Source organism: Thalassospira permensis NBRC 106175 (assembly GCF_000714555.1).
GTDB classification, from domain to species: Bacteria; Pseudomonadota; Alphaproteobacteria; order Rhodospirillales; family Thalassospiraceae; genus Thalassospira; species Thalassospira xiamenensis.
On record NZ_AUNC01000012.1, the window covers coordinates 1 to 57,671 of the forward strand.

55 protein-coding genes and 1 tRNA gene are annotated in these 57,671 nt (G+C 53.1%); 34 read left to right on the forward strand and 22 right to left on the reverse strand.

Going from position 1 to position 57,671, the window contains the following annotated elements:
* Positions 1-90: 90 nt before the first annotated feature.
* Positions 91-540 carry a PaaI family thioesterase gene (locus SMB34_RS07120; protein ID WP_007088630.1) on the reverse strand — a complete coding sequence of 150 codons (450 nt, stop codon included), beginning with the start codon at positions 538-540 and terminating at the stop codon, positions 91-93.
* A 234-nt stretch (positions 541-774) separates the two neighbouring features.
* Between SMB34_RS07120 and SMB34_RS21030 the strand changes: the two genes are divergently transcribed.
* Positions 775-951 (forward strand): hypothetical protein, encoded by a 177-nt coding sequence (locus tag SMB34_RS21030; RefSeq protein WP_156486474.1) that lies wholly within the window; start codon positions 775-777, stop codon positions 949-951.
* 100 nt (positions 952-1,051) lie between these two features.
* Positions 1,052-1,984, forward strand: a complete 933-nt coding sequence (locus SMB34_RS07125; RefSeq protein WP_007088629.1) for a LysR family transcriptional regulator — start codon at positions 1,052-1,054, stop codon at positions 1,982-1,984.
* A 10-nt stretch (positions 1,985-1,994) separates the two neighbouring features.
* Here SMB34_RS07125 and SMB34_RS07130 read toward each other — a convergent pair whose 3' ends face one another.
* On the reverse strand, positions 1,995-2,816 hold the full coding sequence (locus SMB34_RS07130) for a sirohydrochlorin chelatase (protein WP_240478772.1): 822 nt from the start codon (positions 2,814-2,816) through the stop codon (positions 1,995-1,997).
* Between the two features lie 63 nt (positions 2,817-2,879).
* The gene (locus tag SMB34_RS07135) at positions 2,880-3,791 is read right to left on the reverse strand and encodes a LysR family transcriptional regulator (RefSeq protein WP_037988895.1); all 912 of its coding nucleotides are present in this window, start codon (positions 3,789-3,791) and stop codon (positions 2,880-2,882) included.
* A gap of 138 nt (positions 3,792-3,929) precedes the next feature.
* Between SMB34_RS07135 and SMB34_RS07140 the strand changes: the two genes are divergently transcribed.
* From SMB34_RS07140 to SMB34_RS07155, 4 genes are all read left to right on the forward strand, one after another.
* Entirely contained in the window at positions 3,930-4,631 is a 702-nt protein-coding gene (locus SMB34_RS07140; protein WP_037989206.1) for a pirin family protein, read from the forward strand.
* A gap of 38 nt (positions 4,632-4,669) precedes the next feature.
* Positions 4,670-5,140, forward strand: coding sequence for a DoxX family protein (locus SMB34_RS07145; RefSeq protein ID WP_051682168.1), 471 nt, complete (start codon positions 4,670-4,672; stop codon positions 5,138-5,140).
* Positions 5,141-5,350: 210 nt separating this feature from the next.
* Positions 5,351-5,821 carry a response regulator gene (locus SMB34_RS07150; RefSeq protein ID WP_007088624.1) on the forward strand — a complete coding sequence of 157 codons (471 nt, stop codon included), beginning with the start codon at positions 5,351-5,353 and terminating at the stop codon, positions 5,819-5,821.
* 22 nt (positions 5,822-5,843) lie between these two features.
* On the forward strand, positions 5,844-7,058 hold the full coding sequence (locus tag SMB34_RS07155) for a response regulator (protein WP_007088623.1): 1,215 nt from the start codon (positions 5,844-5,846) through the stop codon (positions 7,056-7,058).
* Between the two features lie 46 nt (positions 7,059-7,104).
* Here SMB34_RS07155 and SMB34_RS07160 read toward each other — a convergent pair whose 3' ends face one another.
* The 3 genes from SMB34_RS07160 to SMB34_RS07170 all read right to left on the reverse strand — a co-directional run bounded on the left by SMB34_RS07160 (position 7,105) and on the right by SMB34_RS07170 (position 10,348).
* The gene (locus tag SMB34_RS07160) at positions 7,105-8,568 is read right to left on the reverse strand and encodes a sensor histidine kinase (protein WP_240478773.1); all 1,464 of its coding nucleotides are present in this window, start codon (positions 8,566-8,568) and stop codon (positions 7,105-7,107) included.
* Positions 8,569-8,611: 43 nt separating this feature from the next.
* The gene (locus SMB34_RS07165) at positions 8,612-9,004 is read right to left on the reverse strand and encodes a putative pterin-binding protein (RefSeq protein ID WP_233421808.1); all 393 of its coding nucleotides are present in this window, start codon (positions 9,002-9,004) and stop codon (positions 8,612-8,614) included.
* Between the two features lie 177 nt (positions 9,005-9,181).
* Positions 9,182-10,348, reverse strand: coding sequence for an EAL domain-containing response regulator (locus SMB34_RS07170; RefSeq protein WP_037988900.1), 1,167 nt, complete (start codon positions 10,346-10,348; stop codon positions 9,182-9,184).
* Between the two features lie 134 nt (positions 10,349-10,482).
* On the opposite strand from SMB34_RS07170, the gene SMB34_RS07175 reads away from it, so the two are divergent.
* Entirely contained in the window at positions 10,483-11,460 is a 978-nt protein-coding gene (locus SMB34_RS07175) for a DNA-binding response regulator (protein WP_240478774.1), read from the forward strand.
* Positions 11,461-11,468: 8 nt separating this feature from the next.
* Here SMB34_RS07175 and SMB34_RS07180 read toward each other — a convergent pair whose 3' ends face one another.
* Positions 11,469-12,875 (reverse strand): sensor histidine kinase, encoded by a 1,407-nt coding sequence (locus SMB34_RS07180; protein ID WP_037988904.1) that lies wholly within the window; start codon positions 12,873-12,875, stop codon positions 11,469-11,471.
* A complete protein-coding gene (locus SMB34_RS07185) occupies positions 12,872-13,537 on the reverse strand; it encodes a response regulator transcription factor (RefSeq protein ID WP_007088617.1) in 666 nt (221 codons plus the stop codon). The genes SMB34_RS07180 and SMB34_RS07185 overlap by 4 nt, the downstream gene beginning before the upstream one ends.
* 228 nt (positions 13,538-13,765) lie before the next feature.
* Between SMB34_RS07185 and SMB34_RS07190 the strand changes: the two genes are divergently transcribed.
* The 4 genes from SMB34_RS07190 to SMB34_RS07205 all read left to right on the forward strand — a co-directional run bounded on the left by SMB34_RS07190 (position 13,766) and on the right by SMB34_RS07205 (position 16,665).
* Positions 13,766-14,812 carry an ABC transporter substrate-binding protein gene (locus SMB34_RS07190; protein ID WP_233421809.1) on the forward strand — a complete coding sequence of 349 codons (1,047 nt, stop codon included), beginning with the start codon at positions 13,766-13,768 and terminating at the stop codon, positions 14,810-14,812.
* 93 nt (positions 14,813-14,905) lie between these two features.
* Positions 14,906-15,292 carry a COG4315 family predicted lipoprotein gene (locus SMB34_RS07195; RefSeq protein ID WP_156962653.1) on the forward strand — a complete coding sequence of 129 codons (387 nt, stop codon included), beginning with the start codon at positions 14,906-14,908 and terminating at the stop codon, positions 15,290-15,292.
* Between the two features lie 93 nt (positions 15,293-15,385).
* A complete protein-coding gene (locus SMB34_RS07200; protein WP_037988907.1) occupies positions 15,386-15,889 on the forward strand; it encodes an RNA polymerase sigma factor in 504 nt (167 codons plus the stop codon).
* On the forward strand, positions 15,886-16,665 hold the full coding sequence (locus tag SMB34_RS07205) for an anti-sigma factor family protein (protein WP_037988909.1): 780 nt from the start codon (positions 15,886-15,888) through the stop codon (positions 16,663-16,665). The genes SMB34_RS07200 and SMB34_RS07205 overlap by 4 nt, the downstream gene beginning before the upstream one ends.
* 4 nt (positions 16,666-16,669) lie before the next feature.
* Here SMB34_RS07205 and SMB34_RS07210 read toward each other — a convergent pair whose 3' ends face one another.
* Together SMB34_RS07210 and SMB34_RS07215 are read right to left on the reverse strand one after the other, a co-directional pair.
* Positions 16,670-17,518, reverse strand: a complete 849-nt coding sequence (locus tag SMB34_RS07210) for a citryl-CoA lyase (RefSeq protein WP_007088612.1) — start codon at positions 17,516-17,518, stop codon at positions 16,670-16,672.
* Positions 17,515-18,732, reverse strand: coding sequence for a CaiB/BaiF CoA transferase family protein (locus SMB34_RS07215; RefSeq protein WP_007088611.1), 1,218 nt, complete (start codon positions 18,730-18,732; stop codon positions 17,515-17,517). The genes SMB34_RS07210 and SMB34_RS07215 overlap by 4 nt, the downstream gene beginning before the upstream one ends.
* Positions 18,733-18,851: 119 nt before the next feature.
* Between SMB34_RS07215 and SMB34_RS07220 the strand changes: the two genes are divergently transcribed.
* The 10 genes from SMB34_RS07220 to SMB34_RS07265 all read left to right on the forward strand — a co-directional run bounded on the left by SMB34_RS07220 (position 18,852) and on the right by SMB34_RS07265 (position 30,095).
* Positions 18,852-19,532 (forward strand): IclR family transcriptional regulator, encoded by a 681-nt coding sequence (locus tag SMB34_RS07220; protein ID WP_007088610.1) that lies wholly within the window; start codon positions 18,852-18,854, stop codon positions 19,530-19,532.
* Positions 19,533-19,858: 326 nt separating this feature from the next.
* Positions 19,859-20,857 (forward strand): tripartite tricarboxylate transporter substrate binding protein, encoded by a 999-nt coding sequence (locus SMB34_RS07225; protein ID WP_007088609.1) that lies wholly within the window; start codon positions 19,859-19,861, stop codon positions 20,855-20,857.
* 46 nt (positions 20,858-20,903) lie between these two features.
* Positions 20,904-21,377, forward strand: coding sequence for a tripartite tricarboxylate transporter TctB family protein (locus SMB34_RS07230; RefSeq protein ID WP_007088608.1), 474 nt, complete (start codon positions 20,904-20,906; stop codon positions 21,375-21,377).
* A 10-nt stretch (positions 21,378-21,387) separates the two neighbouring features.
* Entirely contained in the window at positions 21,388-22,923 is a 1,536-nt protein-coding gene (locus SMB34_RS07235) for a tripartite tricarboxylate transporter permease (protein ID WP_037988912.1), read from the forward strand.
* Positions 22,924-22,958: 35 nt separating this feature from the next.
* A complete protein-coding gene (locus SMB34_RS07240) occupies positions 22,959-24,641 on the forward strand; it encodes a methyl-accepting chemotaxis protein (protein ID WP_037988914.1) in 1,683 nt (560 codons plus the stop codon).
* 2 nt (positions 24,642-24,643) lie between these two features.
* Positions 24,644-25,762 (forward strand): AbrB family transcriptional regulator, encoded by a 1,119-nt coding sequence (locus SMB34_RS07245; protein WP_037988916.1) that lies wholly within the window; start codon positions 24,644-24,646, stop codon positions 25,760-25,762.
* A gap of 70 nt (positions 25,763-25,832) precedes the next feature.
* On the forward strand, positions 25,833-26,498 hold the full coding sequence (locus SMB34_RS07250) for a sugar transferase (RefSeq protein ID WP_084716515.1): 666 nt from the start codon (positions 25,833-25,835) through the stop codon (positions 26,496-26,498).
* A gap of 65 nt (positions 26,499-26,563) precedes the next feature.
* Positions 26,564-27,730 carry an outer membrane beta-barrel protein gene (locus SMB34_RS07255; RefSeq protein WP_037988918.1) on the forward strand — a complete coding sequence of 389 codons (1,167 nt, stop codon included), beginning with the start codon at positions 26,564-26,566 and terminating at the stop codon, positions 27,728-27,730.
* A 4-nt stretch (positions 27,731-27,734) separates the two neighbouring features.
* On the forward strand, positions 27,735-28,256 hold the full coding sequence (locus tag SMB34_RS07260; RefSeq protein WP_037988919.1) for a polysaccharide biosynthesis/export family protein: 522 nt from the start codon (positions 27,735-27,737) through the stop codon (positions 28,254-28,256).
* A gap of 171 nt (positions 28,257-28,427) precedes the next feature.
* The gene (locus SMB34_RS07265) at positions 28,428-30,095 is read left to right on the forward strand and encodes a thiamine pyrophosphate-binding protein (RefSeq protein ID WP_037989219.1); all 1,668 of its coding nucleotides are present in this window, start codon (positions 28,428-28,430) and stop codon (positions 30,093-30,095) included.
* 27 nt (positions 30,096-30,122) lie between these two features.
* Here the strand turns inward: SMB34_RS07265 and SMB34_RS07270 are convergent, their stop codons facing one another.
* The 5 genes from SMB34_RS07270 to SMB34_RS07290 form a co-directional block, all read right to left on the reverse strand.
* Complete coding sequence (locus SMB34_RS07270) at positions 30,123-30,773, reverse strand: 5'-methylthioadenosine/S-adenosylhomocysteine nucleosidase (RefSeq protein WP_037988921.1); 651 nt, start codon at positions 30,771-30,773, stop codon at positions 30,123-30,125.
* A 103-nt stretch (positions 30,774-30,876) separates the two neighbouring features.
* Positions 30,877-30,953 (reverse strand) — tRNA-Arg (locus SMB34_RS07275).
* Between the two features lie 141 nt (positions 30,954-31,094).
* Positions 31,095-32,831, reverse strand: a complete 1,737-nt coding sequence (locus SMB34_RS07280; RefSeq protein WP_037988922.1) for an adenylate/guanylate cyclase domain-containing protein — start codon at positions 32,829-32,831, stop codon at positions 31,095-31,097.
* Positions 32,832-32,990: 159 nt separating this feature from the next.
* Positions 32,991-33,998, reverse strand: coding sequence for an alpha/beta hydrolase (locus SMB34_RS07285; protein ID WP_240478775.1), 1,008 nt, complete (start codon positions 33,996-33,998; stop codon positions 32,991-32,993).
* An 81-nt stretch (positions 33,999-34,079) separates the two neighbouring features.
* Positions 34,080-35,042, reverse strand: a complete 963-nt coding sequence (locus tag SMB34_RS07290) for an ABC transporter ATP-binding protein (protein ID WP_156962654.1) — start codon at positions 35,040-35,042, stop codon at positions 34,080-34,082.
* A 185-nt stretch (positions 35,043-35,227) separates the two neighbouring features.
* Between SMB34_RS07290 and SMB34_RS07295 the strand changes: the two genes are divergently transcribed.
* The 5 genes from SMB34_RS07295 (at position 35,228) to SMB34_RS07315 (ending at position 39,888) form a co-directional block, all read left to right on the forward strand.
* Complete coding sequence (locus tag SMB34_RS07295; protein WP_007088596.1) at positions 35,228-35,407, forward strand: zinc-finger domain-containing protein; 180 nt, start codon at positions 35,228-35,230, stop codon at positions 35,405-35,407.
* A 143-nt stretch (positions 35,408-35,550) separates the two neighbouring features.
* Positions 35,551-36,774 carry a tryptophan synthase subunit beta gene (gene trpB / locus SMB34_RS07300; RefSeq protein WP_037988926.1) on the forward strand — a complete coding sequence of 408 codons (1,224 nt, stop codon included), beginning with the start codon at positions 35,551-35,553 and terminating at the stop codon, positions 36,772-36,774.
* Positions 36,771-37,619, forward strand: a complete 849-nt coding sequence (gene trpA, locus SMB34_RS07305) for a tryptophan synthase subunit alpha (protein ID WP_037988928.1) — start codon at positions 36,771-36,773, stop codon at positions 37,617-37,619. The genes trpB and trpA overlap by 4 nt, the downstream gene beginning before the upstream one ends.
* Positions 37,620-37,676: 57 nt before the next feature.
* Positions 37,677-38,612: an acetyl-CoA carboxylase, carboxyltransferase subunit beta gene (gene accD, locus SMB34_RS07310; RefSeq protein ID WP_037988930.1), complete on the forward strand. Its 936-nt coding sequence runs from the start codon at positions 37,677-37,679 to the stop codon at positions 38,610-38,612.
* Positions 38,593-39,888, forward strand: a complete 1,296-nt coding sequence (locus SMB34_RS07315; protein ID WP_037988932.1) for a bifunctional folylpolyglutamate synthase/dihydrofolate synthase — start codon at positions 38,593-38,595, stop codon at positions 39,886-39,888. The genes accD and SMB34_RS07315 overlap by 20 nt, the downstream gene beginning before the upstream one ends.
* A gap of 17 nt (positions 39,889-39,905) precedes the next feature.
* On the opposite strand, the gene SMB34_RS07320 is transcribed toward SMB34_RS07315, so the two are convergent.
* On the reverse strand, positions 39,906-40,697 hold the full coding sequence (locus SMB34_RS07320) for a hypothetical protein (protein WP_205618039.1): 792 nt from the start codon (positions 40,695-40,697) through the stop codon (positions 39,906-39,908).
* A gap of 304 nt (positions 40,698-41,001) precedes the next feature.
* Between SMB34_RS07320 and polA the strand changes: the two genes are divergently transcribed.
* The gene (gene polA / locus SMB34_RS07325; protein ID WP_051682171.1) at positions 41,002-43,827 is read left to right on the forward strand and encodes a DNA polymerase I; all 2,826 of its coding nucleotides are present in this window, start codon (positions 41,002-41,004) and stop codon (positions 43,825-43,827) included.
* An 88-nt stretch (positions 43,828-43,915) separates the two neighbouring features.
* Here polA and dapB read toward each other — a convergent pair whose 3' ends face one another.
* From dapB to SMB34_RS07345, 4 genes are all read right to left on the reverse strand, one after another.
* A complete protein-coding gene (dapB, locus tag SMB34_RS07330; RefSeq protein WP_007088589.1) occupies positions 43,916-44,716 on the reverse strand; it encodes a 4-hydroxy-tetrahydrodipicolinate reductase in 801 nt (266 codons plus the stop codon).
* Between the two features lie 131 nt (positions 44,717-44,847).
* Entirely contained in the window at positions 44,848-45,993 is a 1,146-nt protein-coding gene (gene dnaJ / locus SMB34_RS07335; RefSeq protein WP_007088588.1) for a molecular chaperone DnaJ, read from the reverse strand.
* Between the two features lie 104 nt (positions 45,994-46,097).
* Positions 46,098-48,011, reverse strand: coding sequence for a molecular chaperone DnaK (gene dnaK / locus SMB34_RS07340; protein ID WP_037988934.1), 1,914 nt, complete (start codon positions 48,009-48,011; stop codon positions 46,098-46,100).
* Between the two features lie 373 nt (positions 48,012-48,384).
* Positions 48,385-48,885: a DUF2244 domain-containing protein gene (locus SMB34_RS07345; protein WP_037988936.1), complete on the reverse strand. Its 501-nt coding sequence runs from the start codon at positions 48,883-48,885 to the stop codon at positions 48,385-48,387.
* A 213-nt stretch (positions 48,886-49,098) separates the two neighbouring features.
* Here SMB34_RS07345 and nth point away from each other — a divergent pair, with 213 nt between their 5' ends.
* Complete coding sequence (gene nth, locus SMB34_RS07350; protein WP_007088585.1) at positions 49,099-49,740, forward strand: endonuclease III; 642 nt, start codon at positions 49,099-49,101, stop codon at positions 49,738-49,740.
* Between the two features lie 47 nt (positions 49,741-49,787).
* Here nth and SMB34_RS07355 read toward each other — a convergent pair whose 3' ends face one another.
* Positions 49,788-51,233 (reverse strand): penicillin-binding protein activator, encoded by a 1,446-nt coding sequence (locus SMB34_RS07355; protein ID WP_007088584.1) that lies wholly within the window; start codon positions 51,231-51,233, stop codon positions 49,788-49,790.
* Positions 51,234-51,307: 74 nt separating this feature from the next.
* On the opposite strand from SMB34_RS07355, the gene rsmI reads away from it, so the two are divergent.
* Both rsmI and SMB34_RS07365 read left to right on the forward strand, forming a co-directional pair.
* Positions 51,308-52,159 (forward strand): 16S rRNA (cytidine(1402)-2'-O)-methyltransferase, encoded by an 852-nt coding sequence (gene rsmI / locus SMB34_RS07360; RefSeq protein ID WP_051682172.1) that lies wholly within the window; start codon positions 51,308-51,310, stop codon positions 52,157-52,159.
* Between the two features lie 2 nt (positions 52,160-52,161).
* On the forward strand, positions 52,162-52,545 hold the full coding sequence (locus SMB34_RS07365; RefSeq protein WP_037988939.1) for a YraN family protein: 384 nt from the start codon (positions 52,162-52,164) through the stop codon (positions 52,543-52,545).
* A gap of 8 nt (positions 52,546-52,553) precedes the next feature.
* Here SMB34_RS07365 and SMB34_RS07370 read toward each other — a convergent pair whose 3' ends face one another.
* Positions 52,554-52,961, reverse strand: a complete 408-nt coding sequence (locus tag SMB34_RS07370) for a DUF2000 family protein (RefSeq protein ID WP_037989228.1) — start codon at positions 52,959-52,961, stop codon at positions 52,554-52,556.
* A 49-nt stretch (positions 52,962-53,010) separates the two neighbouring features.
* Here SMB34_RS07370 and SMB34_RS07375 point away from each other — a divergent pair, with 49 nt between their 5' ends.
* From SMB34_RS07375 to SMB34_RS07390, 4 genes are all read left to right on the forward strand, one after another.
* Positions 53,011-53,874 (forward strand): AraC family transcriptional regulator, encoded by an 864-nt coding sequence (locus SMB34_RS07375; protein WP_037988941.1) that lies wholly within the window; start codon positions 53,011-53,013, stop codon positions 53,872-53,874.
* A gap of 96 nt (positions 53,875-53,970) precedes the next feature.
* Positions 53,971-54,627: a BON domain-containing protein gene (locus SMB34_RS07380; RefSeq protein WP_051682173.1), complete on the forward strand. Its 657-nt coding sequence runs from the start codon at positions 53,971-53,973 to the stop codon at positions 54,625-54,627.
* A 104-nt stretch (positions 54,628-54,731) separates the two neighbouring features.
* Positions 54,732-55,640, forward strand: a complete 909-nt coding sequence (locus tag SMB34_RS07385) for a SirB1 family protein (protein ID WP_037988943.1) — start codon at positions 54,732-54,734, stop codon at positions 55,638-55,640.
* Between the two features lie 617 nt (positions 55,641-56,257).
* A complete protein-coding gene (locus SMB34_RS07390) occupies positions 56,258-57,247 on the forward strand; it encodes an adenosine kinase (RefSeq protein ID WP_037988944.1) in 990 nt (329 codons plus the stop codon).
* Positions 57,248-57,671: the final 424 nt, after the last annotated feature.

The window sequence follows — 57,671 nt, forward strand, 5'->3', positions numbered from 1 at the left end:
CAAATCAAGAACTTTTTGAAAAACTTTATACCCGGTCAGAAAAGCGGGAAGCAGGCTACCATCCGGGGCCGTCCTGTATTTTCATAAACCCTATGCGTCGCGCGGCACCCCGTTCGGGTCCTCGCTGCCGCGATGGTATTTGAAGGTGCCGGTCGCGGTTGCGATCACTTCGCCCGCCGCGTTATAGGCGGTGGCTTCGGTAAAGACGATCTTGCGCCCGCCGCCCTGTTTGCGTCCCTCAACCCGCACCGTGCCGCCGGTTGCCATCCCGATGAAATTGGTTGTCAGCGACAGGGTCAAAGATTTGCGGACATTCCCCGGAACAGCACAGTAACAGACGGCACAGCCCGACGCCGTATCCATCAGGGTCGCAATCACGCCACCATGCAGGATGCCCGCCCGATTGCGGTGATGATCCCTGATTTCAAGTTCCACCACCGCACGATCTTCTTCCCATTCAACAACCTGATAGCCCAGATAAGCCTGAAGCCCGCTACCATGCGCCTGTTCCCAGGCAAGATTGTCATCCACATCACTCATGTCGCCGACCTTTGCGTAAATCCTGTTTGCCAATCTATAGCAGATAAATCCAACATTTTGGACCATGCGAGTTTGGCAATAGATTGTGCATTGCGATATAAATTTATCAATCAATATCAATTACTTATATCTATCGTTCTCCAAACAAGAAGGGGATAGCGGTGAAACGAGAATAGTGGGTTCAAACGGCTTCTGGTACATCTGAAATCACCCCAGACGCAAAGGAACCTAACCATGGCAACGCTTGCACTTAAAGACACCACCACCATCGAACGCGAAGTTCGCGTCAACTGGTTCACCAACCTTGTTCATGCGCTTCAGGTCGCCGTGATCATGAAATCGTCGAAAGCACGCACCCATGATGAACTGATGACCGAATGGAACAATGCATGGCGTCAGGTCGAGGGCTAATTCGCCCTCTCTGACCCTGCGGGTTTGAGGATTGGCATCCAAAAGATGCCGACAATTCATCGCCCTTGACGGTTTCAACCAAACAACCGAAAACGGTTGAATGCAAAAGTTTGATATCGTCACGATCCGGTTGTTTGTCGCCATTGTGCGCGCCGGAAGCATCAATGAAGCCGCACGGCGCGAACATATCGCGACATCGGCTGTAAGTCGCCGCATCGGCGAACTTGAAGCCATGCTTGGCGTCAAGCTGCTGCGTCGCCTGCCCCGCGGTGTCGAACCGACGGAAGAAGGTGCGATTTTCGCGCGCTACGGCGAAAAGCTTCTGGGTGATCTTAATCACCTGTCAAACGAGTTGCGCGATTTCAATACCGGCGAAAAGGGCAAGATTTATCTTGCTGCCGTAACCTCGGCAATCCTCACCGGACTGCCTGCTTTTCTGGCCGATTTTCAACGTGATTTCCCCGATGTGACCGTCGATGTCCGTGAACTGACATCTCGCGAGTCATCCGATGCCGTCCGCGAAGGCCGCGCCGATCTGGCGATCATGGCCGATAACGGTCCCTGTCAGGGTTTATCGAACCACGTCTTTTGCGACGATCCGATCTGGGTCGTGACGCCCAAGGGCCATCCGCTGATCCCCGATCCATCCAATCCCGCCCCGGTCACCTTTGCCGAAGCCGCAAAATACGACATCATTTCCCTGCATGAAGGCGGCGTTATCGATGACCTGATCAGCGAGGCGGCGGGCAAACTGCATCACGACATGCATCCGCATATCAAGGTCATGCGTTTTGGCTCCTTGCGCCAGATGATCGCCGCCGGACTTGGCATCGGCTTCCTGCGGCAAAGCTCGGTTGCCGGTTACATTGACCACATGAATATTTCCGGCGCGCCGATTGCCGATAGCTGGGCCAAACGCCAGTTGCTGATCGTGCATGACGGCGAGGATACCCTGACCAGTTCGGCAAAAATATTCCGGGACTATCTGTTAAAGAAATCGTCCGAAACAACAGTCAAACCGGGTCTTGGCTGATCACGCCATTTTATACAATGGCTGCACTGCTTGCGGCATGGCCGTCTTTGGCATTCGCGCTTAACCGCAGATTTGGCCTGCCCATTTCAGTCCGGACGTATTTTGCGGCTTCCTTCAGGATCAAGTCGGGTAATTCGGCCCACTCGCCAATCGGATCAAGTATCTCAATGGCTTCATCGGGTTGCCCGGCAATCATTTCCGGCAGATCGGTGGTGGCGTGCGTGCCGCCGCCAGCCAGCATCGGAACAATCACAGCCCGTTTGCGCGAGCCAATTTTCCGCCAATCGCGAAGGGACGGGTTCCCTTCGATATTTCCAATGCAAATTTCTACATCGGGGCAGAACTGACCCACTTCATTGGCAAGCCTGACGGTTTCCGGCAATGCTTTGGTCAGGGTTTTCAGGCCATGCGGCACAAGAAATACCGACGTTTCCGAACAATCCCAGCCACGCCGCGCCATCGCGGAATTCACATGACGTGAAACCATCTCCGCAAAACCGGGCAAATTGATTGCAGGCGGCAGAATTACCGCACGATCAAGTCCGGCATCACGCAAATTGCGCGGCAATTCCTGAAACACCAGATAACCTTCACTGAAAAACAGCGGAAAGACGATCAGTTCGCTGGCGGCGTGATTGCGTTTCAGCTTTGCCAATTGATCCGCAACCGAAGGCTGGCTGCGCATATAGCCATGGTGCACAAAACCAGCCCAATGGTCGCGCACGGCTTCTGCCAGTGTTCCCGCAGGATCACCGCCATTACCACTGTTACCGTGCGACACAATCATCAGGGTCGGCATATCGAATTCCGCCATGTCCTTGAACAGTTCCAAAGCTGGTCCAGATCTAATGCTTGGTACGGACCTCGCAAGAGATCGGATTTCACCACAGGCAGATTATTGTACCAGATCCCAACGCGGTTGCCCGCCAAACCGGTCATAAAGAAAATCAACCAGAAGCCGGATACGCGCAGATAACTGCCGGCTGGGCGGATACAACAGATACAGGAAAAGCTCTGGCGAGGTATAATCACACAAAACACTGACAAGATTGCCGCTTTGCAAATCCGGACCGGCGATAAAGGTCGGCAATAATGCCAATCCGAGATCAGCCAGGGCTGCATCACGCAGAACCTCGGCATTGTTGCAGCAGAACACGCCATTCACCTGCACCGAAACCGGTCCGTCCGGTCCGGTCATCTTCCAGCTCGACCCGGCGGGCAAGCTACCGTAATGCAAACAAGGCAAGGTTGCCAGATCACGGGGCGATACAGGTTCGCCATGCTTTCGGATGAATTCCGGCGATGCACACAGAACCCGGTTCATCGGAATGATTTCGTGATCAATCAGTGCCAATGTCTCGCTTGGCTGACTGATCCGCACCGTCATGTCATAACCATCAGCAACCGGATCGATGAACCGGTCCGAAAGTGCCAGCTCCACCCGTATTTCAGGGTATTCACGGGCAAAATCGACCAAAGCAGGCCCCAGATGCAGGGTGCCAAAGGACATCGGTGCATTGATGCGAATATCCCCCGACGGGGTTGCGCGGTTTTCACGAATGGCTTCTTCTGCTTCGCGCAAATCAGCCAAAACAGCCTTGGCCCGGTCATAAAAAGCGCGCCCGCTTGGCGTGACAGCAACCTGACGGGTTGTACGGTTCAAAAGCTGCACGCCCAGGTCTTCTTCAAGTGCAATAACAGCGCGGTTAACCTGGGACCGTGACTGCCCGATGGCACGTGCCGCAGCGGCAAAGCTTCCTTCATCAACCACTTTTACAAAGGTTTGCAAGCTTACCAGCTTGTCCATCCGAACGCTCCATCTGGCGAAGGTCACAACAATTGTCGCATAATTTGCGACAGTATGCACATTATTACGATAATTGTCACTTTCATCGAAAAGCGTATTCTGGCTCCAACAAACGACAACCCAGCGATGGAGACCAACATGATTACCAAGATCGAATCTGCCGACCGTGGCCGCGCCCAGTTTGGCTGGCTTGACTCCCATCACACTTTTTCCTTCGGTCACTATTACGACCCGAAACGGATGGGCTGGGGCCCGCTGCGCGTGATTAACGAAGACCGGGTTATCCCCGGTGCCGGTTTTGACACGCACGGCCACAAGGATATGGAAATCATTTCCTATGTGCTTGATGGCGCGCTTGAACACAAAGACAGCCTTGGCACCGGTTCCGTTATCCGTCCGGGCCGCCTGCAACGCATGACTGCCGGTACCGGCATCCGTCATTCGGAATACAACCATTCCAAGGAGAAGCCGGTTCATTTCCTGCAAATCTGGGTCATACCCGAAGCCGCGAACCTCGAACCTGGTTACGAGGAAAAGGAAATCGCACGTTCCGATACGGGTTCGGGCCTGTCACTGATCGGCAGCCGCACCGGCCGGGATGGATCGATCACCATTCATCAGGATGTTGATCTTTACGTTGCCCATCTGGGTGAAGGTGAAACAGCATCCCATAAAATCGAACCGGGCCGGATTGCCTGGGTGCAAGTAGCGCGCGGCATGCTGAGCGTGAATGGCGAAACCCTGAAGGCTGGCGATGGTGCCGCCATCCGGGACGAAGATGAACTTGTTTTCACCGACGCAACCGAAGCCGAAGCTCTTGTTTTTGACATGGTCGCCTGAGCCGGTCTTCCGGTCCGACCCTTCAAAGGAAAACGAATATGTCGTCCCTTGAACACACCAAACCACGTCCAATTATCCCGGCCCTTGGCAATCTGTGGGCTGCCCTTGAACCTCTATCGCCTGTCATCGTCCGCGTAACCACGGGTCTTCTTCTGGTCCCGCACGGTGCACAGAAACTGTTTGGTGCCTTTGGTGGCTATGGCCTTGAAGGTACCGCTGGCTGGCTTGAAAGCATCGGCTTTGCCCCGGGCTTCCTGTTTGCCCTTCTGATCGGGCTTCTGGAATTCGTGGGCGGCCTGATGCTGACTGTGGGTCTTCTGACCCGCCCGGTTGCCGCCGCTGTGATTGCCTTTATGGCTGTTGCGGTCACCATTCATCTGCCCAACGGGTATGCATGGAACAATGCCGGGTTTGAAATGCCGGTCTTCTGGGGCCTGATGGCACTTTCAGTTCTGATCCGTGGCGGCGGAAAATATTCGATCGATCACAAGATTGGTATCGAATTCTAATCCTGCTCACCCCAACGCAACGACCTTCCCTCTTCCCTGAAAAACGACTTCGGGCTGCCTTTGCCGGCAGCCCTTTTTTTGTTTCCCTCCCTATATAGGGATATGTGGCTCTTCTCAATCGACGTAACATCCACACATAAAAGACTGCCAACTGAACCAGTATTTTGATCAACCGGTCTTCAGGAAACCATTACGGTCAGAGTTTGAGAAATGAACGCGATAAAATCCAATAGCCATAATGATATTGCCATTGCCGATGGCTTGCGTCGCTGTAAGGGTGACAATGCTTTTGGCAAACCGAACGCGCAGAAAAAGTTCCTGATCGTGGACGACAGTATCGAAGTCCGCTTCTCTATCCGTCGGATTTTGCGCAGCGGCGGAGCACAATCCGTCGATGTTGCAGAAAACGGTGAAACCGCACTTCAGATGATGGCGCAACTGTCGCGAAAACAGCAAAGCTATGACGTCATACTGATTGATTACATGATGCCCGGCATGTCGGGGATCGAAACGCTTTATGAAATCAAACGCCGACAAATCAAACATGCAGAAGGCACCCGCATGATCATGCTGACCGGCTTTTTTGATCCGGATATGGGCAAAGAAGCCGTATCGGTAGGAGCCGCATTTGTATTGTCAAAACCCTGCGATGCTGCCAGCCTGATGGCAGCAATTGCCTGAACCCTTCCGCGAAGGAGCCGGGATGCCAGAAAGCGCTTCAATCATTTTCGTCGATGATGATCCCCATGTCCTCAGCGGATTACGCCGCCGTATTGTATCCAAACGCCCGAATTGGAAACTGCGGTTTTGCACCAGCGGCGCAGAAGCACTCGTAAATCTGGATCAGCATAGTGCAGATGTCATTGTTTCGGACATGCGCATGCCCGAGATGGACGGGGCAGAATTGCTTCGGTCTGTTGCCCGGAAATATCCGGATACCGCACGCATCCTGCTTTCCGGCTACGCCGATGAACAGGCTATCCAGACCGGTCTTGCGGCAACCCATCATTTCCTGATGAAACCCTGCAGCGATCAGGAAGTTATTCATGCCATCGAACGTGGCCTGATACTGCGCAACTATCTGCGAGACCCCCAGCTGATCAATATTCTGTACCGCATGCCTGCTGAACTTGTCTGGCCCCCGGTGTTTTACCGGCTTCATGCAATTCTGCAATATAAGGGACCACACAGTCAGAACGAACTACAGGAATTCTCCTTTGAAAATCCTGGTTTTATTATGCTGGTATGCGAAATGGCGCGGCGCGAAAAGCTGATCCTGCCAACAGAGGGTCCGGATCTCGTTACCCTGATTGACCTGTTCGGTCTTGAAACCATCAAGGCACTATGTGTCATTTGGACCTTGCATGGACAGCAAACCAGATTTGATCCTGACAATATCGACCAGCCAATAGATCGCTGCCTCATTCTGGGCAATATGGCGGCCGGGATCGCAAAACTTGAAGGCATGCCCTCAGAAACAATTGATCTGATTCGGGCAGCAGCATTGCTGTGTCATATCGGCCTGAATGTGATGGAGCATGTAATACCTGATCAGGTTGCTTTAAGCCGCAAGCAGGCCGACGACGATCAATGCGATATCATTTCCACTGAGATCGGCGAGATTGGAGTGTCTCATCCTGCCGTATCGGCATGCTTGGCCGCTCTCTGGGGTTTTAAACACGAAATTGTCGAAAACATTGCTTTTCATCATCGCCCCGAAGCTGCGCCAACCCGTGACTCGCTGTCTCTTTTGATCGTTTATGCAGCTCAGCATTTTGCCCGCAAGTTTGGCAATGACCGTCATACCCGGGCGGCAAAATATGATCGCGCTTCGGGTTTCATCGCCCATTGTGATGCCCAGCAAAAATGGGCGAATTGGGAACGTCATTGTGCCCCACTTGGCGATAACCAAGCCTGACCAATCACCTTCCATCTCAGTCAAACGATGCCAACGGCCATGAACATCACGACCGGATGTCGTAGAATTCATCGGTCGCGGTGTAATTCAATGCACTATCATCATCAGTTGATCGAACACCAGGTTTCGGAATTCGAATAACGAATTCCGCCCCTTCGCCGTCCGGAGCGGAAAGGGTCAAGTCACCGTTAAAATCGTCCTGAATCAATTTCCGACATATCGGCAAACCCTGCCCCGTCCCAACGCCCCGTTCCTTCGTCGTGAAGAAATAATCGAAAATTCGATCTCGTAAATCCTCGGGGACACCACCGCCATTATCGCGTAATCGGATAAAAACATTCTCAGCGTCCGACGTGACATTCAGTTTGATTTTGCCGGAACGTTGGCCCGACTCGCGGATCGCCTGCGAAGCATTGACGATCAGGTTGATCAGGGCCTGTGACAAATGGTTCCGCCGCCCTTCAACTTCGGTGACGTCCGTATCATAGCTTTGTTCGAGTTCGGCTACATGTTTGACTTGGTTGCGCGTCAACGTTATCGCCGTTTCAATTTCCTCGGCGATGGAAATCCGTTCCACAGAGTCCGTTGTAGGATGGGCAAATTTCCGGATACCACGAACAATTTCCGCTATGCGATCAAGCCCCTGAATACTCTCGCGGATCGCAAGCGGTATTTCTTCGGTCATAAAATCGATCCGTTCCGGCGCCAGTTCAAGACGAACAGACCCGTCACCTTCGTCTTTGCGGAGTGCATGAACGAAATCGTCAAAGCTGTCAGAGAGAAATTCAAGATTGTTCTGTATGTATTGGGCTGGGGTATTGATTTCATGTGCAACCCCACCAGCCAGCGTCCCCAAAGCATGCATTTTCGCGTAATCTGCAGCTTCTTCGATCACTTCCTGTTCCTGACGTGCGCGTCTTGCATCGATATCGGCAGCAAATGCACGTTGACGGTGACGAATTACAAAGATCGCCAGACCAATCATCACGATCATCCCGGAAAAGAACAGATATGACAGAATCTCTATGTCGGACTTTACGCTCGCGATGTTACTTGCATTGTAGACTGACACAAAATTTGTTGTCCGCACCACCGCCTGCTGCAAGGGATCATCGATCGACACAAGTTCTTCGCGGATAAATTCCACCAATGCAGTCGCGTTCGATACGCTTTTGATCCGCTCATCAATCCGTGCGATCTTTTCATCAAGCATCGCAAGCAAATCGCCAACTTCCGGGATTTGGGCTAAAACCTGAAACCCTTCACCCTGCTTGACCAATAGGGTTCTGCTAACAAAGATTTCATATTCCAGTAAAACCTTTTCAAGCTCCTCCCTCTCAACAACGCCATCGGAACGGGCATACTCGATATACCGTTCGATTTCGAGGAACTGCCGCTGAATCTGGAAAACTGCCCATGCAAAATTTTCGCGATAGGCAAATTTCTCATCTTCGAGCTTTCTTACGATTGCGATCGAGAAAACCCCATAAAGAACAACGAACAGAGCCAAAATTGAAAAAATGGCCCTGTTCGATATTTTTGACAGAAAATTTCTAGTTTTGCCCATCAATCGACTTCACCTGCCAGACGGAATAAGACCAATAGGTATCAGTCTGGAAACGGGTATCGCTGTCATAGGGGAACACAACCCAAAACGGCCCTTTGTCACGTACCGACATTTCCGCATCATTCAGTCGATAAACCAGGATGGCATTGTCACGACGCAGGACACCAGCCGGAACCATCACGCTATAATCATTTAGCGCAGAAACGCGGACTGTATCGGCGGTGATGCCATAGGTATCGAACAGAACGTCGAAATCGACACCCTGAAATTTCTGAACACCATCCGTCCATGGGGTCGAGGTGTAAAACTCGGTGCTTGGCAGTTTGGTCAATTCATCAAACGAGACAGTCACCGTTTCACCGCCCGTGTTTGAGAGCATGAGCTTTCCGGCTGCTCGGGCGTTTTCCGTTGAGAGAAAACCGATGACACACAAAGCCATCGTAAATTTAATGATCGTTTTCATCATCATAGTTGTACTCCGAAACTGATTTACACATTGGTCACGCCAAAGGGTTACAACAATAGCTGGACCGGAAAAAATGGCTGTATGGCCGGTTCATTGCGTAAAGATACTTGGAATATGTTCTTCAATCGGTTGTGGCATACCAAACAGATATCCCTGCAATTCATCAACGCCATAACTTCTGAGACGAAGGGCTGTTGCCTCATTTTCAACGCCGGTGGCGACGACCGAATAATCAATCTGTCGGCATATCTGGACAATCCAAGAAATAAACCTGCCCGTATCGTCATTTTCCATCACCTGGCGGATCAATCGACGATCAAGTTTAACGCCAACAAAAAATTCGTGGCGCAGCAACTCCAACGCCCCTTTATCAGCCCCAAACCCATCGATAAAAATTCGTATTCCGCGATCTGAGAGAACCCTCGCGTTTTTTATAAAATTTTCGTCAATCTTGCGGAGCTGCATTTCATGAATTTCAAACGCGACTTCCAAACCACATTTCTGCATTTCAGCAACAAAGCCAGACAAAGCCTGAACGAACTGGCTGTTGCAAACCGAGGCGTAATCAAGATTAAGTGACAACAGGGCACCTGAACCCAGAATTTTGCGATAAACAGGCGCTGAATTAATCGTCATATCCATCAAACACATCGTCAGACGATCCATGACAGGCTGATTTTGGCACTGCCTGATGATTGTCCCGATATCATAACCTTTATGCACATCGGACATTCGGCAAAGAACCTCGCCCCCCGTTCGCGAAAAGTCTTCGGCACTGACACGGGGCTGGAACGCGGTTATGACTGCGGATCGATCAAGAAGCTCATTCAACGTATCGGTAATGAGTTGATCAGCATGATTTTCTTTGCGTTTGTCCTCAATCGTCTTGAAAAGCACTTCCTTGAAGGTCGAAATCGAAATCGGCTTTGTCAGAATTTTACTGACTTTTGCCAGACCGTTTGCTTCACGCATGGGAACTGCCGAAATATTTCCGGTTAGCAGAATCCTCGGAATATCGGGGGCGCACCGAAATGCACGTTTCAGAAAGCTGATTCCATCAATCGTCGGCATCACCAGATCAGCTACAATGATATTCACACCCGAACGATTTTTGGATAACCATTCAAGAGCTGCTTCACCATTGATATATTTGACTAAATTAAAGCTTCCGGACAAAGAACGGGATACCGAAGCCAGAAGATTCTCATCATCATCTACTATCAGAACCGTCGGAAGACCGGCTGCAGCAACGCTCATCTGAAACAACTCCGGTTAGTACGAAACCTTAAAGATTCTGGGCACAAACGATCTTCACCAGTTCATACAGGTCTTGATATACTGAAGAATAATGTCAGGATAGACGCACCAATATCCCCATATGTGGAGTGTGCATGACAATGGTGTCGGATCAGCCTGTCCGCATTGCTTTTGTCGATGATGATGAAAACCTTCTGTCATCGCACCGGCGGAATTTCGCGCGTCTCGCCCCGCATTGGCAGGGATTGTATTTCAACAATCCGCAAACCGCGCTGGCAGAAATTTCTGGTGATCCCGATGTTACGGCGGCGATCCTTGACATTCACATGCCGATCATGACCGGACTTGAGCTGGCGGCCAAGCTTCGAAATCTTCGAAGCGATCTGATCATCGTCATGTTGACCGGCTATGCCGATCTGCAATCAGCATTAACCGCGGTCAATGAATTCGGTGTATTTCGGTTCTACCCCAAACCTACCGCCCTGAAGACGGTTCTTGAGGGCATCGAAACCGAAATCGCCCGCAAACGCGGAGAAAGCCGCGATACCATCCCCGCGGCATTCCTGGATCTCTTTCATCTGGGGCTGATTGCAACCGACAATCGGCTTGCGATTTCACATATGAATGCACAGGCTGCGGAAATGCTACGCCGATCACCCGCCATGCAGGTTAATCCTGAAAACCGGCTTCTGATCGACAATGCCCCGGATGATCTGGATCGGTTTCTGCACCCCCCCGCCGGTCGTGTCCCTGCGATGCAACGCGGTTTCTCGCTTGATCATGAACAGGGTGCCCTTTCGGTTTTCCTGCGTCGTGTACGAAATGGTGCTGACAAGAAAGACAGTTTTGTGTTCATTCTGGTTGAACCGGAACGAATGGGGCCGCCAACAATTGATGATCTGATTGATGTGTTTGGTCTGACCCGGTCCGAGGCCAAACTGACACAAAAACTGGCAGAAGGAATGTCCCTTGATCAGGCCGCAGATCTGGTCGGTATTTCGCTAAGCTCGGCGCGCACCTATCTTAAAACGGTGTTTTCCAAAATCGGAGTTAACAGGCAGCCGCAATTAATGAAAACCGTGCTGTCGACCATCCCAGCCCTTCGCCGTTAAAGTGCGTTTTATTGGTCTGATGCCAATCGGAAACGCACCGAGAAGATCGCGCCGCTGTGATTTTCGGGTTCATCCAGCCCGATACGGGTATCGTGGCGCAAGGCGATTTCGCGCACAATAGACAGGCCAAGACCACATCCGTCTTCCCCGCCATCCGACACGCGATAGAACCGCTCGAACACATGCTTGCGATGTTCAAGCGCAATGCCCGGCCCGTCATCCTCCACCACCAGCTTGATGAATGCAGTGTTACCTGCCTCGGGCATTAACCGAACCGTGACCGAACTGCCTTCTGGGCAATAGGTCAACGCATTGTGGATCAGGTTCTTCAGCAATTCCTCGATCAGCGTCGCATCGCCCATGATCGGGGCCGCCCCGTCAATCCCTTCGTATCCGAGATCAATACCGCGTTCCAGTGCCTCGGGCACCTTGCTGCCCGTGACCGCACGTGTGATCTCGCCCAGATCAATACGGACAAAGGGTCGTCCGGCCAGACCTTCGGGCGCGGACCGTGCAGATGCCAGCAACTGATTGGCAAGATGGGATGTCTGACGCGTTGATGCCGCCAGCTTTTCCATGACATCATGCAGCTTTTCCGGGTCCTTTTCACGCAGTCCCAGCTCGGCCTGGGTACGTAACGCCGCCAATGGTGTCCGCAACTGATGCGCGGCATCTGCGGTAAAGCGCTGCATGGTCGAAAGCGTATTTTCCAAACGTTTCAGCAAATGGTTGATCGCCCCGACAAGGTGGCGCACTTCGGTTGGGACATCATGCAAAATCGGCCTCAGGTCCGAAGGCGATCTGCGGTTAAGTGCTTCTTCCAATCGCGCCAGCGGTTTAAGCCCCTGCCCGATCCCAAACCAGACAATAAGAGCCGCAATCAGGATCAGTCCGAATTGCCGGACAGCGGCACGTGCCAGAATATCCTCGCTCAGGCTTTCGCGTGTTCCGGTAGTTTCCGCGACCAATACATGAAAACGGGTCGCCATCCTTGCACTAGCAACATACCGCGATAACGCCCCGATCCGCACACGTTCACCGTTATATTCCGCATCATAAAATACCGGCTCTTCAAGTAGTGGCATCAGTTTTTCGGGAACCGGCGGTAATTCCTCATAACCAGTGATGAATTCACCTTGTGCAGTACTGACCTGATAAAAAACCCGATCCTGTGCGGAGCTTGTCAGCATCTCAAGCGCGACATAAGGCACGTCAACCTCGATCTGGCCGCCAATCAAAACCACACGATCAGCAATTGCCAGTGCAGAACTCAGAAGCGCACGATCAAACGCCTGATTGGCGGAATGCACGGCATTGCTGCGCACCTCGAACAGCATCAGCGAACTGATCAGAAGCAACGGGATCAGAAGCCAGATCAGCAATCGCCGGCGAAGGGATGCGTTACGCCACTTCATGTTTTTTTCAGCAGATAGCCAAGGCCGCGGATGGTCTGGATTTTGACATCAGCCGTTTCGACGCGTTTGCGCAATCGACTGATATAAAGTTCGACCGCGTTTGCACTGATATCATCCTCAAACCCGGCAAGCTGGTCTGTAATCTGTTCCTTGGATAAGACATGCCCAAGCCGCAGCAACAGAATCTCAAGGATATTCAGTTCTCGCCTTGGAATTTCGATATCCTCGCCGTCAATCATCGCACGACGGGCTACGGTATCATATGTCAGGCGGCCACAGGTGATCCGGGTATTATGCGTACCGGAATGGCGACGCATAAGGGCGCGCACACGCGCTTCAAGCTCGATCAGTTCAAACGGTTTTGCCAGATAATCATCCGCACCAAGATCAAGGCCGCGCACACGATCATCGATATCGTTGCGGGCCGTAAGGATCAACACCGCACTTTCTGACCCGCGATGACGCAACCGGCGTAGTATTTCAAGTCCGTCCATCCTGGGAAGGTTGAGATCAAGCACCACAAGACCGTATTCCTGTGTACGCAGAATTTCATCCGCTTCCTCGCCATCGGAAATCACATCAACCGCATAGCCCGCCAACTGCAAGGAGCGGGCGATGCCATCGGCAAGTGCTGCGTGATCTTCTACGACAAGGACTCTCATTGTATCGGGTCCGGTCCCCTGTTAAACCAGAAAGGTCTGGTACATATTGCCCGAACCACATGAATTTTCCAGATTTTGCCGGATCGGGAAAGCCTTGATATAATCATCTGGCATCACGCCTGCGCGTAAACGGTTAATGAGGGCCTGTAAGCAATGAACCTGCGCAGTACTATCATTATTGCAGTTTTCTGCGCAGCAATTTTCCGCGTTTTTCCTGCGTCTGCCGAGTTGTTTGTTTTTCCTGCACAGCAAAATACAGGTCCCGGCGACCCGGAACAGAACCTGTTATCGGAAAGTCGAACTGTCGTCATTTATGGATCGGCCGACATCGAGGCCTTTCGCCCTGTGATTGATGGCTTCCAGCAAAGTAACCCTGAAATTCGCGTCGAATATCATCAGCTACAAACGCTGGAAATGTATCACCAGACCCTGGCGGAGCATGAAGCCGGAGAACCAAACGCCGATCTGGTGATCAGTTCTTCGATGGACTTGCAGATGAAACTGGCGAATGACGGTTATGCCATTTCCCATCAAAGCGATCAGACCCGCGCTTTGCCAAACTGGGCGCGCTGGCGCAACGAAGCATTTGCCGTCACGCAAGAACCCGCCGTAATGGCGTATAATCGGCAGTTCTTTCGCGAAAACAATCTCGAACCTCCAAGAACACGTAACGACCTCATCCGGCTTCTGAACGATCATGATGATCTGCTCAGCGAAAAAGTCACGACCTATGATATCGAGCGCAGCGGGGTTGGCTTCCTGTTTCTGGCACGCGATGAACGCTTTTTTTCGGGGATATGGGATTTTGTCCGCACACTGGGGCAGGCAAGGGTAAAACTGTATTCCAACACATCCCCGATGCTTGAAAAAATCGCCGACGGCCAGTTGGTCCTGGGATACAATTTGCTGGGATCATATGCAGAAACATTCAGTCGCCGAAACCCCAATCTTGGGGTGATCCTGCCTGATGATTTCATCGTTGTTTATTCCCGTATCGCCATCATTCCGCGCGGCGCGCGCAACCCGGAAACTGGCGGCAGATTCCTTGACTATATCCTTTCTATCGAAGGCCAGAGCATCCTGCAGGATGAAGGGAATTTTAACCCGGTCCGCCCCGATGTCCCACCCAGCCCGTTTTCGTCGCTGATTTTCGACCGCTACGGCGAACGGGTCCGATCATTCCCCGTAGGGCCCGGGCTTCTGGTTTATCTCGATCAGGCAAAACGCCAGCGGTTTTTAAGCCGCTGGCAGGATGCATTGCTTAATCGCCGGTAAAAATTTTGTATCGGCCGGAATAAAATACCATGCGGCGGTGTCTTGCTTGATGAAGGCGGATTTTCGATCCGTCCCTATTCCAAGGAGGAATTCATGAAGAAGCTTATGATCGCTGCCGGCCTGTTCACTGTGATGTCCCTACCGCTTTCGACCGTCGCCCTTGCTGCTCCCGATACCATGACCGTTGAAACCGGCATTGGCCCGGTACTTGCCGGTGGAAATGGCTTGACCCTTTACACTTTTCGCAAGGACACGGACGGACAATCGAATTGCTATGATGCCTGCGCAAGTGCTTGGCCGCCCTTTATTGCCAAAGCCGGTGCAACTGCGGATGGCAACTTCGGCCTGATCCAGCGTAAAACCGGCGAAATGCAATGGGCCAAAGACGGAAAACCGCTCTATTTCTGGGTCAAAGACACTAAAAAAGGCGACACAACGGGTCATGGCTTCAAGGATATCTGGGATGCTGCCCGTCCTTAAGCGATCAATCCGTAACAGGTCTGACTGCAATTTGTTTTGCAAGTCTTCCGGGGCAGTACGAAATTCGTTTCGTGCTGCCCGGAGGATAATGTGATGTCGCGACAGAGTCAGGCGATGCTTGATCTGATCCCGCAATTGCGCCGCTATGCGCGCAGCCTGACCCGATCATCGCACGATGCCGAAGACCTGTTGCAGGACTGCCTGACAAATGCTGTAGAGAACGAGGCATCCTGGCGCGGCACCAATCTGCGCGCATGGATGACACGAATCATGACCAATCTGAATTACAATAACCTGCGCAAAAACCGCCGCACCCCGCCACATATCCCAATCAATACCACCGACAGCGATCCGGGTCTTCAAAGTCCCAATCTGGCTGTCGAACATTATGCCTTTCGCGAGGCCGTGGAAAAACTGCCGGCCGATCAGCGATCTGTATTGATGTTGGTGGCGATTGAAGGATACAGCTATGGCGAAACTGCAGAGATTCTTGACATCCCGGTAGGCACGGTAATGTCACGCCTGTCACGTGCCCGTCACTTCCTTGCCAAACAGCTTTCCGGCAACAATATTGTTGAACTACGGAGTTCCAGATGAACGATAGGAACAACACATCCGTAACCGAAAATGATCTTCATGCGTGGGTCGACAACCAATTATCTGATGAACGTCGACAGACTGTCGACGACTGGCTTGAAACCCACCCTGAAGACCGGCAAAAGGTTGAAACCTGGCGCAGACAAAATGTAATTCTTAGGGATCTGTTCCCCGAACCTGATGCAGATCTGGGACTTCCCCTATCACGACGTCGCGCATCAACAACAGAACATCATCGCACAATCTGGCGTAACCTTGCTGCGGCTTTGATCCTGTTTATCGCCGGAGGGGCCAGCGCGCTTTTGGGACAAAAAATCATTGGCCCAACCAGCCGTGAAGCCTCCTATATCGACATCCTTCAAAAGGCATCACGTGACGGATATGGAATTTATGCCAGCGAAGTTCGCCATCCGGTAGAAGTCTACGCCAATGAAAAGGATCATCTGGTCACGTGGCTAGGCAAACGTCTTGGCATGTCGATGACGGCGCCTGATCTGGAAACACAAGGTTTCGAACTCGTTGGCGGGCGATTGGTGCCCTTTGATGGCAAACCCGGTGCGCTTTTGATGTATCAGGATGGCAGTGGCGCAAGACTGACCGTAATGATCGCACGTGATCCTGATAATGGATCAACGACATTTCGCTATGATCAGAAAGGGTCTATCGGCACCTTTTACTGGGTCGATCAGGGGATCGGTTATGCCTTAAGTGGCGAATTTGATCGGGATCTTCTGGAAAGTGCTGCGCGCAGCATCTACGCGCAGCTGCCGACCTGAAACCTTACTGATCGCCGACATCTTTCGGGAACGGGCGGCGTTCCGGACCGTCATAATTCCAGATCAGGCGACGCGGAATTGGCCCCTTGTTGCGCCCCCCCTGATTGGTTTGCTCCCACGCGTGGGCCAGTATCCCAACCGAACGGGACAAACAGAACAAGCCCCGTGCAAGAGGTGCTGCAAATCCAAGCTCGGCATATATCACCGCCGTCGCACCGTCGATATTCATCGGGATGCGTTTGCCTTTGCGTTGCAGAAGGGTTTCCTCGATCTGACTGGCGATCTGTCCAAAGCGCCCGGAAACGATGCCCTCCGCAGCCGCCTTTTCAACAAGCGACAATAAACGCGGGGCACGCGGATCAAGCGGATGGAAACGATGCCCAAATCCCGGAATATGTTTGCCATGTTCGGCAATCTGATGATCCAGACCAGCAGCTGTCGCATCGGCCAGGCTTGCGCCGCTATCCATGCGCGCGGCAATATCGTGGTAAAGTCCGACAGCCTGTTCGCCCGCCCCACCATGAACATCACCCAGAACATTTACAGCACTGGCCATCGCGTTATTCAACCCGACCCCGCAGGTCGCAGCCATTCGCGCGATTGCGATACTCGGTGCCTGCGGGCCGTGATCGACTGCCGCGACAAGCGCGGCCTCAAGCAAGGCTGCCTGTCCCTTTGATGGTAACTCACCGCGCGTCATCAACCAAATCATACCGGGGAAACTGATATTGCCGATCAGGTCCTCAATGGGGTAACCGCTGAAATGGATTTTCCCCGGTTCCATATCGATGATGGATGTTTTCCACCAGTCGCTGACTTCGTTTTCAATGTCTTCTGCAGTTTTATCGCTCATAGCACGCCCTCGGCTTTCAAGGTGGCGACCTCCTCGGCGGAAAGACCAAGAGTGGCCAGAATGGTTTCGTTGTCCTGTCCCAGAACCGGTGGCGGCGCATTAACCGAAGGCGCGTCGCCATTCATCTTGATACCGGTACGCAGAATGCGGATGTCACGTTCGGCACCCGGTACATCGGTAAAATCGGCAAGCATCCCGCGATCAGCAATTTGCGGCAGCGAAAGGGCATGCGGCACGGTCAAAACCGCGCCTGCCGGTACGCCAGCGGCGTTGAATTTTGAAACCCAGTGATCTGTTGGACGGGTTACGAGTATTCCTTCAAGCAGATCGCTTAGTTCCCTGCGATGCGACAGGCGTTCCGTTCGGGTAATGAAACGCGGATCGATTTTCAGGTCTGGCAATTCCAGAACATCACAAACGGCTTCAAACTGTTCCTGTTTGTTTGCTGCAATGTTGATCTTGCCATCCTGTGTGCGGAAAGTACCCGACGGCGAGGATGTGAAATTATCGTTTCCGTTGGCTGTTGGCTGTTTCCCGGCGATCAGGAAATTCGACACCACCCACCCCATGGTGGCAATTACGGATTCCAGCATCGAAATATCGATAAAACTGCCCTTGCCTTCATTGCTTCCCATGGCACGCCCGGCAAGTGCCGCTGTGATTGCGTATGCGGCGGTAAGGCCCCCTATCGTGTCAGCCATCGGATATCCGACACGATAGGTTTCCTTATCTTCTTCGCCGGTGATTGTCATAATGCCCGAAAGCCCCTGCACGATCTGGTCATAGGCAGGCAGCTTTTTCATCGGTCCGGTTTGCCCGAAACCCGAAATCGCACAGTAAACCAGCGCCGGATTTACCCTCGACAGCACATCATAGCCAAGGTCAAGCCGATCCATCACGCCGGGTCGGAAATTTTCGACAACGACATCCGCCTTCGCGACCAGCTTTTTGAGTATTTCCTTACCGCGCGGATCCTTGAGGTTCAGCGTGACGGATCGTTTCCCGGCATTCTGCGCCATGAACGAAACCCCCATCAGCTTTTCATTCAATCCCTGATCCGCGCCCAATTGACGTGCAAGGTCCCCCCGACCGGGTGCTTCGACTTTGATGACATCAGCCCCCAGATGGGCAAGCTGATGGCAGCAAAACGGGCCCGCCAGAACGTTGGTCAGGTCCAGAACGGTAATACCGGCAAGTGGTTTGGTCGTATCCATGAGATTTCCTTAAATTCTGTCTGGTAGAATTTTGTTCTATTATATAGAATTTTGACCAATCACAAAACGCCCAATAACATTGCATCGGGTCCAACCGTCACGCGGAAATCGGATTAATCATGTCAGAACAGAATGTTAGCGCGGTTGAACGTGCCCTGGTCATTCTTGATGCCTTTACAGATCGCGACGCCGATCTTTCGCTCAAGGACCTTGCTGAACGCACAGGGATGTATAAAAGCACGATCACCCGATTGGCTGGAACGCTGGAGTCGCGGGGGTTTCTGGCAATATCGGGGCGTGGACGTTACCGGCTGGGACCAGCATTGTGGCGTCTGGGGTCAATATATCGTCGTTCATTTCGTATGGATGACGTGGTTCGACCACATCTGTCGGCGCTTGTTTTGGCCAGCGGCGAAACAGCCTCTTTTTATGTGCCCGAAGGAGAAAACCGCCTGTGCCTGTTTCGCGAAAATTCCCCCAGCAGCCTGCGCCACCATCTGGAAGAAGGTGCGATACTCCCCTGTGATCGTGGCGCGGCCGGGCACGTGATACGCGCATGGGGTAATGGCGTCGATGATCATGCAATTGACGTTCTTGAAGCCGGTTTTTCCCAAAGCGAAGGCGAACGTGATCCGGATATATCAGCAATCGCAGTACCCGTTCTGGACCGGCAGAACAGGCTGCTTGGTGTTTTGACTCTTTCGGGACCGGTCAGCCGGTTCAATCAATCGAAACGCAAGGAAGCACTTCTTTTCCTGAAGAAACATGCCCTTGAGTGTGGACGAGCATTGTCGGCATAAACCGTTTTCCGCAGCGGCTTTTGCCGCATGATCATAAATGCTGTGAACTTTTTTCACTCTGTTTGGTGCGATGACAGGTTGGTGACAGGTTTGCCTGTTACCGTCTTCGCGCTGCCGATCCGTCAGGTCGAATGATCTGATATAAGGACAATCAAAAAGGATCATCGGCAAGGGAGGCCTTCAGCTGTTTGTTGTCATGGGGTACCGGCATGTCGCCGGAATGCAAGCGCAGCCAGACCTTCATTGCAGATGCCTTGTCCTGAACTGATCGGCCTGCCGCCAATCGGCGGCCAGGGAAGGTTTTTGTGTCTGGAGGAGACGACAACATGACGAAGCTGACGATGTTCTCACGTCGCGGATTCTTGGCTGCAGCAACTGCTGTTGCCGTTTCAACTGCTGCATTTGGCGCCTTTGATGCCAAAGCGCAGGAAGTTAATGATATCCACTTCATCGTTCCGGGTGGTGCCGGCGGTGGCTGGGACAGCACTGCACGTGGTACCGGTGAAGCCCTGACCAAATCTGGTCTGGTCGGTACGGCGTCATATGAAAACATGTCTGGCGGCGGTGGTGGTAAAGCCATTGCCTACATGATCGAAGCTGCAGATCGCCTCGACAACACCCTGATGGTCAACTCCACCCCGATCATCATCCGTTCTTTGACCGGCGTATTCCCGCAGTCGTTCCGTGACCTGACCCCGATTGCCGGTGTTGTTGCTGAATATGCCGCGTTTGGCGTTCCGGCTGACAGCCCTTACAAATCCTTTACTGATGTTGTCGAAGCGATCAAAGCTGATCCGAGCTCGGTCAAGTTTGGTGGCGGTTCGGTCCGCGGCGGTATGGATCACATTGTTGCGGCCTATGCTGTTCAGCAGGGCGGCGGTGATGCCAAACAGGTGAAATACATTCCTTACGACGCCGGTGGCAAAGCAATTGCCGGTCTCCTGTCGGGTGAAACCGAGGTCATTTCGACCGGTCTTGGCGAACTTCTTGAACTGCACAAAGCAGGTCAGATTCGTATTCTGGCTGTGACCTCGACCGATCGGATCGAAGTTGCTCCGGACGTTCCTTCGCTGGGTGAGCTTGGCATTAATGCTGAATTCATCAACTGGCGTGGTTATTTCGGTTCCCCGGCTCTTTCGGCTGAAAAGGCGGACGAATACGCCAAGATTTTGAAAGACGTTCAGGCAACCGAAGAATGGGAAGTCGTTCGCAAGCGTAACGGCTGGGAAAAGTTCTACAAGCCGCGTGCCGAGTTTTCCGCGTTCATGGAAAATCAGGAAAAAACGGTTGGCGATCTGATGCGTGAACTTGGCTTCCTGAAATAAGCCATCTCGACCTGCAATAAAAAAGACCTCTGAAGGAAACCACGCCATGTCCATCAATCGTGACAAGTTCGGCGCACTGCTCTTTTTGTGCCTTGCGCTGATCTATGGCTATTATGTTCGCGATATCCCGCTTCTGTTCGGTGACGAAGATGCCCCGTTCAATGCCCGGACCCTCCCTAATGCCGTGGCGTGGGTACTGGGTGTGGTTTCCTTCGTCCAACTGGTACTGCCGGCCAATCGAGAGGCCGGCAGCCTCCTTGCCGCATTCCGCGGCATGAAATGGAAACCGGTCATCATGCTTGCCGCATTGATGATCTTCTATGGCCTGACCATTCGCTATCTCGGCTTCCTGATCTCGACCACCATCTTCCTGATGGGCGGTTTTGCCGTTCTTGGCGAACGCCGCATCAAGGTCCTGCTGGGTGCAGCCGTACCTGTCGTTTTCGTGTTCTGGTTCCTGCTGTCCCAGTTGATGGGGATTTATCTGGCACCGGGCGACATCTTCGAAATGCTGGGCTAAGGCGAAAGAAATGCTTGAAGGAATTTTCTCCGGTCTTTCGACCGCCGTCATGCCGATCAACCTTCTGATGGTTGTTGTCGGTTGTTTTGCCGGTACCTTTATCGGCATGTTGCCTGGTCTCGGTCCGATCACGGCCATTGCGCTGATGATCCCGATCACCTATGGCTTTGATCCTTCTACCGGCCTGATCCTTATGGCTGGTGTGTATTACGGCGCGATTTTTGGCGGGTCGACATCATCAATCCTGATCAATGCGCCCGGCGTTGCCGGAACCGTTGCCACGGCGTTTGACGGTTACCCGATGGCTCAGCAGGGCCATGCCGGCAAGGCGCTTGCCATCGCGGCCTATTCTTCCTTCTCTGGGGGCACGATCGCTGCCATCTTCCTTCTGGTTGCAGCACCGGCACTGGCTTCGGTTTCGCTGTCCTTCCAGTCGGCTGATTACTTTGCATTGATGGTTCTGGGCCTGACTGCCGTTTCCGCGTTCGCCGGAAAGGGACAGGTTCTGAAGGCAATCACGATGACCCTGTTTGGCATCATGCTATCAACCATCGGCACCGATCCGGCGGCTGGCGTTGCGCGCTTCACCTTTGGCAGCATGGACCTTGTCGACGGCATTAGCTTCCTGTTGCTGGCGATGTCGACATTTGCCCTGTCCGAAGCCCTTCTGCAGATTCTGCGTCCGACCAAGGATACCCGTACTGACGAACAAAAAGCACTTAGAAACCTCGGCTCCATGAAGCTGACGAAGGAAGAGGTCAAAATCATGACCCCGGTCATCGCCCGCTCCTCGGTGCTTGGTTTCTTCACCGGCGTTCTTCCGGGTGCCGGTGCAACGATCGCGTCCTTCCTTGCCTATGGCCTTGAACGCAACCTGGCCAGTGCCAAGGAAAAGCTCAAGTTTGGCAAGGGATCAATCCGTGGTCTCACAGCGCCGGAAACGGCAAACAACGCGGCATGTTCCGGTTCGTTCGTCCCGCTTCTAACACTTGGTATCCCGGGTTCGGGAACCACTGCTGTGATGATGGGTGCGCTGATTTCTTATGGTGTTCAGCCAGGTCCGCGTCTGTTCGTCGAACAGCCTGACGTGTTCTGGTCGGTCATCATTTCGATGTATATCGGCAATATCGTTCTGCTGGTTCTGAACCTGCCGCTGATCCCGTACATCTCGCGTTTGCTGGCACTGCCGCAACAGTTGCTGGTTCCGTTCGTCCTGTTCTTCTCGCTGATCGGTGTTTATCTGGTGACGTTTAACACCATGGATATTCACATGATGGTCTTGGCCGCGGCAATTGCCATTGGCCTGCGCCTGTTGAACTATCCGATGGCCCCCATGCTGCTGGGCTTCATCCTGGGCGAAATGATGGAAGAAAACCTGCGTCGCGCATTGATGATCAGTGATGGTTCGATTTCCTTCCTTTGGGAACGTCCGATTACGCTTATAATCCTGTTGATCAGCATTGCCTTCCTGTTGGCACCGCTTGTCGGGAACACCCGTCAGTGGTTGCGCAACCGCAAGGCCGTTCCGAACGACGGCGAAATGTAAGACCAAATATCTTCGACGCGAAGGATACAAAAGCGATGCGTTTTCTCGATAATCTTTCAATCGGCCCGAAAACCCTTTTGGTTCCTGTTTTTCTGATGGTTGTGATCATTGCGATGGGTATCGCAACGGTTCTGACATTGGAAAGCGAAAAGGAAACGCTGAACAACCTTCGCGTCGAAGCTTATGAACGCCGTTCCGATGCACTGACACTCAGTGACGAACTGAACGAAGCGCACGGAAGCCTTTTCCGGATTCTGACGTGGGATTCCAACGGCGTTAATGCCGCCGCGGTTCCCGAACTTCGCGAAAAGGCCGGTAATCTGTCTACCGAACTGGCTCCACTTGCCGAACGTCTGGCAGAAGTCGGCGGCGATGAATTTACCACCGCCTACGACACCTATATGAACGAAGTCGATCAGTTCCTGATCGAAAGCGAGATGAATATCTATGGCGCGCTTGAGGTTATTGCGCGTGCCGATGAGTCCTTCCGCGCACTGCAAGTACCGTTGCAGAAAATTCTCGCGCAGTCTCAGGAAGTTGCCACCACATCATTTGGCAACGCCCAAGCGCAGGCCGAAACACTTCAGAAGGTCTTCGTCATTGTCGCGATTGTCGTGATCTTTGTCGCGGCAGTCGTTTCAGTCTTTGTTTCACGCCGTATTTCGCGCCCGATGACCGATCTTGCGCAACTGATCGAACAGATTTCCAAGGGTGACCTTGATGTGGAAATTCGTGGTGTGCAGCGCCGTGACGAGATTGGCGTGGTTGCGCGCTCGGTAACCGTTCTTCGCGATCAGTCAAAAGAAGCCGAAACACTGCGTCATGAACGCGAACGCGTGCGAAAGATAGAACGCGAACGCCAGCTTGAACTGGTTAAGGCAACCGACAATTTCCAGCGGGCCGTCCAGGAAGCTCTCGGCGGATTTGACCGTGAATTCGGGTCACTGAACGGCTCGGCAAACGACATGGAACAGATTGCAACATCGGCCACCGCACGTGCTGCTGATGCCAACCATCATTCCGAAGCTGTCCTGCATCATATCGAGGCCGTATCACAAACCACCGCCAACCTGTCAGAGGCCATCGGCGAAATTGGCCAGCAGGCACAGAAATCAGCCGAAGTTGCCGGACGCGCCCGCACTGAGAGTGAACATTCCCGCGCCCTGTTTGAACAGCTGACCGAAGCAACCCAGCGAATTGGTGATATTGTTACGCTGATCGAAGACATCGCCAACCAGACAAACCTTCTGGCATTGAACGCAACGATCGAGGCAGCACGTGCCGGTGACGCAGGCAAAGGCTTTGCCGTCGTCGCAGGCGAGGTTAAAAACCTTGCATCGCAAACCGCCCGCGCGACCGAGGATATTTCGGCACAGGTCGAAGAAATCCGCGGTCTGACGGACAATGTTGTCAGTGCTCTTGAATCCGTTGCCAATGTTATTGGTGAAGTTGATCAATCAGCCGCGGCCATTGCGGCGGCGGTGGAAGAACAACAAGCCTCGACCAATGGCATATCGACCAGCATCCATGATGCCAATGGTGGCATGCGGACAGTTGCCGATGCAGTTGGTGCATTGGACACGGAAACCGCCCGCGTTCACACCGGATCGGAAAACGTTTCGCGTGCGACAAACACCCTGAATGCCGAAGCTGCCCGCCTGCGTGATGCGATCGACGGCTTCCTTGACCAGATCAACAAGAACAAGGCCGAGGCATAATAATGAGCGTCCCGCCGGAAAGGCCCGCAGACGACAGTTGGATCAACCGCCTTTCCAGCAGCCTCACCCCGAAATTTTTCAAAAACCTGTTTGTGGCACTTGGCATAGGGCTTGTGGGCGGATTGATCGCACACGGCATCAATATGCCGCTTGCCTGGATGATGGGGCCAATGCTCGCGACCTTTGTCGCCAGCCTGCTGCGTGTCCGCATGGGTATCCCGATGCGATTTCGCTCCGTTATTCTGGGTGTGATCGGCGTATTTCTCGGGGCATCCTTTACCCCAGATACCCTTGATCAGGCGGCCCGATGGCCGATCAGTATGATTGCGGTTCTGCTTTACGTTCCGATCATCACGCTTGTTGTTACCTGGTTTTACAGCAAGGTCGCAAAACTCGATCCGGCAACGGCTTTGTTTTCAGCCACACCGGGCGGTTTGACGCCAATGGTGGTTCTGGGTGCCGCCGCAGGCGGCAACGAACAGGAAATCGCCCTCACACAGGGTTTGCGCGTTCTGCTTCTGGTCATGTCAGCACCATTGATCGTCCTTATGATCACCGGTGTCGTCGCAAGTGGTCATGGCGATAGCGAAGCCATACAGATGACGTTGTCCGAAGGACTGATCACGGCATTCTGTGCGATTGCAACCGTCCTGGTTTTCCGAAAAATCGGCATTCCCGCCGCCGAAATGACCGGCGCCATGATGGCCAGCATGGTTTTGCATGTAACCGGCCTTGTAGAGGGCAATCTGCCCGGATGGTTATTGGCCGGAAGCCTTCTGATCCTCGGCTCGGCAATTGGCAGTCGCTTTGCCGGGGTAAAGCTTTCCTTCCTCGCCCGTCTTGCAGGTTATTCGATCTTTGCCACTTTGCTGATCCTTGCCTTCACCGGCGGAGTGGCCTGGTTTGTTTCTGACTGGCTGGATCTTGATTATATTGCTGTTCTGCTCGCCTTCGCACCGGGTGGCGTTGCGGAAATGTCCCTAATCGCGCTGGCGCTGAATGTCGAACCAAGCTTTGTTGCTTTCCATCATATCGTCCGCATTTTCGAGATCGTATTGCTGGCACCAATCATGGCAAAGTGGTTCGAACGATATCGTCAAAAGCGTTTAAACAACCTTTAGTTATAAAGCGTTGGCGTCTTACGATTAATTCGCTAATCTTTTCCTGCACATTCCGGGCGGGGAACAGAAAATGCAAACGAGGCTTTCGGGGCGGAGCTCGCAAACATTCGGCTTACACGGCCAAAGTCCTTTGCCGAAACGGCTCTTTGATCTTTCAGTTGCCACAACCTTACTTATCGCGGCCCTGCCTTTACTATTTATGATAGCGATAGCCCTGAAATGCGATCATCGTGGCCCCGTATTTTTCAAACAGGTTCGCATCGGATATCTTGGCAGGCCTTTCAATATTTATAAGTTCTGCACTCTTTGGGGTTCGATACGCCCGGACGGCACACCTCTGCCACCGACAAAATTCTGTAATTTCATTCGGCGCTGGGGTCTGGACGAGCTGCCGCAGCTTTTCAATATCGTTCGTGGTGATATGTCACTTGTCGGGCCGCGTCCGCATACACCAGCGGACAATCACGATTTCGCCCGGCACTTTGCGCTTTATAATGCACGCCATCAGGTGCCACCTGGCATCACAGGTCTGGCCCAGATCAATGGTTGGCGCGGCCCAATTCAGTCCAGTTTTGATCTGAAAAGCCGCCTTGACTGTGATCTTCTCTATATCAACCAGCAATCTTTGACATCTGACATACTTATTTTGATCTGCACAATCACGCGCCCTTGGTACTGGGTGAATGGCCCTAAGCGCACATCCCCTGAAACACTGTCACCATGTCGTACCGGATGAAAAACGCTGGCTTTAAGACTGCTTCACTATGTTGCAGCATTCTGCTGGCCAACTGTTTCAATCCTATGGCTTTTGCAAAGTCTGAACCGACACAAAAGAACAGGCGAGATACAACAATTCAGCTTGGCCTTTTTGATTTGGTGCCATCGCTATCGGTGACAGAGGAATTCAACGACAATATTTTTCTGTCCGATAGCACCCAAAAGTCCGACACCATTAGCCGGGTAGTACCTGCTTTAACCTTGCAATCAAATTGGCAACGGGCCCGCTTACGGCTTGAAGCTCTCGGTGATGCTGGGTTTTACGCCAAATCAGGCGAAGATGATTATCTGGATGGCGAACTTGGTGTTTCCGCCGGATCGGATATCGGCCCGGCATTTGCTGTTGATGGCGATTTCCGTATCGCCAAAGGTCACGAAGATCGCGGCGGTGATGATATTCCGACCGGTGCCAACGAACCCGTCACCTATGACGAGAAAAATACTGAAATTGCCCTTCGCTATTTTGCCGGTGATGTCCACTACCGTGCCGCCATGGCCTTTCGACAGCTTGATTTTGACGATACCGCGCTCACCAATGGGGGCATTGCCAATAATGATGATCGGGATCGGACTGAATTGCGGCTGATCATGCGGGCTTCTTATCAACTGGGACCAGGCCGCGAAGCTTATGGCGAGACCACCTTTAACCAGCGAGAATATGAAAATACCCCCGACGATCAGGGCATTTTTCGCAATTCAAACGGTTACCGGTTACTGGGCGGCATGACATTTGACCTTACCAATTTGATTAAGGCCGATCTCGGGGCTGGATGGATGTCGCAAATTTATGAGGATTCCCGTTTGCAAAATAACGAAGGATTTTCACTTCGTGCCGCAACAACATGGAATATTACACGCATGACTGCGTTGGATTTCCGTGCCAAACGCGAAATCGGGGAAACCACCGTTACCGGTGCTAGCGGAATTATCGGTGAAAGCTTCGATGCCGGTATTGAACATGAACTACGGCGCTGGCTAAGCATCCGCCTTAACGCTGGCTATCAGCAGGATCGGTTTGAGGGTGCTGGACGTACTGACAAAGTAACGCACTTTGGCGGGGGCGTGCTTTATGTAGTCAACCGTTTTACGGAACTGGATGGTTCCTGGCGATATGACCAGCGTAAATCAAACGAAACCGGCCATGATTATCGCCGCAATCGCGCTTTGCTGACGCTTCGGTTGAAAATGTGATGTCATGAAAAACATAATTCTGACTGCAATCCTTTTGTTCGCGGTTTCAGGTGGCGTTCATGCCCAGACCGTCTACACGATTGATAGCGGAGACGAGCTGCGCATCACGGTTTTCGACGAGGAATCTCTTTCAGGTGATTTCTCGGTCGGTGCAGACGGATCCGTCACTTTGCCCCTGATCGGAACGGTTACCTTGCGCGACCTCACGCCACAAGCCGCACAGCAAACCATCGCCAATGCCCTAGCAGACGGTTATCTACGCCATCCCGTTGTATCCATTGATGTTCTTCATTTCCGCCCCGTCTATATTATTGGCGAAATCAATGAGCCCGGTGAGTACGGATATGCTTCAGGAATGAACGTATTGAATGCCGTCGCACTTGGTGGCGGTTACACTTATCGCGCCGATCAGGATGACATCATTATCATGCGTGGCCGCGACGATAATCGCGTCGAGATTCAGGCCAACGAGCAAAGCATTGTATTGCCTGGTGATATTATTCACATCACTGAACGGTATTTTTAAATCTCGTTGTAAGCGAATAAGCGATCAATCTAATTGGAACGATTTCAAAAGATTGACGAAAAAATCTGTTTCAAGGTGAACCCCATCTTTACGGGCCGGTTTAACCATGATGAAATCCGGTCACGCGCAAAAGCGCCCCACCAAGACAATGCGCATCTCAGGGAGCCCCGAATGTCGAATACTGCGGAAATGCGTCACGGCGGACGCATACTGGTCGATCAACTTGCCCTTCATGGCTGCGAACGGGTTTATCTTGTTCCCGGTGAGAGCTATCTGGCTGTTCTCGATGGCCTGGTCGACCATCCCGATATAGAACCGATCATCTGCCGTCAGGAAGGCGGTGCCGCCATTATGGCCGAGGCGCACGGCAAACTGACCGGAAAACCCGGCATCTGCATGGTCACGCGCGGTCCAGGTGCAACCAATGCGTCGGCGGGCGTGCATGTCGCCCATCAGGACAGCACCCCGATGATCCTTCTGGTCGGTCAGATCGGGCGTGAAATGGTTGATCGCGAAGCCTTTCAGGAAGTCGACTATCGCAAGATGTTCGAACCGCTTTGCAAGTGGGTTGCCCAGATCGACGACATCAACCGCATCCCGGAATATATCAGCCACGCCTATCATATCTCGACATCCGGTCGCCCCGGACCAGTCGTCCTTGCACTGCCGGAAGATATGCTGTCATCTGCAGCCGCAGTTGCCGATGCCAAACCCTATGTCCCGATCGAAGCCAAAACCGCCCCCGAAGATGTCGCCCGGTTCCGTGGCGCACTGGCAGATGCGAAACAACCGATCATGATCGTTGGCGGTGGTGGATGGACCGCAGAAACCACCGAAAACCTTAAATCGTTTGCAAAACGAAACAATGTTGCGATCGCTACCAGCTTCCGCTGTCAGGATTACATCCCGAACACGCACAGCCATTTCATTGGCGATGTCGGCATCGGGATCAATCCGGAACTGGCGCAATTCATTCGCGAAAGCGACCTTGTGATCCTTGTCGGGTCGCGCATGGGGGAAATGACCAGTAGCGGGTACAGCCTGCTTGAAATTCCCTGCCCGAAACAGAAACTGATTCATGTTTACGCAGGCCCCGATGAACTGGGGCGCGTTTATCGCCCTGATATCGCAATCAATGCGTCCCAACGGTCCTTTATCCGTGCGATTGCTATGATGGAACCAGTGGACGGAAGCGACCGTGAAGAGCAGATTGAAGCAGCTCACGCATCATACCTGAAATTCTCGACCCCGCTTGATACGCCGGGTGACGTGAAAATGGCACATGTCGTTGCGCAACTTCGCGAAATGCTACCCGAAGACGCAATTGTGACCAACGGGGCTGGCAACTATGCCGCCTTCCTGCACCGCTTCTTCCGGTATGGCAAATATCGCACCGAACTCGCACCGACTTCGGGTTCGATGGGCTATGGCCTTCCGGCATCTGTAGCCGCCAAGCTGACCCACCCGGATCGCCCATCGATCTGTCTTGCCGGTGACGGATGCTTTTTGATGCACGGCCAGGAATTCGCAACGGCGGTTCAGTACGGTGCCAACATCATCGTGATCGTGGTCAATAACGGCATGTTCGGTACCATCCGCATGCATCAGGAACGCAATTATCCCGGTCGCGTTTCCGGCACCCAGCTGCACAACCCGGATTTTGCCGCCTACGCCATTGCCTTTGGCGGACATGGAGAAACCGTTACCAAAACCGAAGATTTCGGCCCGGCTTTTGAACGTGCGATGAATTGCGGCAAACCGGCAATTATCGAGGTGCAGGTTGATCCGCAGGCCTTAACCCCGATCAAGACACTGGATCAAATTCGCGCAGGTAGTTAATCTGAAAAGCTATGAAATACGACGAGGTCACTTACCATTCGGCAAGGTGATCTCGTCATTTTCAAGCGCCTTGCGCAACTTGCCAACCGCGTCTGCTAGCTTCTCATCAATGACATGCAAATAAGCTGTCCAATCCGAAAGCTTTTTGAGCTCTTCCTTGCCATCGGAAATTCCGCGCAAACCGATTAGCGGCACGTCAAACTTCTGGCAAACGCGCAGAATGGCATAGGTTTCCATATCGACCATATCGGCATCAATCGCATCATAAGCGACACCCGAGACAACGTTTGCCCCCGTCGACAAACGTGCTTCCGCGACACCTGGAATGCGATAAGGCAATTCCATAACTGCCGGAAGATTCAGATAGGGCGTAATCCCCTTCTCAAAACCAAGTGCTGAGCAATCCATATCGCGGTAAGACACAGATGACGCCTGATAAACCGCCGCCTGCTTAAGCGTGCGCGAACCTGCCGATCCAAGGGTTACCACCAGATCGGGCAAATCGCTCACCAATTTCAGCTCCGTCAAGGCTGCGCTCAGATTAAGTGCCGCCTCAACCGGACCGATGCCGATCATCAGTGGTTTGAACAGTTTTTCAAGATGAGGGCCATATTCCTGATTTGCCGCCATGGCAAACAGCACATTGGTTCCGGCAAAATCATGAAGATATCCACGCATGTCTCATCCATCCCGTCTACAATTAACCCGAATGCAGATTAAAGTTCAGGACACGCTTTACCAGCCCTTAATCGGGAGTCTTTGAAAATATTCCTAAGAAAATTGGCGCACCCGACAGGATTCGAACCTGTGGCCTTTGCCTTCGGAGGGCAACGCTCTATCCAGCTGAGCTACGGGTGCGCAATAGGCATCGGGCAGCAAGACCCGAGCGGTTGGGTGATACAGGTTTTGTCCGTCGCGGGCAAGGATTTTTGACGGCCCCTGCCAATCAGCATCCTGTCGACCGTTTGGTTAAATTCTGGTTGCTGCATATCACAGCGATCAGCTTTCGACATCACGTCGCTCATAGGGATCCCGTACGATCCAGGTCCCGTTCCATTCCCGGTCCTGTTCACGGCGCTGCAGACGTTCCATTCGGTTAAGCATGAGCTGGGCGGCAAAATCGCTGCCGATACCCTCTTGAACTTCCTCAAACAGCGGTTGCGCCTTATCAAACTGGCCCTCGCGATAAAGCGCAATCGCCATCTCATAGGTTTTGCGCCACTCGCGACGTTCATCGCTCAGCTGTCCGGACTGCGCCAGCACTTCATAGAGATAGACCACATGCTCGGTCCCCAGCAGCACGACATGGTCAAGATCACGCATCTCGATTTCGCCGGCTGCCATGCTGGCGGTTTCATGCGACGCCAGAATTTGCGTACCATAAATCCGGTTGGCCTTTTCAAGACGGTTGGCATAGTTCACACAGTCGCCGACCACCGTATAAGACCGTGATTTATCCGTCCCGATGGAGCCGACAACAACCTCGCCGGTTGCAATACCAACGCGAATATCAAGTCCGTGATCGCCAATCAGGTCGGCATATTTGGTCTTTAGCGCATTAAAGCGTGCCACCTGCTCCAACGCTGCCAGACAGGCATGCCCGGCATGGCTTTTTTCCCCACAGAAGGGCGGGCCCCAGAAACCGATCACCCGGTCCCCGACAAAGTTATCAATAATGCCGCTGTGGTTGGCAATCGGTTCGGTCATGGCGGTCAGATAATCATTCAGAAAATCGACGAGTTTCTCGGGCGGGATATGCTCCGCCATCCAGTCAAAATTGGTCAGGTTGACGACGCTAACCGTCATTACACGCTTCTGCGAGGTCTCAAGCGCGGTTTCCTGCGACAGCAGGTTATTGATAATCTTTGGATCAATATATTTGCCAAACCGTTCGCGCATCCGGAACCGGACACGTAATTCACGCGTCATGCGGTTGAAGGCATCCGCCAAACGGGCAAAATCGCCCTTGCCCTTGAAATCAAGGCTGGTATCGAGCTTGCCCGACTGGACGCTGTTTAACGCATTGGTCGTATCACGAACCGCTTTGACCACTGCCTGCGCCAGATAGTAGGCAAAGGAAATGCCAATCACCACCGCGGCCAGCATCATGATGAATTCGGCCTGGATCAGGAAATCTTCGCGGGCTGAGACATTTTCGACTGTTTCGCTGGAATATTTTTCCAGCAGCAAAATCTCGCTGCGCAGATCAAGCACGATATTGCGATGAATGCCACGCACCAGATTTTCCTGACGTTGCGCATCGTCAAGATCACCATCGCGTACCCGGCCAAGCAGCCGTTCAACACCCAGATTGAACTGGGCGGCAATATCGGCAAATTCACGCATCCGCACATCAAGATCAAGCAAGACGCCCTGATCAAAATGACCTGATGCCTGTGCCCGGCCAAGAGCTGCCGATGTGAACGCCTTGCGAAAAGCCTGTTCGATCTGGGTCTGCTTGGCATCAATTTCGATTTCGATGCCACTTAAAAGCGATGCATCCGGTCCTTCATTCTCGACCACACGCATATAACGGTCGATCAGCGAAATCTGTTCAAGCTGACGGGAACGCACATCGGAAAGCGCATCCTTCACCGGCGTGACATAGCGCGACACCGCTTCAAGATCGCCATTGATCCCCAACGACTGAATGACGGAGAACCCGGTAGCCACCACAAGCCACACGACAAAAAAGGCCGCGACACCCAGGAACTTCGCCCGAACGGTCCTTAGCATGCCGGTCCTGATCCTCCGAAAAACATGGCTGAAAGCACCACCAAATACGCAAAGGCGATAGGTGCCATATCGTGATGGTCGCACCGCGTAACAAGCATGACAACCATATGCAACTGATTAAAAATGCTACCTGATCGGTGATCCCCGGTCAAAATGCAATCAGTTGACCCGGCACGAAAAATCCCGCGCGGTACCGCCACCCTTTATCCAACGTCCGATATCGCCGATCACCGTTGGCCCATTCAGGTCCCGCAACAGCATGTGATAGCCGTCGCGATAAAGACAAATCGTGCTTTGATCGCTATTTGACGCCCGCATGTTATCTGCAATCGCGGCAACCGCCCCCGGTGGAATAACCTGATCCTGCTGACCTGACATCAAAAGTGTCGGAATATCGATATCGCCACCGCGCTGCTGCGCCAAATCCATCAAATCTGCCAGTCCTGCAACCATGTCGACCCTCACCGATTTCATCATGTACGGATCACGAGATAGACGACGAAGCATTTCTATATTGTCAGACGGCCATATATCAAGCCCCTGCCCCGACAGGGGCAACCACGGCAAACTATTGGAAATCATCGATAATGGCGCTGTCTGATACCATGGCATCATGTCGCGGTTCCAGACTGCCGGTGCGACCAGAATAACCCCGTCCATCCATTGGGGGCGCGACGCAGCTGTCACAATTGCAACTGCACCCCCCATCGAGTCCCCCATCAAATAGATCGGTCGCCCCGGATATCGCATGCGAAGAATGACGAGCATATCAGATGCATCATTGATCAGGCTTTGCGTTCCCGGCCAGAATGGCCGTGTTGCCGTGCGGCCAAATCCGCGCTGATCATAGGCAAAAAGCGCAATATTTTCAGAAGCTAACGCCGTTCCGGCTTCGTCAAACGCGTTCGCATAATCGCCAAACCCATGCAGACCAAGGATTACCGCATCCGGATCATCAACCGGCCCCCAATACTGCAACGGCAAAGATGCCCCATCAGACGCCATAAACGCATTTTCGGTCATTCTAACGCTGGCGATCGGATCGCCAGCGGGAATTACCGTCGGCGCGCAGCCCGCCAGCCAAAATGCGAACCCAAGCCCGACAAACCACGACAATGCCTTCTCAATGTGATGAATTGCCGCCCCCACAATCATGTTGCTTTGCATTTACAGATCAAATTAAGGCCAAAAAACAAAACCCTGCAAGCAACTTGCAGGGTTTTGAAGGATGGTGAGACGCCCCGAAAATCAGGCCGCCTTGCCCGCACGGGCCTTGTCGTTATCGCGAGTCAGCATCAGGAAGATATCTTCAAGATCGCCCTCCTCGGTCGACAGGTCGGTAATCGCAAGACCGCAGCCCTGAATGGCGTTGAGAATTTCAGCCATCTGGGTGTTGCTGGGCCGGTAATTCAGCGCGATCTGGTTTGCGGCCTTAAGCTCAGCACCCCACGGGGTCAGTTCCTCGGGTACGGCATTGAGCGCATTTTTAACTGTCAGAATCAGGGTTTTATGATCGATACGACGCAGAAGACTGCGCTTGTCTTCATGGGCAATCACATTGCCCTTGTTGATGATCGCAATCTCGTCACAAAGCTCTTCGGCTTCTTCAAGGTAATGCGTGGTCAGAACAATCGTAACGCCCGCCTTGTTCAGTTCCTTCACATAGGCCCAAAGCTGCTGACGCAGTTCGATATCAACCCCGGCCGTTGGTTCATCCAACACCAGAACCGGCGGCATATGAACCATCGCCTTGCCGACAAGAAGACGCCGACGCATCCCGCCCGAAAGTGAGCGGGAATAGGAATCGGCCTTGTCAGACAGTCCAAGGGCGGCAAGAATCTCGTCCGTACGACGTTCCGCTTTGGGGACACCATACAGGCCTGCCTGCAATTCCATCGCCTGACGCGGCGTGAAAAATGCATCCAGATTAAGTTCCTGCGGCACGATCCCGATTGAACAACGCGCAGCACGCATTTCGGTTTCGATATCGTAGCCCCAGATTTTTGCCGTACCGCTTGTCTTGGTGACAAGACCAGCCAGTATATTGATAAAAGTGGACTTTCCGGCACCATTCGGACCAAGAAGGGCAAAGAAAGAACCGCGTGGAATTTTCAACGACACATTGTCCAGTGCCAGTTTTTCGCCGTTCGCACCCTTATAGAGCTTGGTCAGCCCTTCGACTTCGATGGCGTAGTCGGGCATTGCAGTCATGAATGCGTGATCTCCGCTCTTTTCCGCGTGGCTTGTTTGCGCTAAGACCATGCGGAAGTGTTGATTGAATATGCGCAATCGGTATCATCCCCATGAAAGCGGGGTCAATGGCTCTTGGACCTGTTTCAGGCCGATGATCAACCGATGGCAACACCGATGCCTGTGCTAACTGGGAAGCTGGATATATGAAGATCACCGAAGAAATCAAAGTCGGCAGCCTTAATGTTGCCTGTGACGGCGGCAAAGGTCACCTTGGCCATCCCACCGTTTACCTCAATCTTGAGGAAAAGGGCGAGGTGGTCTGCCCATACTGCTCAAAGAAATATATTTTCGACAAATCCCAGGCCGAGCACGCAGCCCATTAATCTATTTTGCCTGACCACAGGTAAAAGGAACCAGCGCCAAAGCTGCCAATATCGTTGATCCCGGCAGCTTTTCGCTGACTTAATGACTGTCGCATGTCTTTGCCGTCGCGGCATTGTTCGCGGCACATCCACGGGGAAATCCTATGACGTCTGCACCAACCGCTCTTAACAGCTATCGTGCCCTTCCGGATCCGGACGGACATTTCGGCAATTTCGGGGGCCGCTTTGTCGCCGAGACCCTGATGCCGCTGATTCTCGAGCTTGAGCAGGCCTACAAGGATGCCAGGAAAGATCCGGCGTTTCAGAAAGAACTCGACTATTACCTGAAGCACTATGTCGGTCGCGCAAATCCGCTTTATTTCGCCGAACGCCTGACCGAACATCTTGGCGGTGCCAAGATCTATTTCAAGCGCGAGGACCTGAACCATACCGGCGCGCACAAGATCAATAACTGCATCGGTCAGATCCTTCTGGCCAAACGCATGGGCAAAACCCGCATCATCGCCGAGACCGGCGCGGGTCAGCACGGCGTTGCAACAGCGACGGTTTGCGCGCGCTTTGGTCTGCCCTGCACGGTTTATATGGGCTCGAAGGATATCGAACGTCAGTCGCCGAACGTTTTCCGCATGCGCCTGCTTGGTGCCGAAGTCAAACCGGTCAAATCCGGTTCCTGCTCGCTCAAGGATGCGATGAACGAGGCCCTTCGTGACTGGGTCACCAATGTCGAAGATACCTTCTACATCATCGGGACGGCGGCGGGTCCGCACCCCTATCCGGAACTGGTTCGCGATTTCCAATGCGTGATCGGTAAGGAAGCCAAAGAACAGATTCTTGAGCAGGAAGGTCGCCTGCCCGATCAGGTCATCGCGGCCGTTGGTGGTGGATCAAACGCGATCGGTTTGTTCCACCCGTTCCTTGATGACAAGGATATTGAGGTGGTTGGTGTCGAAGCTGCCGGTCATGGCGTGCACACCGGTAAACACGCCGCCAGCCTGAGCGCTGGAAAACCGGGCGTTTTACACGGGAACCGCACCTATCTGCTGATGGATGACGACGGACAGATCAAAGAGGCCGACTCGATTTCAGCCGGTCTTGATTATCCCGGTATTGGGCCGGAACATAGCTGGCTTAAAGATATTGGTCGTGCGCGTTACGAGCCGATCACCGACAAAGAAGCGCTGGAAGCTTTTAAACTTTGTTCGGAACTCGAAGGCATTATTCCCGCGCTGGAATGCAGTCACGCCATCGCGCAGATCATGAAAGAAGCCCCAAAAATGGGTAAAGACAAGATCATTCTCATGTGTCTGAGCGGCAGGGGCGACAAGGATATCTTTACCGTGGCCGAAGCACTGGGAGTAGAACTGTGAGCGACGCAATCATCGGCGGCCAGGACCGCATCGCCAAACGTTTCGCGAAGCTCAAAGAAGAAAGTCGTGCCGGTCTGGTCACGTTCATCACCGCAGGTGACCCCGACCCGGAAGCATCGTTTGAAATCCTTAAAGCCCTGCCTGCGGCAGGTGCGGACGTCATCGAACTCGGTATGCCATTTACCGATCCGATGGCGGATGGTCCCGCCATTCAGGAAGCCTCGATACGAGCCCTGGCAGCGGGGATGCACATGCGCAAGACGCTGTCATTGGTCCGCGGTTTCCGCGATCAGGATCACGAAACGCCGATCATTCTGATGGGGTATTACAACCCGATTTATATTTATGGCGTGGCAGAGTTTCTTGAAGATGCCCGCAATGCCGGTGTTGATGGCCTGATCGTTGTTGATCTGCCGCCCGAAGAGGACGCCGAGCTTTGCGTCCCAGCCGTGGAAAAAGGGTTGTCGTTCATTCGTCTGACGACACCGACCTCTGATGACAAGCGCCTGTCGAAACTCGTTCAGAATACGTCGGGCTTTGTTTATTATGTTTCAGTTGCCGGTGTTACCGGTGCCGGTTCAGCAACCAATGACCAGATTGTTGAAGCGATGGCGCGTCTGCGTCGCCACACGGATCTTCCGATTGCAGTTGGCTTTGGCATCAAGAACGCGACCCAGGCCGCAGAGGTTGCCCGGCAGGCAGATGCCGCTGTTGTCGGGTCGGCAATCGTATCAAAAATTGCCGAAAGTCTTGACGAAAACGGCAAGGCCACCGATAAGACCGCCTCTATGGTCACAGGCCTTGTTCGCGAACTTGCAGACGGGGTACGCAACGCGCGTAAATAACGCTGCGCGTTGCCGTGAAATGACCGATATAGGCAAAACCAAGGATCAGTATCCGATATGTCGTGGCTGACAGAATTCGTCCGTCCCAAGATTCAGAAACTTGTTCGCCGCACCGAAGTGCCCGAAAATCTCTGGCATAAGTGCCCGTCTTGCGAACAGATGATCTTCCACCGTGACCTGGCAAAGAACAAACATGTTTGCCAGCATTGCGGCCATCACATGCGCATTTCCGCCAAGGAACGTCTGGAACTCCTGTTCGATGATGGTAAATACCAGACCATCGAACTGCCGAACGTTCCGGTCGATCCGCTGAAATTCCGCGATCAGAAAAAGTACACCGACCGCCTGAAAGCAGCACAGGCCAAAGCAACCTACAAGGATGCGCTGGCTGTTGCCCATGGTGATGTCGGCGGGCATGCAACCGTGATTGCCGTTTTTGATTTCTCCTTTATGGGGGGATCAATGGGCACCGCCGTTGGCGAAGGCATTGTTGCCGCCGCTGAACTGGCAACGGTTCAGGACGCTGCCCTGATCATCGTTCCGGCATCAGGCGGTGCACGCATGCAGGAAGGCATCCTTAGCCTGATGCAGATGGCGCGCACCACGGCCGCGATCGAGAAGGTCAAGGAAAAGGGCCTGCCCTATTTCGTCCTTCTGACCGATCCGACCACCGGTGGTGTTTCTGCATCCTTCGCCATGCTGGGTGACATCCAGATTGCCGAGCCAGGCGCACAGATCGGTTTTGCCGGTCGTCGCGTGATCGAAAACACCATTCGTGAAAAGCTTCCCGATGATTTCCAGACAGCAGAATATCTTCTGGATCACGGGATGGTCGATATGGTCGTGCCGCGCGGTGAGTTGAATGAAACCATCGGTCGCCTGATCGATATGATCCGCCGCACCAAGCCGGGTGCCGCGATCGTTCCGATCAAGGATGCGAAAAAGAAACCCGCGAAAAAGGCCGAGACCGAAGGTGACAACGCCAAGAAGTGACGCCATTCTTGCGCGTCTGGGCCAGCTTCATCCAAAAGTGATCGACCTTTCATTGGGTCGGATTACCCGCTTGCTCGACAAGCTGGGTAATCCGCACCTCAATCTGCCGCCAGTCATTCATCTGGCCGGAACCAATGGCAAGGGATCAACGCTGGCTTACCTGCGTGCCATCTATGAGGCCGCAGGCCTTCGTGTTCACACTTCGACCTCCCCGCACCTTGTTCGCTTTCACGAACGCATACGTCTGGCCGGTGAACTGATCAGCGAAGACATGCTGTGTGACCTTCTTGAAGAAGTCGAAGCGGTCAATGGCGGTGAACAGATAACCTTCTTTGAAATCACCCAGGCAGCAGCTTTTCTGGCCTATTCCCGAATTCCGGCAGACGTTGTTCTGCTTGAAACCGGTCTTGGCGGTCGGGTTGATGCCTCCAACGTGATTGATAAACCGGCTTTGACCGTCATTACGCCGATCTCGCTTGATCATCAGGGGTTCCTTGGCGATACGATTGCCAAAATCGCCTTTGAAAAGGCCGGAATCATGAAGCCAGGCGTCCCATGTGTTCTGGCCCCACAAAGCCTTGAGGCATTTGATACGCTTGCCCGCCATGCCGGTGATATCGGCAGCCCTCTGATCACGAATTTCGGCATCACCGCCGAACGCGAGAACGGCTTCACACTTCGTATCGCCGAAGAAGAATTTGATCTGCCCTTGCCCGCGTTGCCCGGTCGCCATCAATTCATCAATGCCGCAACCGCCATTACCGCCGCACGCTACGCCGATATCCCGAATATCGCAGGCCCGGATATGGCAACGATTTCCCGCGGCATTACCCAAGCCAGTTGGCCCGCCCGCCTTCAGAGGCTGACCAAAGGCCCGCTGTGCGATGCCATGCCTGACAAATGCGACCTGGTTCTGGATGGTGGCCACAACATCGCCGCCGCAGAAGTCATTGCAGACTGGCTTTCCCGACAGTCCACGGGTGAAACGGTTGTGATTATGGGAATGCTCGACAACAGGGATCCCATCGCATTTCTGCGACCACTGGCCCCGCATATCGCATCATTTGCCGGGATTCCGATCCCGGGTGATCATGAAGTCCACAGTGCGGAAACATTGCGTGATGCTGCCTTTAAGGTCGGAATTGCCAATGCTCATGCCTTTGACACGTTGAATGATGCGCTGGCAGTTCTGAAAAACAGCATCAATCAACCCAAAAGGGTTTTGATTTTGGGTTCGCTCTATCTGGCGGGTGTTGTTTTGGAAAATCACACCTGAACTGACACATCCGGCAATCAGATTTCCGGCAAACGCACTTTGCTGTGTACCGCGGATGAATTTCCGCCGCCCATACCACTACCACTTGATGACCCGTCATCATCTTTACGCAGGCGAAGACTGCCAGCTTTGTGCACCTTGCGCCGGTCGCCGGTTACACCGGGCGGCAACCCACCCAAAGCAGTCTCTTGCGAAACCTGATTTCTGACTTGTCCGATCCGATCATAATGTTCGGCTTCACGCCGAACATTGCGACCAGCGACCCATGTATAACCCAGCACATAAAGCAGAAATCCACCAACCCCGATGGTCAGGGTCAGGAACTGCAAAACTGGCAGGAAGCTTCCGAATAGCTGTCCACCACCATAAATCATGAAAATGCAAACCGCCGCCACGGGTGCCAACGCAAGAAAGAATATCCCGCGTACCTTGTGACGGATCGGCCCGTAATGCATCAACATCGCATAAAACAGATACATCAGCGCGATGAACACGACGAGCTTGATCAGCAGCACAAAATGGTCGGCCGCAGGAAGGCGCTGATTGCGATCATAAACGCCAAAAACCACGAACAGACCGTGCAGGAAAAACCCGAAAATCCCAAAAGTAATCAGAAAGCGCAGCCACGAGGACACGCTAAAAAATCTGCGCCATCCCGATCCGTTGGATCGCGCAACCCGTTCAGCTTTCCTGATTTTTTTGTGCCGATTTGCCAGCTTCATGTCGTCATGAAGCTGGCGCGTCGGTTCTGCGGTTTCAATGCCTATGCCTTGCGGCTTGAAAACCGGTTTATCTTCAATCGCCGGCAATGACCGGTTCTCCCGTTTCCCAGAGCGAAGTTGCACCGCCATCGACCATATCAATCCCTTTGCACCCTGATAAGCCCAAAGCGACATACTGCCGCAAATGGCAAGAATCAGATCATGATAAAAATTTCATTTTGGTTTCGATATGATATCAAAATACCTGTCATCAACTGACAAGCTCATGTCAGGAGTAAAGCCGAAAGCAGGTGACATATTCCCGCTTTCGACGATGCCCCACTCGACTTAGCCGACCGGATCGGGCATTCTGCGGACCATCAAATCACATGAATGAATGAGCATTAGACGCATGACAGATTCTGCGCCATCCACCGGCAAAGCCACGCGCCGCGTCGTTCTGGTTGACGGTTCCGGTTTTATCTTCCGGGCCTTTCACGCCTTGCCACCAATGACAAGCCCCGACGGTACGCCGGTGAATGCAGTGTATGGTTTCTGCACCATGCTGATGAAATTGCGCGAAGATACCAAGCCCGATCATATGGCGGTGATCTTCGACACCAAGGGGAAGTCGTTCAGAAACGATTTCTATCCCGAATACAAGGCGCACCGTCCGCCGCCGCCGGAAGAACTGGTTCCACAGTTCGGGCTTATCCGTGATGCGACGCGTGCCTTCAACCTGCCTTCGATCGAACTCGAAGGATACGAGGCCGACGACCTGATCGCGACCTACGCCCGACAGGCTGAGGCCGAAGGTTCTGATGTTATTATAGTATCTTCGGACAAGGATTTGATGCAACTTGTCTCAGACCGGGTGCAAATGTTTGATGCGATGAAGAATCGCACCATTGGCGCGCCGGAAGTTCTGGAAAAATTCGGCGTCACACCGGATAAGGTCATTGATATCCAGGCATTGGCTGGCGATTCCGTTGATAACGTACCCGGTGTGCCCGGCATCGGTATCAAAACCGCAGCCCAACTGATTGATGAATATGGCGATCTGGATGGCTTGCTGGAACGTGCAGGAGAAATCAAGCAACCCAAACGCCGTGAAAAATTGATCGAGAATGCCGAACTGGCTCGCATTTCGCGCGATCTGGTGACCCTCAAAACCGACGTTCCGGTTGTCGAGAAACTTGATGGTTTTGAGCTGCGCGAACCTGATCCTGATGTTCTTTTAAGCTTTGTTTCAACACATGGCTTTAAATCACTGATTTCTAAAATAAAGGCAAAGTTCGGTGGCTCTGTTGATGCAGACGGCGTTGTGGAGCCGGGAACCGGTGTCAATGATATCAGCGTTGAAAAGGCAGAATATGAACTGGTGCAGGATGAAGATCGCCTAAAGCACTGGATTTCAATGGCCGAATATGCCGGTACGGTTGCTGTCGATACCGAAACCACATCACTGAATGCCCATCAGGCCAAACTGGTTGGCATTTCGCTTTCGACCGAACCGGGCAATGGCTGCTATATCCCTGTTGGGCACGGACAGGGTCATGGTGAAAGTGGCGAAGCACAGGGTGGATTTGATTTTGATGCCCCCGCCGAGGCACCGACAGAAATCGAAGTGCCAAAGCAAATCCCGCTGGATCGCGCGATTGCCTTGCTCAAACCCCTTCTGGAAGACCCGGGTGTTCTCAAGGTCGGCCAGAACCTGAAATACGATATGATCGTATTGTCCCGTCACGGCATTAATGTCGCCCCGATAGACGACACCATGGTGCTGTCCTATGTTCTGGACGGCACAAGCCACGGCCATGGCATGGATGAATTGGCCGAACTGCATCTGGATTACAAACCGATCAAGTTTTCCGATGTTTGCGGATCAGGCAAAACACAGATCACCTTTGATCAGGTCCCGCTCGACAAGGCGCTTGATTACGCCGCCGAAGACGCCGATATCACGCTGCGCCTGCATCGACTTCTAAAGCCGCGGATTGCACAGGAACACATGGCCAGCGTTTATGAAACGCTGGATCGGCCACTCGTCCCTGTACTGGCCAAAATGGAGAGCCTTGGCATCCGTATTGATGCCGACAAGCTCAAAACCCTGTCGAATGACTTTGCCAAGCGGATGGCTGCCCTTGAAGAAACCATCCATGAAATGGCCGGTGAACCGTTCAATCTGGGCAGCCCAAAACAGCTTGGCGAAATCCTGTTTGAAAAGATGAGCCTGCCGGGCGGGAAAAAAACCAAAACCGGTGCATGGCAGACCGGCGCGGACGTTCTTGAAGCATTGGCGGCTCAGGGACATGACCTGCCGACCAAAATCCTTGAATGGCGGCAGCTTTCAAAGCTCAAAAGCACCTATACCGATGCTCTTGCCAATCACATTAATCCTGAAACCGGCCGCGTCCACACAAGCTACGGCCAGACCAATGTGAATACCGGTCGCCTTTCGTCAAACGATCCCAACCTGCAAAACATCCCGATCAGAAGCGAGGAAGGCCGTAAAATCCGTACCGCCTTTATCTCGGAGCCCGGCTGTAAACTGATTTCTGCCGACTATTCGCAGATCGAGTTGCGCCTTCTGGCGCATGTGGCCGAAATCGATGCCCTTCGTGATGCCTTTAAAAACGGCGAGGATATCCATGCCGCCACGGCATCCAAGGTGTTTGGTGTTCCGATTGAAGGCATGGATCCGATGGTCCGCCGCAAAGCCAAGGCCATCAATTTCGGCATCATTTACGGGATTTCGGCCTTTGGCCTCGCCAACCAGCTTGGTATCCCGCAAAAAGAAGCCAAAGCCTTTATCGAAGCCTATTTCGAAATTTATCCCGGCATTCGCGATTATATGGAACAGGCAAAAGACTTCGCCAAAAAGCATGGCTTTGTCAGGACCCTGTTTGGCCGTCATATTCATATCAACGGCATTAATGATAAAAACGGGATGCGGCGAAGCTTCGGCGAACGTGCGGCCATCAACGCCCCTATTCAGGGCGGTGCCGCTGACATCATCAAACGCGCCATGATTGCCGTTCCCGGTGCCCTTCTTGATGCGGGGCTTAAAACCCGCATGCTGCTTCAGGTTCATGATGAATTGATTTTCGAGGCCCCCGAAGATGAAACCGAAAAGGCCGTTAAGGTGATCCGCGAGGTTATGGAAAATGCCGCACACCTGTCCGTACCGCTTATCGCAGATGCCGGTATCGGGGATAGCTGGGCGGATGCACACTGATCAGTTCAATATCCAGATCCTTAATCATGACAAAAGCCCCGGCAGTACTGCCGGGGCTTTTGCGTAAAATGCATCGATTGGCGATGGTTTATAGACCCAGAACGTCACGCATTGAATAAAGACCGGGCTTCTTGCCCTCGGCCCATTTCGCGGCATGTACCGCCCCCTTGGCGAAAACTTCGCGTGATGATGCCTTATGAGTAATTTCGATCCGCTCACCCTCGCAGGCAAAAACAACCGTATGGTCGCCCACAACGTCGCCACCACGCAGCGTTGCAAAGCCAATGGTGCCGTTTTCGCGTGCGCCGGTATGCCCGTCGCGTGAGCGCACCGAAACCGCATCCAGATCGACCCCACGGCCCTTTGCCGCCGCTTCGCCAAGGCCAAGTGCCGTGCCGGAAGGTGCATCAACCTTATGCTTGTGGTGCATTTCAACGATTTCAATATCAGCCGTATCCTTATCAAGGATCGCCGCAACCTTCTCGACCAGCGCAAAGGCAAGGTTCACACCGACACTCATATTCGGTGCGAAAATGATGGTTGCTGTTTTGGCTGCGACCTTAAGCTCTGCTTTCTGATCATTCGAAAGCCCGGTCGTGCCAATCACAAGGATTTTACCGGTTTCGGCTGCCAGCTTGGCATGGTTCATTGTTGCCGCCGGTGCGGTGAAGTCAATCACCGCATCAACAGCTTCAAACAATGCCTTGGGATCGTCACCTACCAGAACACCGCTTTCTTCCAGACCGGCAATCAGGGTGACGTCCTTGCCAACAAAAGGGCTGTCTGGCAGATCGGTACCACCGCCAACCTCGCAGCCTTTGGTTTTAGATGCTTCATTGACCAGCATCCGCCCCATACGGCCGGCACATCCGACAATTCCGATCTTCATTTCCGCGTCTCCTAGCAACAAAGCGTGCAAATCATGCCTTTGCTTTAGCACAGGCCTCTAACCGCGCAAAACAAAACCCCCGACACGTCCGCCGGGGGTTTGAATTTCAGACTGAAATGCTGTGTTTGAACCTAGTCGGTCAGGTCTTTCCAGATTTCCTTCATCTTGGAAAAGAACCCTTCGCTTTCCGGGTTACTGCCCTCTTCGCGCGAAATCTCGTCAAACTCTTTCAAAAGTTCTTTCTGCCGCTCGGTCAGTCTGACAGGGGTTTCGACACTGATTTCAACGAACATGTCACCACGCGCCTGCGACCGCAGGATGGTCATGCCCTTACCGCGCAGACGCAGTTGCTGTCCCGATTGCGTACCTTCCGGGATATTGATCCGGGTGCGCGTCCCCTCGATTGTTGGCACCTCAATGGTGCCGCCAAGGGCTGCCTTGCTCATTGGGATCGGAATCCGGCAGTACAGGTTCGCCCCGTCGCGCTGGAAGAAGCGATGGTTCTGGATATCCAGGAAGATATACAGATCACCTGCCGGTGCACCATTGGCACCAGCTTCACCTTCGCCCGCCAGACGAATACGAGTACCATCCTCAACACCGGCCGGAATCGTCACCGACAGGGTCTTTTCCTGCTCAACGCGGCCAACACCATGACAGGATTTGCAAGGATTCTTGATGATTTTGCCTTTGCCATGACAGCTCGGGCAGGTACGTTCGATCGTAAAGAAGCCCTGCTGCGCGCGGACCTTGCCGTGACCATTACAGGTCGGACAGGTTACCGGCTGCGAACCGGCCTCGGCACCGCTGCCATGGCATTCTTCACAGGCAACCGACCCCGGAATGGTGATCTCGGCCTTTTTGCCTTCAAACGCTTCTTCAAGCGAAATCGCCATATTGTAGCGAAGGTCGGCCCCGCGCGACGATCCACCACCACGGCGACCACCGCCCATGGCACCGAAAATCTCGTCGAAAACGTCGGCAAACCCGCCGCCGCCGAAACCACCGCCAAAGCCGCCACCGAAACCACCGGCACCGCCCGGCCCACCTTGCTCAAACGCAGCATGACCAAAACGGTCATAGGCAGCACGCTTTTCCTGATCTTTCAGGACTTCATAGGCTTCGTTGACTTGCTTGAATTTTACTTCGGCTTCGGTATCGCCCGGATTTTTATCCGGATGATACTTCATCGCCTGTTTACGATAGGCGCTTTTGAGCGCGGCAGCATCGGCGTCTTTGCCAACACCCAACAGCTCGTAATAATCTTCTTTCGCCATCTGTAACTCCGAAACACGGTCGGGCCGTTCCCGCAATTCTCTGCGTCCGGAACGGCCCGATTTTTATTTACAGGGCGTCGTTCAAGACGACCTCTGCGGTCGCCTTACTTGTCTTTTTTGCTGTCATCGACTTCTTCGAAGTCGGCATCAACAACACCGTCATCGGCCTGTGCGGATGCGCCAGCAGATTCACCTTCGCCACCTTCTTCGGCCTGCTGTGCCTGATACATGGCTTCGCCAAGTTTCATTGCAGCCTGCTGAAGTTCGTTGACCTTCGTGGTGATTGCTTCCGGATCTTCGCCGTCCTTGGCTTCTTTAAGCGCAGAAAGAGCGTCTTCGATCATCGATTTCGCACCGGCATCAACCTTGTCACCGTGTTCGGCAAGGTTTTTCTCGGTCGAATGAATGACGGCTTCCGCCTGGTTACGGGCTTCGACAAGCGCTTTGCGCTTTTTGTCGGATTCCGCATTGGCTTCGGCATCCTTGACCATTTTTTCGATCTCGTCATCGCCAAGACCACCAGATGCCTGAATACGGATCTGCTGTTCCTTGTTGGTCGCCTTGTCTTTGGCAGACACGTTAACGATACCGTTGGCATCAATGTCAAAGGTCACTTCGATCTGCGGAACCCCACGCGGTGCCGGCGGGATACCGACCAGATCAAACTGGCCAAGCATCTTGTTGTCGGCAGCCATTTCACGTTCGCCCTGGAAGACGCGGATGGTCACGGCCGTCTGGTTGTCTTCAGCGGTCGAGAAGGTCTGCGACTTACGGGTCGGGATCGTGGTGTTACGGTCAATCAGACGGGTGAACACGCCGCCAAGGGTTTCAATACCCAGCGACAGCGGGGTCACGTCAAGCAGAAGAACGTCTTTGACGTCGCCCTGCAGAACGCCACCCTGAATTGCCGCACCAAGTGCAACAACTTCGTCCGGGTTTACACCTTTGTGCGGCTCACGACCGAAGAACTCTTTAACGCGTTCCTGAACCTTCGGCATACGGGTCATGCCGCCAACCAGAATAACATCGTCGATTTCGCCTGCAGTAATGCCAGCATCTTTAAGCGCGGCCTTACACGGGGTCATGGTGCGTTCGATCAGATCACCCACCAGACCTTCAAGCTTCGCACGCGACAGCTTGATGTTGAGGTGTTTCGGACCAGATGCATCAGCCGTGATGAACGGCAGGTTGACGTCGGTCTGCATCGACGAGGAAAGCTCGATCTTGGCTTTCTCTGCGGCTTCTTTCAGACGCTGCAGGGCCAGACGATCTTTGCGCAGGTCGATCTGCTGTTCTTTTTTGAACTCGTCAGCAAGATAGTCAATGATCTGTTTGTCGAAGTCTTCACCACCAAGGAAAGTATCGCCGTTGGTTGACTTAACTTCAAAGACACCGTCGCCGATTTCCAGAACCGAGACGTCAAAGGTACCGCCACCAAGGTCATAAACGACCACGGTGCCACCATCTTTCTTGTCCAGACCATATGCCAGTGCTGCTGCAGTCGGCTCGTTGATGATACGCTTTACTTCGAGACCGGCAATTTTACCGGCGTCCTTGGTTGCCTGACGCTGGCTGTCGTTGAAATATGCCGGAACGGTAATAACGGCTTCGGTTACCGGTTCACCCAGATGGGCTTCTGCGGTTTCCTTCATTTTCTGAAGCACCATGGCTGCGATCTGGCTCGGTGCCATTTTCTCGCCATTGACTTCAACCCATGCATCACCATTGTCACCCGCGACAATTTTGTACGGGACAAGGTCTTTGTCTTTTTCGACTTCCGGGTCACCATAACGACGACCGATCAGACGTTTAATCGCAAACAGGGTGTTTTCCGGGTTGGTCACTGCCTGGCGTTTCGCAGGCTGACCGACAAGGCGCTCACCGTCATTGGTGAATGCGACCATCGACGGAGTGGTACGGGCACCTTCGCTGTTCTCGATCACGCGGCCTTCTTTGCCGTCCATGACTGCGACGCAGGAGTTGGTGGTGCCAAGGTCGATACCGATAATCTTGCCCATAGTAAGTTCCTCTTTTAGCGGCCGGTCCGTCCCGCAGCCTTCACGATCTAAGCGCTGCGCAGGACCTCCTGGGACCAATGGTTTTAATAGTCTCAAAATTCGTGGGGTAATTACCCCGCGCACCTATATATGAAAGTCATCAAAAACTCGCAAGCGGTGAAAACGGGGAATCTCGGGTGAATTTTACTCTGAAACGTGTATTTCGGTGTCCTGAACCGGTTCCAACACCGTTTTCCCGAACGAAATTACATCTTTTCCAGCTGTTTGCGCGGACAAGGTTAATGAAATTCGCTGGAAGCATATCGGGGTTGCCGACACAGCAAAACCACTCAAAGAATCTCGAGAACCCGCTTCAAACCTCGACTTTCACTAATCACACGGCCCGAGGATCGGGACTGCATCGAGCCTGACGCAGCAGGCGATCAAGCTTGCCGGCAAGATCAGTCTTTTCTTCCGCACCCAGAAATCCCGCAATCTCGAAACGCTTTCCATGCGATCGCAAATAAAGTTCGCATTGGTCATCATCACCCCGTTCAAGCACCACCTGAAGCCAATAGGGTTGAAAATCAAATTCCTGTCGCGTCCCGCGCGCCGAAATTCTGGTGACCCGCAAATTGCCGTGACGCAATTCAATCCGCTCCTCCGCCCGTGCTGCACGGAAACTGAAATAAAAGGCAAGCGACAATAGTATCACGTCAACACCAAGAAAACCGATCACCGGCCACGCCCCGACCAACCAGAAAATAAGACCGATAGTCGATGTGACACACGCCATCGCAATAACGATATTGCGTGCCGCCCGCCTGCCAAGCGAACGCGGCGGATGCAGATTAACCCGAAATATCGGCTTTTCTGTTCTTGGTACGGCTGGCATGGCTATCAACCGGTTTGCGGCATTTCCAATGTTTCAATTCTGGAACGCTTCCAGATCTGTCGCAATCAAAATTCGACCTTTGCAAAGCAGCCGTTTATATATGCTGATAGCAGGAGATCAGATCAGGAATGCGGAAAGTCAACCGTCCCTTATCCCGGAAATGACCGCAAAAATGCGGCATCAACACAGAGACGAAAATCCATGTCCCGCCCGATGAGCAAAACCGCCATAGAAGAATTTTTTCAGCGTCTTTCGGATGCCGACCCGGAACCTAAGGGGGAGCTGGATTACACCAATCCCTATACGCTTCTGGTCGCTGTTGCACTATCAGCGCAGGCAACAGATGTTGGTGTCAACAAGGCCACCAAAAAGCTGTTCCAGATCGTCGAAACCCCGCAGGACATGCTTGACCTTGGCGAAGAAGCCCTGATCGAACACATCAAAACCATTGGGCTCTATCGCGGCAAGGCCAAGAATGTCATGGCTGCTGCACGCATTCTTGTTGAAAAACATGGCGGGATCGTCCCCAACGATCAGGATGCGCTTGAAGAATTGCCCGGCGTTGGTCGCAAAACAGCCAACGTTGTCCGCAACATTGCTTGGGGCGAACACACGATGGCTGTTGATACCCATATTTTCCGGCTCGGTAACCGGACGGGGATGGCAAACGGCAAAAACGTGCTCGCTGTTGAAAAGGGTCTTTTGAAAAAGGTCCCGTCACGCTTCATGAACCATGCCCATCACTGGCTGATCCTGCATGGTCGTTATATTTGCAAGGCACGCAAACCACGCTGTGGTGACTGCATCGTCAATGACCTGTGCAATTACAAAGACAAAACACCCGCCGAAGCATAATCGGCGGGTGTTTGAGAGCGTAACAGCAGTCTCCAAATCCGAACAGATCAGAAAACCTGATCGAATGCAGCAGGTGCCGGTGCGACAACCTTTGCGCCATCAGGCTGGATTTGCATAACTGCATAGCCACGTTCCGAACGTCCCTGAGCCGTCAGACGGAAAATACCGTCCACCCCGACAAACCCGTTCGGGTTCGTAACAGCTTCGTTGGTCATCTGACCGGAATCGCGCGACAGCACAGCGGCAAGGGCCGCACTGTCATAGGCAAGGCTCGAAATACGCGGGGGTTGTTCACCAAAGGTCCGCTGGAAGCGATCCGAGAACAGTTTCCAGTTTTCGGGATCCGGTGCAGCAAAAATGCCGCCCTTAAGTGCCGGCTCGGAAAACAGGCCCGGATCATTCCAGCCGAATGTCCCGATAAACTGAACCTGCGCACCATCGACATCAAAATAGGCCAACAGTGCAGAAACCTGACGGAGCTCGCCACCGGTTGCCGGCAGGATCAACGCGTCAAAATCAAGTTCACCAAGTGTATCGACACCTTCCAAACGCTTCAAAGCACGTTGGGATGCTGCCGAACCATCGGCCTGCAACTCGCGTTTACGTGCCCGCAAGTTTGCCCGTCTGGCATCATAATTGGCAAAATCACGAATTGTCTGTTCCAGATTTTCCGACCCCGGTGCATAGAACGCGACCCGGCCAAGGCTGCCACCGACACGTGAAACAACACCCTGCAATGCGCCTGCGATCTGGCGCCCATAGTCGTTTTGCGGCAGCAGGGCTGCAAATCGGTATTTACCCTGTGTTGTTGCATAGCCAGCAGCACGCGCAATCTGGTCTTCGGGGACAAAGCCGTTAACCCAGACACCGCTTTCGGCAACCCGCTGATTGTTCGAAAATGCGATTACCGGAACACCGGCGGCCTTGGCGATTTCACTGGCACCGCTAACCGATTCGGCAAAAAGCGGGCCAAGAATCATCTTTGCCCCGGCATTGATCGCCTGATGGGCTGCGGCCTGCCCACCCTGATAAGTTCCTGCCGTGTCAATCGGCATCAGGACGAAATCGTCACCGGCAACATCAAACATTGCAAGTTCGGCCGCATGGCGCATCGCCCGGCCAAGCTCCTCGTTTGGCCCGGAAAGCGGCAGCAGAAGTGCAACGCGCTTTTCATTTAATGCCGCTTCATCGTTATAAAGCGTCAGAATCTCCTGACCCTCTCCCTCCGGCAGGGCGGCATCGCCCGGCCAAGGGTTGGCATCCGTAATAAGCCCCTGATCGGGGGCTCTGGTCGGATCGTTTGCAGGGTTATTTGCCGTTTCCACAGGCGCCCCATCCCGTTGCATGCCCAACAGGTCCGTGATACTCGTGGTCGCGTTACATGCCGCAAGCCCCAGCGAAAGGACCACCACAGATGCCGTCCGGCGCGCGACCCGGCACCATGCCGAATTCCCGTCCTGATTCTGCAACGGATGACGTTTCGGAAAACCCACTCTCACCTCCCGATAGCTCGTTTCGCACGCAGGGTAATGCGCGCGACGGATCAAGTAAACCAGATGAACGACACTTGCCACTTTCATCAGGTCTTTATCTTGTCGCTACTCCAATCGGTAATTTGGGCGATATTACGTTTCGTGCGCTCGATATCCTCAAACGTGCCGATATTATCCTGTGTGAAGACACCAGAACATCGGGCAAGTTGTTGTCGCGATATGGCGTAAAAACCAAACGGATCGCCTATCACGAACATAACGCCGCCAAAATGCGCCCCGAAATCATGGAACGCCTTGGCAAGGGACAGGGGCTTGCGCTGATTTCGGATGCCGGAACGCCCCTGATCAACGATCCCGGCTACAAACTGGTCCGTGATTGCAAGGCAGAAGGCTTCAATGTCACTGCTGCCCCCGGCGCCTCGTCACCGATTGTGGCTCTTATTTTATCGGGACTTCCCAGTGACCACTTCTTTTATGCTGGCTTCCTACCCCCCAAGACATCGGCACGCAAAAAGGAACTGGCACGATTTTCAAGCATCCCCGGAAGCCTGATCTTTCTTGAGAGTCCCAAACGACTGGCAAGCAGTCTTGCCGATATGGCTGAAATGCTGGGCGAAACGCGCGAAGCAGCCGTCACCCGCGAACTGACAAAAATGTTTGAGGAAGTTCGAACCGGAAGACTTGGCAATCTGGCGGCTCATTACGCCACCGAAGGCGCACCCAAGGGCGAAATCATTGTTGTTGTCGGGCCGCAGAATGAACAGGACGCCGAACCCGACGCCGATGACATTGATGCGCGCCTGATCGGACTTCTGAAAACCCTGCGTACCAAAGAAGCAGCCGATCAGTTGGCCAAGGAAACCGGCCTTAAAAAGCGTGATCTTTATAATCGGGCGCTTGAACTTTCCAAACCATCCGGGGGATAGCCATGAAATCCGCCCGGACAACACGCGACACAGTCCGATCTGATCGTCGCAAGGCCGAGCAGGCCGGTAGACGTGCTGAATGGTTATGCGCAATGTGGCTTCGGCTATTCGGTTATCGTATTATCCAAACCCGGTATCGCTGCCCGGTCGGCGAAATCGATATCATCGTCAAAAAAGGCGATCTGATCGCCGCAATCGAAGTCAAAAATCGCGCTAACCTCGACGATGCGCTGCATGCTTTGCGCCCCAAACAGCAACAACGCATTGCCCGCGCTCTTTCAAACTTCGCCTCAAACATAGGGCATCATGGCGATTTGCGTTTTGACATCATAGCCGTACGGAACGGCTGGCGTATCAGGCATTTGAAAAACGCCTGGACGCTGTGATCAGATAATCATGGATGCATCTTTGCGCCCTTGATGATTTTGTCAGTCACCCGTTTTTCCGCGCGCAAAGCAATTCCGACCGCTTTGGCATCCTCTGGCGAAAATTGCCCGAAAGCATCGCGATTGGCTTCGTCATGACCGGTTGAAAACATTTCCTCGACATAAAGCGATGTGGTTACCCCTCGCTCAAGGGCACGGCGGTGAATCTTTGCCATTGTCGCGGCATCGGCCGACAGAACGATCGCCGGTTGGCGGGACAAGGGGTTATAGATATTATTGTCACGGTCTTTATAGGGTTCCCCGATGATTTCGGGAAACTGGGCGACAATACCGCTCATTAAAAATGCCGTCACATTCAGCGATTGCCAATTTTCGAGATCATTGCGAAGAACAATGGCGACTTTGGTATCAAACATTTGCACATCCGTTGATTTTCAGGTTCGGGAGGTTGTCGGAAAAACCGTAATGCTGGATTCTGTAAACCAAACCCCATCTGACGGTCTTGAACGTTTGTGCAAACCGCGCGAGCACTTCATTTCTGCGGCCCCGCTGCCGGGGATCGAGCGAATGGAAGCCCTTTTCTTTGGTAATATGTTTGCCCCCCATCGCCACGATACCTATGCGCTGGGCATCACCATGCAGGGCGTTCAGACCTTCAACTATCGCGGCTCTTCCTGTGCCAGTCAGCCCGGTAATGTGATTATCCTTCACCCCGACGAGGTCCATGACGGAGGTGCAGGAACCGAGGACGGTTTGCGCTATCGCATGCTTTATCTCGAACCATCACTGCTACGGCAGGGCCTTGGCACGGATACGGCTTCCCTGCCCTTTGTTTCTGATCCCGTCATTGCCGACTCGCAGCTGGCAGCAACCCTTGCCTCAATGCTCGCCCATCTTGATGAAGATGTTGATCCCCTTCTGGTAGATCAATTTATCTCTGACATCGCCACCGGCCTTGCGCAGCACGCCAAAAACTCAATGAAACCGATTGGCTTTCTGGCGTTGGAACACATGGAACGGGCCAGACAATATCTTGAAGACAACTTTGATCGCCCGGTACAGTCCGCCGAGCTTGAAGAGGTCACGGGGCTTGATAGATATCGTCTTATCCGTCAATTCCGTGCCTGTTTTGGGACAACACCATATCGTTATCTGATGATGCGTCGCCTGCAAAAAGCCCGCATCCTTATCAGCCTTCGCCAGCCGCTGGTCGATATTGCGGGTGATACCGGATTTGCGGATCAAAGCCATCTTAATCGGCATTTCAAACGTGCATTTGGTATCACACCCGGCCGTTGGGCCGAACTCACATGCGAAAAAAGTCATTAATCGGCCAAACCGCGCTTCGAGTTTAAAACTCCTTAACCGGCTGCGCTCATATTGGCAGTTGAGACGACGGGGGAACGCGGGGCGAGAAACCGATAGATGACATTGCTGTCACGCACATTGCGACGGTCAAAGGGCCGTATTGTTAAAGTCAGGAATTATATTGCGCAGGCAGGACCCGTTCTGGTGATCCTTGCTTTTATGCCACTTGCGGGGTGCACGTCTCTTGCAGTGGGTGCAGGTGCAACTGCCGGTGTGGCCGCCCTACAGGAACGCGGATTTGGCGGCGCGGTCAGCGATACCGCAATCACGGCCGAGATCTGGCAGAAGTTCCTGACCGAAGATGAAAACCTGTTTCGCCGGATCGAAATCGAAGTAGTTGAGGGGGAAGTTCTGCTTGCCGGAACGGTTGAAAATACCGACAGCGAACTTAAAGCGGTCGAACTGGCCTGGCAGGTCAATGGCGTAAACCGTGTCATCAACGAAATCAATGTCGGTCAAGGCAGCAGTTTAATGGACAGCGCCAGTGATCTTTTGATCACGACCCGCATCAAAACCGCACTGATGTTTGACACAGACGTCTATGCGATTAACTACAGTGTCGAAACCATCAATGGTACCGTCCATATCATGGGCATCGCGCAAAGCGAACATGAGCGCAACCTTGTCATCGCTCATGCACGCGCTACCAGTTATGTCAGACGCGTCGTCAGTCATGTAAGACTTAAGGACGACCCACAACGCCAGAGGACCTGAGCATTATTATTGATCGGGAAAAGGACATCACAGCAAAAGATCGCCAATGGCTTACCGATTACGGTAACGGCCAATATCCCGATGCAACTGCGGCCGAGGCCGCTTTGCATTTTGCACGGTTAAACGACCCCAGCCGTGATATTGCACCTTATATCGATTTGCTTGAAGCCATTTCTGGTGATGTCCGCAACCGGATTGGCTCCCTATCTGCGCAATCAAGAGATGAAGATGGCCGCGCCGTCATCGACCTAATCGTGCGGGCCATGCAGGATGTTATCCCCGGTCACTATCAGTTTCAGGGCGATGCGGAAAATTATGACGATATCGCCAATGCAGATTTGATGTCGGTCATTGATCGAAAGCGCGGTCTTCCTGTGGCGCTCGCATTGCTTTATGTACATGTCGCAAAACGTTGCCAGATAGAGATCACGGGCATCGATTTTCCTGGTCACTTTCTGCTGCGTCTGCAATCCGGGGGGGCGCGAAGAATGATCGATCCCTTCCATGGCGGCATCACATTGGGTTCTGCCGAGTTACGCGAATTGTTGAAGGCGTTTCAGGGGCTAGATGCAGAACTGCAACCCGCTCATTATCGTGAAGCATCTGATATTGCGATATTGTTACGACTTCAAAACAATATAAAGGTTAGGGCCCTTCGGCAGGGTGAGCTGGCCCTCGCCGCGCGTGTGATTGACAACAGTTTGCTGATTGCACCTGACCATGACGGGCTTTGGCATCAGCTCGGCGCGCTTTACGCCCGCCTGCACGAAGATGCAAAAGCACTCCATGCCTTCACCCGGTTCGTTAAACTGTGTAAGGACCCGATGCATCGGGCCCGCATAAGTGCTGTTGTCGAAGAACTGCGTGATCGCCTCGGTCATCAATCTTCTGACCGCAAGAATGACACGCGCGACGTGCCAAATTCAGACGCGCCAGTGCAGCTATATCCGATCCGGTCGCAAAACACGGATCACAAAAATCCCTCGGACAATCCTGATTCCGGTCAACCCTGAACTCCTCAGTAGTGTCAAGGCACGGGGAAGCCACTTCAGACTTAACCACCACTTTTCCCAGCATAAGATTGATAGCATGTTCCTATATTGTAGTTTTTAGGGATTTTATGTATATCTAGATAAAGACATACCAGTCTGTTTGAACTTTAACACGCCTCCTATCTTCGCTAACTTCATAATTAAGATAAATGAAACGATCTTATAGTGATATTTGTGAGTGACAACAGAGCGCTAAAGACATCACATCGGCAAACAATAGGTAAAGAGCCCTCATCATGCCTTGGAGGAGTCAAAAAGCGCGGTTTTCTGCGCATCGTGGAATCGGCGACCAGAGGTGCGACGAATCAATTTCCGACAATGGCAAAAAATTTCGGTCAACAAAGATTGAATTGATTTCGGAAAGCCGCGTGAAAAACTACGGATGCAGTTTTTTACGTCCTTAACGCAGGGTTAAAAGACCGGACGCGAAACGGTCGCGATGCTTGCACCGCGATTTTCATTCTCTATACTCCCGCTCCAGATCATCCGACCCATAAAGGCGATGGCAGCCAAGCACTATGACTTGCCGAACCTTGACTGTCGGGAAATACCGAAAAAAGCTTAGGAAATTCAAGTCAATGAGTGACACCAAATTCGACGTCGTCGGAATCGGCAATGCCATTGTCGACGTTCTTTCTCACTGCAAGGAAGAAGACCTTGGCCGTTTGAACCTTGTAAAGAACGCCATGACTCTGATCGACGCCGAAACCGCCGACAGTCTCTACGCCCAAATGGGCCCTGGCCTTGAAATGTCCGGTGGATCCGCTGGCAATACCATGGCGGGGATTGCGGCCCTTGGCGGCAAAGGTGCTTATATTGGCAAGGTGCGTAACGATCAGCTGGGTGAGGTTTTCCGCCACGATATCCGTGCCATCGGCGTTTCCTTTAATTCGACCCCGGCAACAAGCGGCTCCCCAACGGCGCGCTGCCTGATTTTCGTGACACCGGATGGTCATCGTACCATGAATACCTTCCTTGGTGCCTGCACGGAGCTTGGCCCGGATGATATCGATGCCGAACTGATCGCATCGGCCAAGGTCACCTACATGGAAGGATATCTTTGGGATCGGCCCGAAGCGAAGGAAGCTTTCATCAAAGCAGCACAGGTCGCGCACGATGCCGGACGACAGGTTTCGATCAGCCTGTCTGATTCCTTCTGTGTCGACCGTCATCGTGAATCGTTCCGCGATCTGGTCCATAATCATATCGACGTACTGTTTGCCAACGAAGACGAGATCAAATCGCTTTACGAGGTCGACACCTTCGAAGAAGCCCTGGCGGAAGTCCGTAAACACTGCAAAGTCGCAGCCCTGACCCGCAGTGAAAAAGGTTCGGTCATTGTATCGGATGACGAAGTCATACAGGTTGATGCCGAACCGGTTGCCCGCGTGATTGACACCACCGGCGCAGGTGATCTTTTCGCATCGGGCTTCCTTTATGGCTACACACGTGGCGATAGTCTTGCGACATGTGGTCGCCTTGGCTCGATTTGTGCTGCCGAAGTGATTTCGCATATGGGCGCACGCCCCGATGCAGACCTTAAGGAACTGGTTGCGAAGACTCTTTGACCCTTCGCCATGGTTTCACGATAAAATTCACGGGACGGCAACATTTGGTTGCCGTCCCGTTTCTTTTGTAGCAATTGCCGGTATTCTGCCGTTTTGCAATGCACACAAAGATTGACTTTCTCCAGTTAATAGCGCAAGAACCCGGCATTGCATAAAAATCAACCCCGCATGGCATGCACAAGGCTGGTCATTCGCCTCGACATTGGCTATGACAGGGCGGCTTCCGAGCCAAACTGCAATTTGTCTTTTGGGCCAGTAAACATTCAGCATGTGCAGTGCTGCGCTAATGCGCGGGTTTGAACTTGCCGACCGGGCAACACCGGTCCTGCGGCAGCTGAATATCTACTGGCCTTGAAACTTTTACTGACCGATGCGCAAGGGATGTATCCCGGCGCGCGGCATTTTTATTCTGGAGTCCGCGCCA

Excerpts from the sequence above, each read along its gene's own strand:
- SMB34_RS07225 (WP_007088609.1), top strand. The coding sequence starts at position 19,859 with ATGACGAAGCTGACGATGTTCTCACGTCGCGGATTCTTGGCTGCAGCA.
- SMB34_RS07185 (WP_007088617.1), bottom strand. The coding sequence starts at position 13,537 with ATGAGAGTCCTTGTCGTAGAAGATCACGCAGCACTTGCCGATGGCATC.
- SMB34_RS07270 (WP_037988921.1), bottom strand. The coding sequence starts at position 30,773 with ATGCGTGGATATCTTCATGATTTTGCCGGAACCAATGTGCTGTTTGCC.
- SMB34_RS07230 (WP_007088608.1), top strand. The coding sequence starts at position 20,904 with ATGTCCATCAATCGTGACAAGTTCGGCGCACTGCTCTTTTTGTGCCTT.
- SMB34_RS07380 (WP_051682173.1), top strand. The coding sequence starts at position 53,971 with ATGACATTGCTGTCACGCACATTGCGACGGTCAAAGGGCCGTATTGTT.
- SMB34_RS21030 (WP_156486474.1), top strand. The coding sequence starts at position 775 with ATGGCAACGCTTGCACTTAAAGACACCACCACCATCGAACGCGAAGTT.
- SMB34_RS07215 (WP_007088611.1), bottom strand. The coding sequence starts at position 18,732 with ATGGATACGACCAAACCACTTGCCGGTATTACCGTTCTGGACCTGACC.
- SMB34_RS07150 (WP_007088624.1), top strand. The coding sequence starts at position 5,351 with ATGAACGCGATAAAATCCAATAGCCATAATGATATTGCCATTGCCGAT.
- SMB34_RS07260 (WP_037988919.1), top strand. The coding sequence starts at position 27,735 with ATGAAAAACATAATTCTGACTGCAATCCTTTTGTTCGCGGTTTCAGGT.
- SMB34_RS07155 (WP_007088623.1), top strand. The coding sequence starts at position 5,844 with ATGCCAGAAAGCGCTTCAATCATTTTCGTCGATGATGATCCCCATGTC.
- SMB34_RS07370 (WP_037989228.1), bottom strand. The coding sequence starts at position 52,961 with ATGTTTGATACCAAAGTCGCCATTGTTCTTCGCAATGATCTCGAAAAT.
- SMB34_RS07165 (WP_233421808.1), bottom strand. The coding sequence starts at position 9,004 with ATGCTCTCAAACACGGGCGGTGAAACGGTGACTGTCTCGTTTGATGAA.
- SMB34_RS07265 (WP_037989219.1), top strand. The coding sequence starts at position 28,428 with ATGTCGAATACTGCGGAAATGCGTCACGGCGGACGCATACTGGTCGAT.
- SMB34_RS07210 (WP_007088612.1), bottom strand. The coding sequence starts at position 17,518 with ATGAGCGATAAAACTGCAGAAGACATTGAAAACGAAGTCAGCGACTGG.
- SMB34_RS07280 (WP_037988922.1), bottom strand. The coding sequence starts at position 32,831 with ATGCTAAGGACCGTTCGGGCGAAGTTCCTGGGTGTCGCGGCCTTTTTT.
- SMB34_RS07220 (WP_007088610.1), top strand. The coding sequence starts at position 18,852 with ATGTCAGAACAGAATGTTAGCGCGGTTGAACGTGCCCTGGTCATTCTT.
- SMB34_RS07135 (WP_037988895.1), bottom strand. The coding sequence starts at position 3,791 with ATGGACAAGCTGGTAAGCTTGCAAACCTTTGTAAAAGTGGTTGATGAA.
- SMB34_RS07365 (WP_037988939.1), top strand. The coding sequence starts at position 52,162 with ATGAAATCCGCCCGGACAACACGCGACACAGTCCGATCTGATCGTCGC.
- SMB34_RS07390 (WP_037988944.1), top strand. The coding sequence starts at position 56,258 with ATGAGTGACACCAAATTCGACGTCGTCGGAATCGGCAATGCCATTGTC.
- SMB34_RS07125 (WP_007088629.1), top strand. The coding sequence starts at position 1,052 with ATGCAAAAGTTTGATATCGTCACGATCCGGTTGTTTGTCGCCATTGTG.
- SMB34_RS07290 (WP_156962654.1), bottom strand. The coding sequence starts at position 35,042 with ATGACTGCAATGCCCGACTACGCCATCGAAGTCGAAGGGCTGACCAAG.
- SMB34_RS07375 (WP_037988941.1), top strand. The coding sequence starts at position 53,011 with ATGCTGGATTCTGTAAACCAAACCCCATCTGACGGTCTTGAACGTTTG.
- SMB34_RS07205 (WP_037988909.1), top strand. The coding sequence starts at position 15,886 with ATGAACGATAGGAACAACACATCCGTAACCGAAAATGATCTTCATGCG.
- SMB34_RS07175 (WP_240478774.1), top strand. The coding sequence starts at position 10,483 with ATGACAATGGTGTCGGATCAGCCTGTCCGCATTGCTTTTGTCGATGAT.
- SMB34_RS07200 (WP_037988907.1), top strand. The coding sequence starts at position 15,386 with ATGTCGCGACAGAGTCAGGCGATGCTTGATCTGATCCCGCAATTGCGC.
- SMB34_RS07255 (WP_037988918.1), top strand. The coding sequence starts at position 26,564 with ATGGCTTTTGCAAAGTCTGAACCGACACAAAAGAACAGGCGAGATACA.
- SMB34_RS07295 (WP_007088596.1), top strand. The coding sequence starts at position 35,228 with ATGAAGATCACCGAAGAAATCAAAGTCGGCAGCCTTAATGTTGCCTGT.
- SMB34_RS07245 (WP_037988916.1), top strand. The coding sequence starts at position 24,644 with ATGAGCGTCCCGCCGGAAAGGCCCGCAGACGACAGTTGGATCAACCGC.
- dnaK (WP_037988934.1), bottom strand. The coding sequence starts at position 48,011 with ATGGGCAAGATTATCGGTATCGACCTTGGCACCACCAACTCCTGCGTC.
- dnaJ (WP_007088588.1), bottom strand. The coding sequence starts at position 45,993 with ATGGCGAAAGAAGATTATTACGAGCTGTTGGGTGTTGGCAAAGACGCC.
- trpB (WP_037988926.1), top strand. The coding sequence starts at position 35,551 with ATGACGTCTGCACCAACCGCTCTTAACAGCTATCGTGCCCTTCCGGAT.
- SMB34_RS07170 (WP_037988900.1), bottom strand. The coding sequence starts at position 10,348 with ATGAGCGTTGCTGCAGCCGGTCTTCCGACGGTTCTGATAGTAGATGAT.
- SMB34_RS07140 (WP_037989206.1), top strand. The coding sequence starts at position 3,930 with ATGATTACCAAGATCGAATCTGCCGACCGTGGCCGCGCCCAGTTTGGC.
- SMB34_RS07235 (WP_037988912.1), top strand. The coding sequence starts at position 21,388 with ATGCTTGAAGGAATTTTCTCCGGTCTTTCGACCGCCGTCATGCCGATC.
- SMB34_RS07240 (WP_037988914.1), top strand. The coding sequence starts at position 22,959 with ATGCGTTTTCTCGATAATCTTTCAATCGGCCCGAAAACCCTTTTGGTT.
- SMB34_RS07195 (WP_156962653.1), top strand. The coding sequence starts at position 14,906 with ATGAAGAAGCTTATGATCGCTGCCGGCCTGTTCACTGTGATGTCCCTA.
- SMB34_RS07120 (WP_007088630.1), bottom strand. The coding sequence starts at position 540 with ATGAGTGATGTGGATGACAATCTTGCCTGGGAACAGGCGCATGGTAGC.
- SMB34_RS07180 (WP_037988904.1), bottom strand. The coding sequence starts at position 12,875 with ATGAAGTGGCGTAACGCATCCCTTCGCCGGCGATTGCTGATCTGGCTT.
- SMB34_RS07285 (WP_240478775.1), bottom strand. The coding sequence starts at position 33,998 with ATGCAAAGCAACATGATTGTGGGGGCGGCAATTCATCACATTGAGAAG.
- SMB34_RS07145 (WP_051682168.1), top strand. The coding sequence starts at position 4,670 with ATGTCGTCCCTTGAACACACCAAACCACGTCCAATTATCCCGGCCCTT.
- SMB34_RS07345 (WP_037988936.1), bottom strand. The coding sequence starts at position 48,885 with ATGCCAGCCGTACCAAGAACAGAAAAGCCGATATTTCGGGTTAATCTG.
- SMB34_RS07250 (WP_084716515.1), top strand. The coding sequence starts at position 25,833 with ATGCAAACGAGGCTTTCGGGGCGGAGCTCGCAAACATTCGGCTTACAC.
- polA (WP_051682171.1), top strand. The coding sequence starts at position 41,002 with ATGACAGATTCTGCGCCATCCACCGGCAAAGCCACGCGCCGCGTCGTT.
- accD (WP_037988930.1), top strand. The coding sequence starts at position 37,677 with ATGTCGTGGCTGACAGAATTCGTCCGTCCCAAGATTCAGAAACTTGTT.
- dapB (WP_007088589.1), bottom strand. The coding sequence starts at position 44,716 with ATGAAGATCGGAATTGTCGGATGTGCCGGCCGTATGGGGCGGATGCTG.
- nth (WP_007088585.1), top strand. The coding sequence starts at position 49,099 with ATGAGCAAAACCGCCATAGAAGAATTTTTTCAGCGTCTTTCGGATGCC.